Raw genomic sequence first — 57,671 nt, 5'->3', positions numbered from 1 at the left:
AAGCGTCTTCCAAGGGGCCATCCCGGGCAGCCCAATGACCGACGCCTGCTGCCATTCATGATCGTTATAATCGGCTTCTGTCCAGTCCTCATTCCACAGCCTGGCGTCCACCCATTCCGTAAACGCCTGCTGGCAAGACATCCTTGGAGCTTGGGCAAGCTGACCTGGACATCTGCTCGTTTTCCACCTTTCATCTGTCACAATGGACCTGCCCGTCTCGCCCCTTCCCGGGAGATCCAGCTGTGCCAGCAGCCCTCCACGCCCACGCTCATAGTAGAAGGTCGACACACCGTAATGCATGACAAGTACGGCAATCGTATTAAGCCCTTCCTTCAGGTAAGGACTTACGTCATACGTATCATATCGAAGCTCGTTGTTCCACGAACGCACGGGACCTCTGCCTGCGATTTGACCGTTCAAATACAATACATATCTGGAATCGGCCGTCAATCTGAGCATTGCGCCTTCACCTTTACAGTCTTTCAGCTCCTCCGCCTGCAAGCTGAAGCTTCTGCGGAAGCACCACCATTCATTGCGCGGGCTGCTTTCTGCATCATTCCAAATCCATTGTGCTTGCCAAATATAATGTTCTTCCACCGCTGTACCTCCAGCCAAAAAGTAATATTCAAATTTTACAGCAGATTAACATGTGTAGAATGGCAAAAAACAAAAATGTCACTTCCTTAAACATAGGAAGTGACATTATTCTGATTTGTGCAGGAAACAAAAGAAAAAGACGACATATCCATATATGCCGTCTCAATCATTCCGTGCCATTCGATACAGAAAGGGCTTACGCCCTGACAAACCGGAATGGAAGTCTGGGTTATGTTAGATTAGATTTGCAACTCCCCAAGCTTAATCAGCTCGACAACCGCTTGCGAACGACCTTTGACGTTCAACTTCTGCATAACATTGGAGATATGATTGCGAACGGTTTTCTCGCTGATGAATAATTGCTGAGCTATATCGCGCGTAGTTTTATCCTGTACCAGCAGCTCGAATACCTCTCGTTCACGATGCGTCAATAAAAACTTGCTCTTGTGGTCGCTTCCCTTCAAAGTTTGTCACCCCTCCTTGCTCGGGTTTTTATGGTATAACAAGGTCAAGGGATACAGTCAACTTATCATATGAAGGGGGCGGGTCATTGGTGCTGTCTATGCACAAAATAGGCGCAGCAGAACCCTGTTTATTGCTGCATCTCCGCATGCACGATCAGCCTATGGGTTGGATCAACAACGGGGTCGCAGGTAATCAAGGTGAGACGTTTGTCCCTGTCATTGTAGTTTAATACGGAGACATCAGTTGGTTCCACGATGGAGAGCTCGTATACGATGTAGGTGAAAGTTCCTTTCCGCGTCTCTACGATAACTTGATCTCCAACCTTTACTTCATTCAACCGATTGAACAACTTCCCTTTCGCCCGCATCCGATGTGCCGCAATTGCCGCATTGCCGATTTCGCCAATCGGCGCTGTCTCCTTGAGATGGGCTGCAGCAGATTTCATATTTTTCTGAGTGGCGCCTTCCAGGACGGGAAGCTTCAGTTTAATGCTGGGAATTCGGATGGTTGCAATCGGCTCGGCCTTTGTGGTCGTTGATGCGGACACAGCCGAGGTCGCTGATTGGGCGGGCACCGTTGGCGTAGCAGCTATTGCAGACTCTGAGGGGTCCGCGACACCTACTCCTGTTTCCTCCGCTTCTTCGTCCAGCTGCACGAATAAGTTCGTCAGACCGTCGTATTGCTCTTGCGCTACTTGCCCCACTGTCTCGTCTGTATCGCTAATTTCCCACTGCGCCATCAGCTTCTCTTGCTGTCGGTCGTTATACCATTCACTTGCCTTTGGATAAGCGATAATCAAGACACCTACAAGCACAAGCCCGTATGCGATCAGCTTTCTCACGATTGACCTCCATTCTCCATGACTTGCGGCCTGCTCGCAGAGGTGAACACCCATTTCTTGCTGCCGTAAAAATTCAACCCAAGAATGACGATCGTGACAACAGCTTTTGCCATCCACTCCGACCAATCCAGCAGCCTGATTGAAGCACTCATGAGCCCGACCGATAAGGCCAGCATTGCTCCGTTCCAGATGAGAAAACGTAGCTGCCTATGCAGAACGGAAGAGAAGCTACGAGCCTTCTCCCCACTTTTCGAGCGAAATGTAATGGCGTTGTTCAGCAAATAGCTATTCAGCATACCGGCCAAATAAGAGAGCGCTTGAGCGGCAGCATAATGCACAGATAGCCAAGTCAACAAACCGAATACGCCGAAATCGATCGCCGTATTCAAAACGCCAACTGCTCCAAATATCACAAGCTGGAGGAACCAGCCTTTCTCCCCTTTACCGGACATCCCGACCAGCCCGATTCTGTTTGTCCTGCTGCTCTTGCCCGTTAATCGCTTCTCGCTCCGCATAACCCAACGTCTCGCGTACAATATAAAGCGGTCTGTTCTTGGATTCGTCATAGATACGTCCAATATATTCGCCGATGACGCCCAGAAGAAGGAGAATTATCCCGTTGAACAACAAATTGAGTCCGACAATGGTCGTCCAGCCTTCGAGTGTCGTAGAGGTGAACAAACGTTGGTACAGAATAATCAATAGATAGATGAAGCTGCCAAGCGACAAGAAAAAGCCAAGATAGGTTGCGATCTTAAGCGGCTTGTACGAAAACGAAGTGATCCCGTCAAGCGCAAAGCTGATCATTTTCTTAAGCGGATATTTCGTTTCGCCTGCAAACCTTTCCTCGCGTACATATTCTACGCTGGTCTGTCTGAAGCCAATCCAGCTGATGAGACCGCGCACGAATCTGTTTTTTTCCTTCAGACCGCGCAATACATCGCATACTTTACGGTCGATCAGGCGGAAATCCCCCGTATCCAAAGGAATATCGACATTGGTCATGCTGCGCAGCAGACGATAGAAGGCAAGCGCCGTCAGCTTCTTAAATAACGTCTCGCCTTTACGCTTCAGTCTGCGGCCGTATACAACCTCGTATCCCTCCTTCCACTTGTCGATCATTTGCAGAATAACCTCAGGCGGATCCTGCAAATCCGCATCAATGACGATAATCGCATCGCCCTGCGCGTAATCCATCCCTGCGGAGATCGCGATCTGATGGCCAAAATTTCGCGAGAAGTCGATCAAACGCACATTAGGATCTGCGCTTGCGATGAGGGTTGTCTTGGCTACAGTTCCATCACGGCTGCCATCGTTGACGAAAATAAGCTCGTATGGCTCACCCGACGCATCCATCACTTCCTTCAGACGCCCGTATGTGACGTCAATGACCGCTTCCTCGTTGTACATCGGTACGATTACGCTATATTTCACTTTAACAGTCATGCGCCATAACTCCTCGTTTAAGTCTAGAATAACCAGCTAGGGAACCAGCGAAGCATTACGTCTACGTACCACTTAGGCACCAGCATGCCCGAGAGTGCCGGGTAGAACAACGCAAACAATGCAATAGCCGCCACTACATACCACTTGCGAAGTGTGGCGAACACAGGGCGTTTCTCTTCCAGCACCTTGAAACAATAGACCGTGCTCAGAATGATAAACGGAACCATTGCAAAATAATGATACAGGAACGTCTCGCGCGGCACTAGCATCCACGGGACATATTGCGCAAGAAACGCAATCCAGAGCATGTACACCGACTTGTCCTGACGTTTGATGCTGAGATATGCAGCCGTAATCATGCTGAACAAGCCCGTCCACCAGATGAGCGGATTGCCCATCGCTACAATGGTAGATCTCATCCCAGCCGCAAGCTCGCTTCCCGAATAATACCAGACCGGCCGTTTCATAAACGGCCATTCCCACCAGGAGGATGAGAACGGATGCGAGGATACGAGATGACTGTGATAGCTGTACATATGCGTCTGATAATCAACCAGCGCCTTAAAGGTGTATCCGCCTTGCATGACGCCTAAGATCGGAATATACGAGAGCGCGTAGATGCCCGCTGGTATGCCGATATAGAACAGGATACATGCTGCCAGCGTCAGGATCGTTTGACGCGGGAATTGGGCAGCCACACGCTCCAGCTGCGACTGATCGTAGCCGCTTGCCCCGTCACTTCGTTTCAATTGTCGACGCGCAGCCGCATACTCCTTGTAACGATCGATCAGCGACAACGCCAGCATGACGGCAAGGCCTGCACCGCCGTACAAGACAATCCACTTGGACGCGACCCCAAGACCAAAGGTCAGACCGGCAAGCCCAAGAGGGACGAAAGTCGCAAGCAATGACGAACGATAGAAATTCATCGTAACGTATCGTTGCATGAAGTAGAACATCAGCATAATGAAGAATACGCCATACACGTCAATTGTCGCAATACGAGTCTGGGTAAAGTGCATAAAGTCCGCCGCCAGCAGCAAGGCCGCTGTAATAGCAAACGTCGTTCCGCCGAATAGCCGTCTTGCTAGTAAATATATGATCGGAATCATCGCAGCCCCGAACAGCGTTCCCGCAATTCTCCAGCCAAATGGATTCAGACCAAATAATTTGATGCCGATCGCAATGATAAGCTTGCCAAGAGGTGGATGCGTATTCTCATACGCCACTAGTCCCTCCAAATTTTCATATGCGGTGCGTGCATGATAGATTTCATCGAAATAGCTGCCTTTCATGTAGTTGTGGTTGTAGACCATCAGCTTCTGCTCGTCGAACAGATTGGCGATGTCTCCCCTCTTAGGCTCCTTGTCGTTAAGAGCAACAATCGAGCTGATCGGGAGCGGCTCCTTGCTGCCCGCTTCGTAGATGCCAAGCTCATTCATCGAGAAGCCTGCGCCTGTCACGGTCAATTTGATATATCTAGCTTCTACATTCAATTGCTGGCTCTTCCAGGCAAATACGTACACATGATTATTGTCGACATCTACCTTGTTTGTCCAAACATCCGGCGTTAGACCAAATTCATAGGTATACGAACCCGTTCCGACACCGCCGAAGCTTGTCAACCTCTCCAATTGTTTGGTTTCGCCCAGGTCGATATAGAACCCTTCGCCAGAGGAAGATGGGTGCCACACGGTCTCAGGATCCTTGAACGAACCAAGATTCACTAATGCCACGACGATATATACAGCTGTAATACCGCCCATCCACCACCAATCTTTGCGCTGCAGGAATCGAGCCTCCGATCGTTTATCCACGTTGACACGGAAGGACTCCAGTCGCTTGGCATCACCTTGCTGCAACTCCTCCGGTTTAATCGTATCGTAAGGAAGCAAGTTTCGGTTCCGGTACAGATCGTGGCCAACATACAAAGCATAGAGCAGCAAGCCGATATTGGCGATGGCGCATAACATCACTACGCCGTCCGTCGGCACATTTGTCGTCTGTTCACTGAATTTGAGAACGTAGCTCATATTAATGAAATTCGTAATCGTAAAACCGAAGAACAGCCTTAACATTCTGCGATCCATCGATTGGATATAAGCAAACATGCTAAGGAGAATGATCGGGAACATATACCGTTCATGCATCTTCGTGACGCCGATAAACACGATTCCAATCAACACCGCAGCTACATAAAAGGAACGATCCTCTCCTGTTTTCTTGGATCGAACCAATGATAAGAAAACCGCGGCGACAACAGCAAAGCCGATAAACAGCATGCCCCAATACTGGTACGACATGAAGAGCCATGTTTCCTCTAATGGCTTCCAGTTCCCCCCAGCCAGCGAATAGAGGTTAAAAGCGTTAAGTGTCGCATAGGGGTACGAAGATAAAGTGCCATGATACAGCTCGTAAACACCTTTCAGTCCGCCGTTCCCCCAGAAGAATGGCAGTGCCAGCAGAATGAAAGTGCCAAAGCCATAATAAGCACTGATTGCAACGTTCCTCCACTGCTTACCTAGCAATAGAGCTACAAGCAGGACCGGCATAAAGATAAATGTCTGCGGCTTGATGAGCGCCGCAATGGCGTACCATACGGAAGCTCTGCCGAACTTCCTCTCCGCCATGCCAGAAATAGCGAGCGTAAGCACAAGCGCGAACACGGCGTCCACCTGGCCCCAGGCTGCCGAATCAAGAATGGCGGCGGGATTGAAGGCATAAAGGAGCGACAAACCAATAGCCGCAGCTTCTCCCAGCTTACGTTTCGCAGTTCTGTAAATAAGTGCCGAGGTGACCAAGTCAGCGGCGATAGCCGGCAGCTTATATAACAGAAGTGCCGCGTTGCCGTCACCTGCGATGCCAAGACCTTCTTTGATAAGTCCAAGTACGTATAGTACATAAATATAACCCGGCGGATAATCCACGAACATATCGGTATGATAGAAGCCTGCAATACCGTCCTTGACGACTTGCTCCGACCAAAAAATAAATAACTTAACATCATTTTCGTAACCGCCATGTTTCATACCGATGAAGACACGCAGCGCTAACGCCGCGGCGAAGCCGCCGTACAGCAGCATATCACGAGTGTTATTCCCCTTCGCGAACCGATCTTGTCTACGGAGCAGCATATTCCTTACAAGCGCGAATCCTACAGCAAATAACGCTGCGTATAGGAGCGTCGAAAGCACCGAAACCCTAGGCGGCGCCTGTTCATCGTCTCCTGCGCTCACAGGCGTCGAGGCAAGGGAGAATGCCGTCGTTCCTTCCGGCACCTCGGCAACTTCTTCCATAACGATATCGTCAAACCAACCAGATCCAGCATTAATGCTGCCGTAGCCGCCAACGCTGACACTAACCGTAATTTCCTTTTGATCTTTTTCCGACTTGCCATAGAATTCGAGATACGTCCAATCACCGCCGGTATCATGGACCTGCGGATATTGAACCGCTACGCCTTCGACCGACAAATAGGCTCCCGTAGCGTCAGGTCTAAGCCCTTCCGCTCTCACATATCCCGAGAAACGGTACAGCTTGTCCCCCTCTATTTTGACGTTCTGAATAAATCTAGCGTGATTGTCGCTTTCATTACGAATGACGGCCGCCCATTGACCGCCATTTGATAGACCCTGTTCCGAGGTATATGCGGTTGTTGCATCATCTTTGATCCAGGCTTCTGTCGTCCATCCGACGGGCATTCCGTTCTCTGTCTGTTCGAAGTCGCCATTCACGATCATGTTGCCTGCCGCATAAGCCGGAAGTGCGCTCCATAATAAGGCGGCAAGCACGAGCAGCGAGATCGAATAGAGGCGAAGTCCAGCATTCTTCATGTTCAATCACATTCTCCTTCTTCTATGGTTCCGTACAAGCCATACAGATTCACTTTAGCGAACTCGCAAGTCGCGGTCAATGTAATTAGCAAAAAATTCATGTCATGACTTACCTTGCATGACTTCTACCCTAGTACGGGCTCCCCCTCAATCGAATATCTTAATAAAGGTTTATCTCACAACGAACAGCTTCGCCTCGCGCGAAAGAAGGAGAGAGTACGGTGCACAAAATTACGCTTGCAGGCTCATCCCACGCCATGTATGTCAATTTGAAGGATCAGAAGGGCAATACGTTGAAATCCAAGAACGGGTTGTTCCAGCCTCGCGTTGTCAAGTTCTGGCGCCGCGCTGCTGCGGCGCTTAAACCCGATATCGTTGTTGATGCAGGCACGAACTATGGAGAAATCTTTTTGACCGCCGCCTATCCTGAGCATGCTGCAATTGCCGTCTTCGAGGCAAATGCCGAGCTGATCCCTTATCTTTCCCGTTCGCTTGCCGAACATCCCAATGGCAGGCAGATCAAGCTGACCAACGGCTTCGTGACGGACAAAGCCGAGGAAAACGTCACCTTTTACGTTGACAAAGTACGATCCGGCACATCTTCTGGACATCATCTAGGCGATCGCGCTTCGAAAGAAACGATCGTGCGAAGCACAACCATCGATCATGTGTTTCAGGACAAAATGCTCGCTGGCGGAACTCTCTTGTTCAAGATGGACGTAGAGGGATTCGAGTGGGAGGCTCTGCGAGGGATGTCCGGTTTACTAAAGAGCTGCACGGATGCTGTTGGCTGCATCGAGTTTAATCGCCGTTACATGATCAGCAAAGGTATTGATCTTCCCGCATTCGTCGAGTTTCTTGCCGAACATTTTATTCTTTATGCGCCGGATCCAAGCGGTCGCCTTGTGCCTCTGCCTGCGCCTGCGTACGACAGCATCAATGCTTATTTCAATGCCGACAAGCTTTGTAATGATCTCATTCTTCTCTCGAATCCGGAGCTTGTGCATAAGCTGCAGCCTTAACCCTCTGGGATGCCTCACTTATTACGGAGAAACAAAAGAGCCGTACAACCTGGTTTTCTGACAGGCTGCACGGCTCTTCTATGATTTTACGATAATGCTTCATGCGCATACGCGACGAACTGCTTTGCTCTTATTTCATTGGTATGCGCTTGATGGATCATAGCGTAGCCATTCTGGGCAATGGCATCTCTGGCCGCATCATCGTTGCGATACTTGCGTGCAAGCTCCGCGATATTTGATCTGGAGCAAGCCACGAAATTGTCGCCGTCAATGAATCCAAGCTCTTCGATATCGGGATTAGATTCCGCGAGCATCAACGTCCTGCAGCCCGGTATCTCAAAAAATTTGGCGACCGGAATGCGAAGGACGCTTCCGCAAGTGAATGACATCATAGAGCGATTAATCGCTTGCGCGTATGTGTCCTGTACCAACAGTCCCGGGCGTGAGGCCGTTCGGTGCCCAGGATGCCGATAATGGACAAACCCCTCCTCGCGCGACATCGCTTTAAGCACGCTATTGCGGAACGGGTATTGGGGATCCATCAGACCAAATAACGAATACGGCGTATCCTTAGGCAAACCATGATCCGTTATCATTGCCGGGTTTACACCGAATGGCAGCCAACGAAATCTCGATTCTGTGTCGGGGAATGTGTCCAGGAACGGATATTTGCTCGCCGACATGATGATATCCGGCTTTGCAATCCGGTCGAAATACGATCTTCTTCCTGCTGGATCGTAATGGATGTCCAGCACGTAACAGACTTTCAGTATATCAATTTTATCCAAATGCGTAATCCGAGGGGCAAACGCATGACGCCATTCGAAGTCGTAATGGAATATAACGTCCGGCTTGACTGGCAATCTTGCGACAATTTCACGAATATCGCCGTCCTTGCTCCAATAATGAACGTTCGCCACTCTCTCGATCGCCGCTATCATATCAAATTTATGTTGATGCTTGGGATAGGTCTCTGCGAATCGCTTTACCAGCACTAGCACATTGAGCAACCTATCCATGCTGCTTCTCCAGCCATTGCTCTTCAGGAACATCTCTTAGCTTCCGAGCAGGATTGCCGGCCACAATCGTTCGAGCTGGCACGTCCTTTGTAACGACGCTGCCAGCGGCAACGACGCCATCTTGGTGGATCACTTTCCCCGGCAATATCGTTGCATTTGCTCCTATTCTACCGCCCTGTTTAACCGTTACGCCTTTGAACTGCGAGAATCGCCCGTTGGTGCGAGCCAAATAATTATCGTTGGTCGTCACAACACACGGCGCGATAAACACATCGTCTTCTACCACGGAGTAAGCACAAATATAACTATTAGTCTCCAGCTTGCAGCGGGCGCCGATCGAACAGTCATTTTCGATTGCGACCCCTCTGCCAATAATTGTTGCTTCACCCACATGCACTCGCTCGCGCACCGTCGCCAGATCGGCTACGAATACATCGTGACTTAGGTGAGCTCCTCGATAAACGATTGCACCGGTTCCGATTGTGCATCCATTCTCGATGATGGCAGGCGTAAGCGTCGTACCTTCGGTTGTTGTCGCAGACGTCTTCGCTTTCATAGGCAGCTTGCCTACAACGGCATTATCATGGATACGGACATCGTCTCCGATCACGGTGTCTTCGTGTATGACCACACCATTGCCGATCATCACACGTACACCGACGACAACTCCTCTTCCTAATATGACATTCTCGCCAATGCTGGTTGTTCCGCTCATTCTAACACCATCCTTCATGTGAATCGAATTACTTTCTCGATGATGTAATCTTGTTGCACACGAGTCAAATGAGGTGACATAGGCAAAGCGATCGACGACGCGCATACCTTCTCCGTCACAGGCAAATCGCCGGGCTTGTAACCCAAGTACGTCAGTGCCTTCTGCAGGTGGAGCGGACAAGGATAATAATGGCCTGTCGGGATACCATGCGCTAGAAGCTTGTTCGCTAGCTCGTTACGTCCCGCATATTGCGCTACATAGAGATGAAAGACATGACCCCATTGCTGATTCGTTGCCGGCAGCCCAAGCGGCGTTCCTTTAAGCTCGTTATTATAATATTCGGCCGCTTGATTTCTGCGATTGTTCCATTCGGCAAGACGCGCCAGCTTTACTCGAATGATCGCCGCCTGTACCGGGTCCAGCCTGCTGTTAACGCCTATCGCTTCGTGCCAATATTTTTTTTTGCTGCCGTGTCTGGCAAGCAGCCTAGCCCGGTCCGCAATTCTTTCGTTATTGGTGACAATCATGCCGCCGTCGCCGTAACCTCCCAGGTTTTTGGTTGGAAAAAAAGAGATACACCCCGCATCCCCGATAGAACCAACCGGACGATCATGTAATGTCGCTCCGATCGCTTGGCAGGCATCCTCGATCAGGAGCAGACCGTGGCGCTTCGCGATATCCGTGAAGGCGCCCATATCCGCAGGCTGACCGAACAGGTGGACAGGCATGATCGCCTTGGTGCGCGGCGTGATTCGCTTTTCGGTATCCACCGGACATAGGTTATAGGACGCGGGATCAATATCCGCGAACACGGGAACAGCCCCCAGACGCGCGATCGCTTCCGCGGTTGCATAGAAAGTAAACGCCGTTGTGATCACCTCGTCTCCCGGTCCGATTCCCATTGATTCCAGCGTTAATAACAGAGCATCCGTACCGTTAGCTACCGCAATCGCATAGGACGAAGCCGTTAGAGCAGCGATTTCACCTTCCAACGCCTCTACCTCCGGACCAGCGATATATTCGCCGCTAGCCATGACCCGGAGAAAAGCCGCATCGATATCGGTCTTCAGCTCCAGGTATTGCGCTCGCAGATCAATAAACGGTATCGTTATCATGATTCCTCCTCCTTCCCGCCTGTAGATCCCATGACGAAATCATCCTGTAATGGTAGCTTAACAACGAGTCCGCTAGCCATCGATTGATAAATCGCGAGTACGGCCTCTAATGCGCCAATAGTGGATGACGCAGACACTAATGTCTCATAACCTCCGCGAATGGCGCCGATCAGATCCACATACAAAGGTGAATGTGTATGCTGCCATACCGTGCCATGCAAGGCCAAGCTCGATTCCGTTCCGTTATCCTCGAATTGCCATAAGGACATTCGCTCGAGCGACTTGCCTTCGACTGTGGCCGAACCCGTTGATCCGAACAGACTGACCGAAGTACCCGCTGACTTCGGATACACATTGGCAGAGGCTTCGATAACGCCGATCGCCCCGCTCTCGAAATGCAATAAGGCGGCGCCGACGTTCTCGACTCCTATTGGCTGCCCGTTGGTTCTACCTAGCGCATATACAGAACGGATAGGGCCCATTAGCCACATCAGCAGATCCACATAATGAATACACTGGTTCATAAATAAACCGCCGCCCTTGCTCCAATCCTCTCGCCACGGTCCGGATTCGTAATAGGCCATGTTCCGGTTCCACCTCATCGTTACCGTACCGTGGGCCAGCTCACCGAATCGTCCTGCCTCCACCGCTCGCTTCATCTCTGCCAGCTTCTGCATATACCGGACCTGGAAGGAGACGCTGAGGATAAGCCCTCTGCTGCGTGCTTCATCGATAGCCGCCTTGGCTTCGCTTAACGACAATGCTTGCGGCTTCTCAACCAGTACGTGCTTGCCTGCCTGGAGCGCTTGTAGCGTCAATGAGCCATGCGAGCCGCTGCTTGTAGCGACCACCACCAAATCGATGTCCTGTCGTTCCAGCAAACGACCGACATCGTCATACAACGTTGCATCGGGAAACCGATTTACGCCCGCTTTGCTGGCAAACGCATGCAGCCTTTCGGAGGAAATATCGCAAAGCGCGACGATCGACGCCTCGCCCCCAATCTCCTCGATGGCGGAGACATGTTTCTCCGCGATTGCTCCGCAACCGATTATCGCGATACGCAAAGTTTCCATACCGAACCTCCTCGCTCTTTTAATGCCCGCCTCCAAGCCGGATAACGGCAGCACGACCTTCTTTTTGTGCCGTAACATTACGGGTATCATAGACAAGCTGCGCATGCTCTAATAACAAATCTAGCGGCATGGAGGTATGGTTGGTTGCGATAATAACAGCATCCTGTGCTTGTAACAGCTCTACCGTAAGGCCCACGCTCACTAGCTTGTGATCTCCCACTATCAAATGCGGGATATATGGATCGTGGTAATTGACGACGGCACCCTCTAACCTCAGTAACTCAATCATATCGAGCGATGCGGATTCGCGGTAATCTGCGATATCCGGCTTGTATGCAGCACCATAAATGAGAATAGAGGCACCAGCCAGTTTCTTAGGTGCAATGGCTTCCTTGATTTGTTGAATGACGTACAGCGGCATGCGGTGATTGATCGTGTTGGCAATGCTGATAAAGTCCGATGTCATGCCGTATTGCTTCAGCTTCCATTGCAGGTAAGACGGATCCACCGGGATACAATGACCGCCAATGCCTGGACCAGGGTAAAATGGATGATAACCAAATGGTTTCGTCGATGCCGCCCGCACGACTTCCCATATATCGAGACCAAGCTTGTCACAGACGATCGCCATTTCGTTCATAAAGGAAATATTGATCAGACGGTAGGCGTTTTCTAATATTTTGGTCATCTCTGCAGCATCCGTTGACGTTACGGGGTGTACCTGAGGAAAGATCGATTCGTATAGCTCGGTAACGCGCTCGCGGCACGATACGCTTATCCCGCTTACGACTTTGGGAATACGATGAATCGGGAACTGTTCATTGCCGGGGTCGACACGCTCAGGCGAATACGCAACATGAAAATCCTCGCCAACCTTTAACCCGGACTTGCTCAGCAAAGGCACAAGCACTTCCTTCGTTGTACCAGGGTATGTTGAGCTTTCCAATACGACAAGCTGCCCCTTTCGAAGGACTGTGCCGATCTGAGCGGCCGCAAGCTTCAAGTAGCTGAGATCCGGCGTTCCATAGGCGGTGAGTGGCGTTGGAACACATACGACGATCGCCTCAGCTGCAGTTGCTGCGGAATACTGGGTAGTCGGGAGCAAGCGCTCCGACTCCATCGCTCCGCGTATTTGTGTATCGTTGAGCTCATGAATATAGCTAGAGCCCTTCTGCAGCTTTTCGATTTTGGCGGCATCCGGATCAATACCGATAACACGGAATCCGTGTTCGGCAAACAACATCGCCAGCGGCAGACCGACATAACCTAACCCCATGATGGCTACGGTACGCGGCTCCCCGGCGATCTGAATGTTTTCCTGCTTGTTTGTCGAAGTCAATTCTCTCTCCTCTTTTCCAGCATTTATATAAATTGGCTAGAATACTATATGAAGAGTCAAGCTGTCTTGAATGGACGAAACGACAACGACTTAGCAAAGAAGCGGATGCCCCCGATACATTTGTTTAACGACAGCAAAAAGCCGCTCCCCAAACAGCTAAGTTGCTGTTCTGGGAGCGGCTCATATAATTGAAGAAAGTGTATTGGCAGCTATTCCAGCAATCTGCCGCTGAAGCGATGACCATATGGCCTAATCAGCTCATCCGTGCTTTTGGACGTACGTGGCGGGAATAATCGCTCCACCATGCCGTTGAATTCCATGATATAGTGCTGCACGGGATATCCTTGTTTAGAATCGTTCAAATAAGCACCCATCCGTCCTACGAATTCGGGATCTGCAGATACATACACGAGCTCAATACTTGGCCGCAGCGCTTTAAGCGTCTCGATGACCTGCCCGTTGACCTCGTCAGTCAGCATATGTTGCCCTGTGGAGAGCGCGCCCATTCGTTTCCCCGCTTCTACACCTTTCGCACCTGACAGTCCCATATAGGTTCTGCTCAGCGTGCCCACTTTATTGTTCTCCGTTTCATCAAAAGAGACCGCCACGTATGCGTTATTATCTGCCATCATGACGACTGCCTGCTTAATACCTTCAATTTGCTCGACTAGCTTTTCACCGTATTCCGGTTTGATTTCTAGACGATAATTTTTATGCGAGCCGACCAGATTGTTGCTGTTGAGTCTGCGTCCGTTGACGCGATTCATTTCATTTTTCTGATCATCTGCGAATCGTTTGTCCATCAACATATTACCATTGGCGTCATAGCGCACTTGATTCGTTCGAATATTTTTATTGCCCAAATCACCTTGCTTCTCCATTGAACATCCACCGAGCATGGCTCCAAGCACAACACTTGCCGTCAACAGTGTCCATTTGTTGCGTATCAGCATCCAGCATCCCTCCACTAATCAAACGCTAAACTTGGTCTCGTTTTGTACGTTCATTCGATCATACCTGTCTTAGCGTTTGCGTATTAAACACCAGTTATTCGTGATACTGCTGATTATGTTTACTGATTATGTTTACGGTCTGTCCATCAGCCTCCAATTGACTTCTATCCTTATTTCCCTTATGATCTTAGTATTAGGTATTAGTACCAGATACTAATTATGGACGGAAAATGAAAGGACGTGTCCGCTATGATGAACCAGTACCATTCGAATGCGCAAATAACGGCGATTGGAACTTATGTACCCGAACGTATTCTGTCGAATGCAAACTTGGAACACCTTGTCGAAACCAATGATGAATGGATCGTGCAGCGGACGGGGATCAGAGAGCGCCGAATAGCGGCAGAGCATGAATTCACAAGTGATATGGCATATGCGGCTGTCGCCGACATGGTCTCCAGATACAACGTCGATCTCGTGGACGTCGATTATATTATTGTCGCAACTTCAACGCCGGACACTATATTTCCGAGCGTCGCCGCAGGCGTTCAGTCCAAATTCGGTATTGAGCGCTGTGGAGCCATCGATCTACAAGCCGCTTGTGCTGGCTTTACCGCGGGTCTCCAGCTCGCAAGCGGACTCCTGTTAACCGGACTGCATCACAAGATATTGGTAGTAGGTGCCGACGCTTTATCCAAAATGACGGATTATACTGACCGCACAACCTGTATCCTATTCGGAGACGGAGCAGGCGCTGTATTAGTGGAGCGTTCTGCCGAAGCGAACGGTGGTTTTATTGCCGCCTATTCCAATACGGATGGAGCCGGGGGCCATCATGTATACGCGAGCCATCTTTCATCACGTATCGGAGAACATGAACTGGTCGGATCGGGGAAGCTTGTGCAGAATGGACGAGAGGTCTACCGCTGGGCTGTAAGCCATGTCTCCAGCGGTATCTCTGAGCTTCTGGAAAGCGCTCAGTTGAATCCGCAAGCTGTGGACTGGTTTGTCCCCCATAATGCAAATCAACGTATCATTGAAGCTTTGTGCGAACGTACAGGATTTGACTCCAAGCAAGCTTTGTCTAGTATTGCGAAGTACGGCAACACGTCCGCCGCATCCATCCCGCTCGCAATGGATGATGCAATCAAAGATGGCCGCTTGCAGGCTGGACATACGCTGCTGCTTCATGGGTTCGGCGGAGGACTTACACAAGCCGGTATTATTATCAAGTGGGCCCTTTGATTCTTTAAGTCGCAGGAGCGCAAATAGAGCCGATCCCTTGGAGTAGCTTAATGCTAACAACAAGGGATCGGCTCGAAATCAGAACGAACATTTTTACTCCGGTCCACTTACTTCAGCTTGACGCTGGAAATAATCTGTGAGCCGATGCCAAAGTCGACCGCCACTTTGCCCGTCCTTTTTGCGATCTCGTGTGCGAGCACAACCGCATTAACTCCGCACGAGACAAGTGCAATATCGAACTCGTCTTGGCGAGCTTCGATGGCCTGCAGCGTGTCATTCATCATCTCATAGCGCTCGAAGGGAAGGGTAAAGGGGATATTTAAGTTATACGGCGGACGTATCAACCTTTGTTTTGTCCCACCAGCCCACCTTGAGATCAGCAGAACGCGACTTCCTTGTGCGCTCAGCATTTCCCAGAATGGTTTGTGGTAGATCAGCTCGCGATTGACAACCGCATTGCATACTGCTTTCGGCGACAAGGAGAAATGGTCGAATATCTTGTCTGTCAGCGGTCGTTTGTGATTGGGATGAGCTCGGATTGTCCTGTCGTTCTGCGCCAAGATGCCAACGATATCCGCTTCTCTAATCGATTCCACCATCCGATCCCGAATTTCGATATTCGGAATGCGGACCCCTTTCCTGCCTTCGTTCGCGATTTTAACCCATAGCTGGCTCAAAGTCTGTTCCATCGTATACACAGATTCCTGTGAGAGTACGAAGTTTTCGCCATCCCCGATCCGAACGATATAATAAGGGATGCGCTTCTCCAGGGCATTATGAAGCCGCTTCACGATTTCTTCTTTCTCCAGCAATTGATCATTCGTGATATGAGAAATCATTCCAGCTACACCTCCAACCTTTAGAAAAGGTCACATACATGTTTATCTTTCAACAATATATGTGTCCTGCCAAAGTTGGATTGGACCCTTATCCTGCTAAAGTTTGATCTTCGTTTGGAATAACCCCGCTTGCCTAGCCGCCATATAAATGATGACGATCAACGGCCCGATAAACACCCCAATTACGCCTACTAGCTTAAATCCAACATAGAGGCTGATAAGCGCGGGTAACGCGCCAATACCGACGGAATCTCCCAAAATTTTGGGTTCGACGATTCTGCGGAATACGGTAATAACCAAAAATAATACGATCAATCCGATACCCGTATATAAATCCCCCATCAATAGCAAATAGGTTGCCCATGGGACGAGTACAGAACCTGTGCCTAGAATCGGCAGGATATCGACGATAATAATGAGCAAAGCAATTGCCATGGGGTATTTAATGCCCAGAATAAGCAATCCGATCAATGAAAGTATGTACGTCATGCCGCTCAAAATAATCTGGGAACGCAGGAATCCAAAAATCGATTTACGCAAATTGTTTAATACTTGATCTACCTGCGAACGAGACGACTCATCAAAGAAGGACAATACAGACGACTTCATCGTATTCAGGCTGAAACTAAACATATACACGGCAACCAGGAACACAATCAAGAAAATGAACATGCCAGGCAGCGTAGATGCAAAGCCAAGTAACGTTGATGACAGTTTGCCTACCACTGAGGTGATCGTATTGGTTAGGCTAAGCAGATACTCTTCCAGTGTTTTGATCGCGTCTGGAGGCAGATTCTGATACAAACCTCTCGCGTCAACAAGCAGCTTATCGACAAAGGTATTCGCATCTTGAAAATAATTAGGCAGCTTCTCAAGGAATGCAATTAATTCGGCAATGATTTTAATTCCGAGAAGTACGATCAACCCTACCAAAACGACGGTAAACAAGGTACTCGATATAACCGCTGACACCAATCGATTGAATCGGAACCGTTTCATGAGGAAGGTCGTTAAAGGCTCCAAGAAAATGGCCACGATCAACGCCAACAAGAACGGTGCTCCGACTGTAAACATCAAATAAACGAGAAGCAACCCAACAGCAATGAGTACGATCGTCCGAACTGACATGCAGGTAATCCCTCCTTACTCTATTTCTATTCCATTCTCGCTTCGCGCATGTGGAAATCAATGTCGCGATAATACATATCTTTTACGAGCAGATTAGGACCGCAGCAGGCGGCGGCGGGACAATGACAATTGACGCTTTTGGCAAGCTCCTGCTCCAACCAGCTATCGAACACATCATCAAGCTTCGAATTAGCGATATTGCCAAAAGCCGGTACATCAGAGAAGTCTGTCACGAACACATCGCCTGTAAATAAATTAACGTTGAGGCGATTACGTCCGTCAGGATCGTTACGCACCGTCACATTCCGCTCACCAGCCAATCGGCGCAATAATTGGCGATCCTCGGCGTCATCACTGCATTGATAGAACGGCAGCGTACCAAACAACATCCAGACAGACGGATCGCGGTTGTCCAGAAGCCGCTCAACGGCTCTCCGCATCTCTACTTTCGAGATGGCTGGCAAGTCACGGGCGAATGAGCTTGGATACATAGGATGCACTTCATGACGCTGACAGCCCATTTCTATAATTAAGCGGTGAATCTCGTCGATTTTATGATGCGTTCGATAGTTGATCATGGATTCGGCAGATACGAGGACTCCAGCATCACTTAATCGCTTGGCATTATCAATCATACGATTGTATAGCTTAGTGGCGGCTTCCTTGGAGACGGAGTGGCCAGCTTTCGCGAAGCCAATCTCGTGAAAGTCATCTGCTGAAGTATAGTTGAATGATATATGCATGACATCAAGATACGGTGCTAGCAATTCGTATCTACTATACGGCAAGGTTACGTTGGAGTTGATCTGGGAACGAACGCCACGGTTTCTCGCGTATTGCAGCAGTGGCAGCATGTACTCTTTGACTGTGCGATCCGAGAAGGTTGGTTCGCCGCCTGTTATACTGATCGTTTGCAGATGTTCTACCTCATCCAGCCGGCGCAGCATATCATGGAGCGGTAATTTCGCAGGTTCCATCATGACGAGGGTATCTCCTACGGCACAGTGTTCACAGCGCATATTGCATAAATTTGTTACGGTCATCTCCACGCTGGTCAAAGTATGACGTCCGAATTGTTTCAATGAATTGAGCGGGTCCCAGGGATCGTTGGTAGGGGATAACGGAGGAAGCGTCTCGCTTCTTGATTTTGTAGCTATGTTTAAGTCATTGTTCTCTATTCGATTCATTGGTTTCATTCGCTTTCAGCACCTAACTTCATTCTAATCTGTATCGTTTCTTTTATTGTAATGTGAGTCGTTTACGGAAGCAAATAAATCGCGAATAAATCGCATTCCCTTGCAGGATTTGACGAAAAAGAGGCCTTGCGGCCTCATTCTCTACAAACTTTTCCAATCACTAGATACCCGAGACTAGCTGCACATCCGAAGCACCGTCATTAACCCCTACGATCATAGCCGTTAGTTGCTTAGACAAATCCACCTCATAAGGAACCTTCAAATCTTCTCCTGCCTCATTCGTCAGAATGCGAACGATCGGTCGATGAGGATACGAATGATTAAGATCTACAACTACACCTTGCTCGCCAGTCTTCAGCTTGACCGACATTCCGATGGGATAGATCGCTACCTTATCACGGAATACCTGCAGCATCCGTTGATCGTATAACGTGCCTGAGCCTGCGTATAACCTCTCTGTCGCGTCATGCGGAAGCATCGGCGTGCGGTACACCCTATTGGTTGTCATCGCATCATAGGAGTCGACAAGACCGATCCATTTGGCATAGTCATGAATTTCGTTGCCTTTGATCCCGCGCGGATAGCCGCTGCCGTCAATACGCTCGTGATGCTGGAATGCACAGTGTGCCACCAGCAGCGGTAAGTTCGGCTCATCCTTAAGCAGCTCGTAGCCAAGCTGCGCATGGCGTTTCATCAATGTGAACTCCTCGTTCGTTAATTGATCAGGCTTCTTAAGGACGTTTACGTTAATTTGGGTCTTACCTATATCATGAAGCAGAGCACCGAGTCCGAGTGTCATCAATTCGTCACGAGAATAACCATTCGAGAGTCCGAGCAAAGTCGAATATACGCACACGTTAAGTGAATGCTGGTATAAATAATGATCAACGGTACCCATGTTCATCAACATGATCATGGCTTCATCTTGATTCGACAAATCGTCTATTATCAAATTCATCATCGCTTTGAATGGCTGTGCAATATACGGATACGCTGCACCCTTACGTTTCTGCGGGCGATCCATCAGCTCACGGAAATTCGTGCGAATTTCCTTAATGGCGACCCTGAATGTTTCTTCCCGGATCAGTGACGGTGGTATGATGCCTTCCGTACGCGCATCTTCAATATACACATACTGAACACCACATTCGGCCAATCTCTGAATGAGTCGACTCGTTAGCTCCATATGATCACCTAATAAAACGATGCCATCTTCTGAAAATATCTTTTTGGCTAGCCTCATTCCAGGCTTGCACTGCACAATGGATAGCAAACGCATTTTCTTTGTCCTTCCCCGCTGTGGCCTATTAACAATACATATCGGAATAACATGCCCGTATTGTTAATTTACGTGAAAATGCGACAAATCGCAACCATATTATGCTAAATGTTCGACATATTTCTCCGAAATCCTACGAAACCTTGTAGTTTTTTGTTAACAAGGAACAAACCGATTGGCGTGGCAACCTATAAGCGATGGTTCATGTTGAAGCTCTCCTTCGAGCACGTCCCGAATAAATTCAGGCAAATAATACCTGAAGCTCTCAGCTTCAGCGAGGCTCTCGTAACCCACTTTAAAACTGAACATATCGATTGTGCCGACCTCATACAATCGCTCATCATCCAGCGGCTCCTCGCCCACCTGAATGCGTATGATCCGGTCCAATGGAGGTCTGCTTTCATCATATACAACCGTCATTCCATCCAGTGCAAGCATGCCCAATACTTCGCCTCGGAAACCATACCCCTTGATTGCTTTTGATGAATAGGACTCGCTCAGCGACTGCTCTAGTGCTGTCCTTAGCTTGCTCCCTCGAATCGACATGCGGCAAGGATTGATGGGAGACGGGCAGATCGCGTGAAGCTCGCCTGCGGTTACGTCGCCAAGCGCCAGACCACCTAACAATTGCCCTGCGTTGACAAGTCCGATCTCAGCATTGGTGTAGCGTCTGAGGCCTGCTGCGAGCAGGTTGGATAACGGGTTTTCTCTTGCCGGGTTAGATGGCAGCGGATGTCGAAGCACTGTCGCGACCCTAGCCAACTTAATGCGGCTTGACTTGCGGAACGCTTCGATGATCGCTTCCGCATCTTCGCTTTCGACATAAGCTCCGGTAGGCACGACTTCTCCCCGGAGAAGCGGCTTACCTTCCTTTTCGTCCCATGCTATTTCGATCTTGCCGACATATTCGCCGAACTTGCCAGCTGCGCATAACATGACTCCGTTTATAACAAGGGGTTCCTCAAGGAGATGATGGGTATGTCCGCCCAAAATAAGATGAATGCCAGGAATCTGCTCCGCTATAGCTTCGTCGAATCGAAGTCCTAGATGTGACATAACAACTACAATGTCTGCCTCATCCCTCAGCTTTTCTGCTTCGAGGCGTATCGCCTCCAATGGATCGGTCGCTTTCCAGCCCAGAAGTTCGTAGAACTCGCTAAAGGCCGCCGTCGCGCCGATCAGTCCTACTCGCAGTCCGTTCTTGCGAATAACGACACTCGGACTCATCCATTCTGGACGCTCACCAGACTCCAGCATAACCAGGTTGGAGCAGACAATGTCGAATTCCGATACGTTGCTATACAAATGTGACAGCGCTTCAGGCGTATATGTCAAACCTTCGTTGTTGCCAAGCGTAATCGCTTCATATCCGCATTCCCGAAGCAACGAAAGATTAACCTGACCTTCGCTTCCTTCCGTCTCTTGCCTCATACGGTCCATATGATCACCGCAATCTACAGCAAGCACGCACTCGGCCCCCCAAGTCTTACGTTCATTAGCAATAATAGCCGAGATTTTTGCTGCATTTTCTAGACGGCTATGAATATCGTTGCTATGCATCAGCACAACTTTGGTAACCCGACTATCGAATGGATGACTCATTCGAAGCACCGCCTTCCGCCTATTCAATTAACCCCCGATTTGCGACATGCGACGGTCAGTCGGGACATGTGTCAACGCTCCGTCCGCAAGTTTGGCTGCCATCTCGTGATTCTCGGGTTTGATGTCCATTGCTTTATAATAAAGATGCTTGATCGCCTCCGAATTACCGAGCGCTCCCTTAACATTAAGCTCATCAACCCAATACAAGCAGGGTTTCATATTGCCGTCTGCCGTTAATCGAAGCCGATTGCAGTTACTGCAGAAGTGATCGCTGATCGGATGGATGAGCCCGAAAGAACCTACAGCCCCTTCCATCTGCCAATCTTCAGACGGTCCGTTGCCCTTGACGGATTCCTTACGGGACAATACGTAACCTTCTCCTTCAGCAATCTCCAGTACTCGCGATAACGGCAAATAGTGCTTGCGCCAATTCTCATCGGCATGGCCGATTGGCATATATTCGATGAACCGGACATGCAGCGGTCGGTCATAAGCCAGCTTCAAAAACTTTTCAATTTCGTCCTCATTGACGCCCTTCAACAAGACACAATTCAGTTTGATGGGATTAAATCCGGCTTCAGCAGCCGCTTCAATCCCCTCCAGCACGCGGTTTAGATCACCACGTCTAGCGATGAAACGGAATCTGGCAGGATCAAGCGTATCAAGACTGATATTCACTCGGTTCAATCCAGCTGCCTTTAACGCTTGGGCTTGTTTAGCCAGAAAAATCCCATTCGTTGTTAAGGCGATATCTTTAATACCTGGGATTGCCGACAGCCTTGCGATTAATCCATCCAACCCAGGTCTGAGCAACGGTTCTCCACCAGTGATTCGCAATTTCGTGATCCCTAGCTCTGCGCCAGCTTTAACGACTTCAACGATGTCGTCATAGCTGAGTACATTGTCCGCTTCTGTGAACTCCACTCCTTCTTCAGGCATGCAGTACAGGCAGCGTAAATTGCAGCGATCCGTTACCGAAATTCTTAAATAGTCATGTTTTCTCCCAAACCGATCCTTCAGCTCCTGCATCCCGCGCACCACCTCTCTATGTACCCTATAGCATAACATTTTTTTCGCTTTTATGGTATTCTAGTAACATCCAAAAACCCTATTTGGGGTTGCTTACAAGGAGTTGCCAATAGATGAAACAACCCTGGACCATCATGCTGTTTGCGGGTCTGCCCGAGAGGTTAGGGACGAGCCGGCTTGAGCTTACAATCGACGCTGAGGAATTGACAGCAGGCGCGCTTAAATCCGCGATTGCGCAGGAGTATGCCGAACATTCTGCCCTGTTAGCCATTTGCTTCGTTGCGCGTAACCATACGTATGTATCCGATGGAGAGACGGTTCACGCAAGCGATGAGCTAGCCTTGCTGCCTCCTGTATCAGGTGGAGAAGAACTAGGCGGTACACAGGACGATACGGGGAGCCTGACTGCTCCTAGGTTCGTGATCACCAGTGAACAAATACGAACGGAAGACGTGCTCGCCAAAGTTATTGTCAAAGAACATGGCGCAGCGATTGCTTTCGTTGGCACAACACGTGAGTGGACGCAAGGCCAGCGTACCGTACGGTTAGAATATGAAGCCTACGAACCGATGGCTGTTTCGACTATGGAACAGATCGGAAACGAGATTGCCTCGAATTGGCCCGGTGCTTTATGCGCAATCACTCATCGAGTTGGCGTTGTCCATCTCGCGGAAAGTAGCGTTGTGATTGCCGTGTCCGCTCCACACAGAGAGCATTGTTATGAAGCAAGTCGCTACGCAATCGAAAGACTCAAGCAGATCGTACCGATCTGGAAGAAGGAAATATGGGAAGACGGCTCCGAATGGAAAGGCCATCAACTAGGACCTTGGGATCCGATTGCCGCACCGCAGTCATAATAAGATTCATTCGTACGAAAGTTATATATGTATGATCCACAGTCCCAATAGAACTATAGTATGAGCTTACTCGGATTTTAATTTAATGGGCATGACCTTAGTATGATTTGTTATCGGTTGATCCCGCATCCATAAAATTGGAAGTAATGAAGCGACGTTTGTCGAATTGTGTCGAAATATAGGTAATTGGATTCATTTCACATTTATTTATATTGCCAATAGGTGGATTGATTGTTACTATCTATATATCTGAGTAGGCTTGATTAATCATAATTCGAGGTGTCTCTATGAGAATCCATGTTGCTGATATACTAGATGGAGACCAACTTAGCCACGATATATTCAATAATTACGGGCTGCATGTGCTTTCCAAGGGTACTAAACTATATAAGAACGAAATATCCAGGCTGCTTCAACATCATATTGATTACGTTGATATCAAAGATAGGGAAATCGCCACTTCAACAATAGAATCGTATAACGAATCCAATCGAACGTTAGAATCCACAGTTAATCCGAAGTGGCTTCCTAAAGTTCAACCGATTTACGAGAACGCTGTCAAACGGTTTGAGAAGTTGTTCGAGAATGCTTTCGAGCAAGGGATCGTCCATGATTCCGAAGTAACAGAGATTATGCAGCCGCTGCTTAACAACCTGCAGTTGGAACGAGATGTTGTCTCCATGCTCCTCTTGCTTAATACCGAAGATGATTATACCTATCAACATTCTGTCCAGGTTGGCATGCTCTCCTATTACTTGGCTACATGGCTAGGAAGCTCCAGCGAAGAAGCTGCGCACATCGGCAAAGCCGGGTTCTTGCATGACATTGGCAAGAGCAAGATCAGCGGCGATATCCTGAACAAACCTGGTAAGCTGACAGCAGAAGAATTTGATGAAGTGAAACGGCATACCTTGTATGGTCACGATATTATTTCCGACTCGTTCGATAATAACGACCTGGCACTTGGCGCACTGCAGCATCACGAACGCGTAGACGGCAGCGGATATCCGCATGGCCTCAAGGGCGACGAAATCCATCCCATCTCTAAAATTATTGCCGTTGTAGATATTTATAGTGCAATGATTTCTGCGCGCATTTATCAGAAGGAACGTGATTTGTTATACGTGCTTAAGGAGCTTCACAGACTAAGCTTCAATGAGCTTGATCCGGTAACAACCCATACGTTCATTAAGCATATGATTCCCAATTTCATCGGCAAGAAGGTCCGGCTTAATAACAAAGAGTTCGGCGTTATCGTTATGACGCATCCAACTGAATTCTTCAGACCGCTTGTTCAGACCAACGAGCAATTTGTTGATCTTACAATCGAACGCCAATATGAGATCGAGCATATTTATCTATAACGGATTGAGAACTTCAATCTTACGCCGCTTAAATACTTTATGTATTAGAGCGGTTTTTTATTGGCAATAGGTTGTACTTATAGATGCACAAAGACCTCTGGGAAACTTAATTCCCAGAGGTCTTTGCTTGTAATGGATAGACGATCTTAACCGATCGAACCTTCCATCTCGAACTTGATCAGACGGTTCATCTCGACCGCGTATTCCATTGGAAGTTCTTTGGTGAACGGCTCGATGAAGCCCATAACGATCATTTGAGTAGCTTCGTCCTCAGAGAGGCCGCGGCTCATCAAGTAGAACAGTTGGTCTTCAGATACCTTGGACACCGTTGCTTCGTGTTCCAGGGTGATGTTGTCGTTCAGAATTTCATTGTATGGAATTGTATCGGAAGTCGACTCGTTATCCAGAATAAGCGTGTCGCATTTAATGTTCGCTTTGGCGCCATCGGAGTTGCGTCCGAACGAAGCCAAGCCGCGATATGTTACTTTGCCGCCATGCTTACTGATGGATTTCGATACGATTGTAGAGCTCGTATCTGGTGCCAGATGCGTCATCTTCGCTCCTGCGTCTTGATGCTGGCCTTTGCCCGCAACAGCGATCGATAATACCATACCTTTCGCACCGCGGCCACGAAGAACAACTGCAGGATATTTCATCGTCAGCTTGGAGCCGATGTTGCCATCGATCCATTCCATTTGGGCGTTCTCGTCTGCTACAGCACGTTTGGTAACGAGGTTGTAGATGTTCGGAGCCCAGTTCTGGATTGTCGTATAACGAACGCGAGAATCCTTTTTGCAAAGAATTTCTACGACTGCGCTATGCAAGGAGTTCGTGCTGTAGATCGGCGCAGTACAGCCCTCTACGTAATGCACGGAGCTTCCTTCGTCGGCGATAATGAGCGTACGTTCGAATTGTCCCATATTTTCGGAGTTGATCCGGAAATAAGCTTGCAGAGGGATATCACATTGTACACCTTTTGGTACGTAGATAAACGATCCACCGGACCATACTGCGCTATTAAGAGCTGCGAATTTGTTGTCCGTAGGAGGAATGATCGTTCCAAAATATTCTTTGAGCAGCTCTGGGTATTCGCGCAGCGCCGTATCTGTATCCGTGAAGATAACGCCTTGTTTCTCCAGATCCTCTTGCATGCTGTGGTAAACAACCTCCGACTCATATTGAGCCGACACGCCTGCAAGGAACTTCTGCTCAGCTTCAGGAATACCTAGCTTGTCAAAGGTTTCCTTGATCTCTTGTGGAACCTCTTCCCACGTCTTGCCTTGTTTCTCGGATGGCTTCACGTAATATTGAATGTCGTCGAAGTCCAAGTCATCCAGATCCCCGCCCCACTTCGGCATAGGCATCTTGTTGAATTGCTCCAGCGACTTAAGACGGAACTCAAGCATCCATTCCGGCTCGTTTTTCATTTCCGAAATCGTACGAACGATCTCAGGCGTCAGCCCTTTACCCGACTGAAAAATCGCTTTATGCTCATCGCGGAAACCGTACTTGTATTCTTCCATTTCCGGCATTGACTTTGCCATTTCCTCATCACTCCTTTTAAGGTCATCAAAAAGTACAATTTTGATCACGATGCGTAACCTTCGAAGCTTATTCGACATCGAATCTTGAACTCAGCCGGCTCCTCCAGTGCTCACGTAGCGCTGCTACGCTCCGCTCTTCGGACCTCGGCTTTCGTCCAACCTTCTCGGTGCTGAAAATCGTTCTTTTTGATCTTGATCTCACTTAAGGTCATCAAAAAGTACAATTTTGATCACGATGCGTAACCTTCGAAGCTTATTCGACATCGAATCTTGAACTCAGCCGGCTCCTCCAGTGCTCACGTAGCGCTGCTACGCTCCGCTCTTCGGACCTCGGCTTTCGTCCAACCTTCTCGGTGCTGAAAATCGTTCTTTTTGATCTTGATCTCACTTAAGGTCATCAAAAAGTACAATTTTGATCACGATGCGTAACCTTCGAAGCTTACTAAACCAATCATTTTTCACTTTGCGTTTCGATCCCTTTGCGAAGGGCGTTCCACGCCAGTGTTGCGCATTTGATACGTGCCGGGAATTTGTTCACGCCCGACAACGCTTCAATATCCTCAAGCTCCTCGAACTCAACATCCTCGCCCTTCATCAGGGAGGAGAATCGTTCCGCCATCTCAAGCGCTTCTTCGAACGTATGGCCTTTGACAGCCTCCGTCATCATCGAAGCGGAACTCATTGAGATGGAGCAGCCTTCGCCTGTGAACTTGGCGTCCGTGACTTTGCCATCCACAACAACCAATTGCAACGATATACGATCGCCGCAAGTCGGATTATTGAGGTTGATTGTCACGGCATCGTCGTTCATCGTGCCGCGGTTGCGAGGATTCTTATAATGATCCATTATGACTCTGCGGTACAAATCATCCAATTGCATAGCCGAAGAACTCCTTTGTTTGGATTAGACCGCGGACTAAGGCATCGATATCCTCTTCGGTATTGTATAGATAGAAGCTCGCTCTCGCGGTAGCCGAAACTTCGAGCCAGCGCATAAGCGGCTGACAGCAGTGATGCCCTGCGCGGATTGCGATCCCCTTGGAATCAAGTACGGTTGCAACATCATGCGGATGGACATCATCCAGATTAAACGTGATTAGACCCACACGGCCCGTCTTCGGACCGTATAACTCGATGCCTTCAATCGTAGACAGTCTGTCGTAAGCATATGCGGCCAAATGCCGTTCATGTCGATCAATCTCATCCATGCCGATACTCTCTAGAAAATCGATTGCGGCGCCAAGGCCTACCGCGCCTGCGATGATCGGAGTACCACCTTCGAATCGATAAGGAATTTCTTTCCATGTCGATTCGAATAGATCCACGAAATCAATCATTTCGCCGCCGAACTCTATAGGCTCCATATTGTTAAGCAGGTTTTTCTTGCCGTACAATGCGCCGATTCCGGTTGGACCACACATCTTATGACCCGAGAATGCGTAGAAATCTGCTCCGAGATCCTGCACATCCACACGTTTGTGCGGTGTGCTCTGCGCACCGTCGACCACCATTATAGCTCCGTTGCGATGAGCAATCTCCGCAACTTCCTTAATCGGATTAACGACGCCTAAGACGTTGGACACGTATGTCATCGAAACAACCTTCGTGTTAGGTGTGATAACTTCCTCCACATCCTGTATCGAAATTGTACCGTCAGGCTGAAGTGGAATATATTTGAGCGTAGCTCCTGTCGCCTTTGCAGCTTGCTGCCAAGGGATCAGGTTGCTATGATGCTCCATCGGAGTAATGACGATTTCGTCGCCTTCCTTGCAGATTGTCCGAGCATAACCGGTAGCAACCAGATTCAGCGCAGTTGTTGTACCGCGTGTGAAGATAATCTGCTCGGGTGTCTCTGCATTCAAGAACTTCGCTACTTTGGCGCGCGCACCCTCATACGCGTCAGTCGCACGGGAGCCGAGTGTGTGCACGCCTCGGTGAACGTTCGCATTATCCAGCTCATAGTACCGTTTCATCGCATCAATGACAGAGCGCGGCTTCTGCGAAGATGCCGCGCTATCCAGATAAACGAGCGGATGCCCGTTTATCTCTTGATACAATATCGGGAACTGCTCCCGCACTGCATGTATATTCATCCTTCAAGCTTCCTTTCGAGCAAACGCTGAAGCTGTGTACGCACGGCTTCAACCGAAATCTCGGATACGACTGGAGCAAGGAATCCATAAATAATCAATCGTTCAGCGTCTTGTCTGCTAATGCCGCGAGACATCAGATAGTAGACCTGCTCTGGATTTACTTGACCTACGCTCGCTGCATGGCCCGCAGTTACATCATCTTCATCAATGAGAAGAATCGGATTGGCGTCACCGCGCGCTTTCGGGCTAAGCATCAAAACCTTTTCAGTCTGAACGCCATTAGCTTTGGTTGCGCCATGCTCGATCTTCGTAATGCCATTGATAATCGCCGAAGCAGAATCCTTCATGACTGCGCGAGTAATCATGTTGCTGTCCGAGCTTTTGCCGAAGTGTACGGCTTGAGTCGTCAAGCTCATTTGTTGCACGTTCTTACCAACGCTAATGACCTTAACATCCGAAGTGGAGCCTTGGCCCTTCATGATCGACTTCGTATCGGACAATGTATGTCCATCATTCAGATCGCCGATCGTCCATTCAATACGACCATCGTTCTCGACGATTGCACGGCGAAGTGTCATATCAACGCCGCTTTCCCCTAGCGAATGAACCGATCCGAAACGAACGAATGCGCCTGGTTTCACGAACACTTCAACAATGGAAGGGTGAACGAAAGCCGAGTTGACGGCTGCTTTGTCAGACACAGCGCAGTCTACATAAGTTACACGGCTGTTCGAATCCGCAACGATAAGAATATGGGGAGCGAACGTAGAGTCCGCGTTGTCATTAAATAGAATCGCCTGAAGCGGAATTTCCACTTCCACATTCTTAGGCACGTATACGAATACGCCGCCATTCCATAATGCCGCATTCAGCGCCGTCAATTTGTCTTCGTCCTTCTTAACGGCTTGGAACAAATATTGCTGTACCAGATCCCCATGCTCCTTGCATGCAGTCTCTAGGTCGGTGAAGATAACACCTTTGGCCGACAGCTCCGCAGAGAGTTGTCTCCATGCCGTGCCCGAATTACGCTGTACCAGCAGATTCTCCGTGCCTTCCGTTACAAGCTCCTGAACCACGGCCGGCAATTCAGCCAGCGAGCCTGCAGGTGCGGACGATTCGTAGCTGCCTACAGCCGTTAAATTCCAGCGCTCGATACGCACCTTCTCCGGCTTCGGCCAAGCGATGCTGCCCGCAAGCTCAGCTGCTTCTCCCCGAAGCGCTACGAGCCATTCCGGCTCGCCCTTGCTCCGTGCCAGAGCTTCCGCGGAACCGCGGTCGGTCGGAGTCGATAGTTGTGTACTCATTCGTTTAACCTCCTTCTCCGATTAAGCCTGGCCTACAGTTTCGTCTACGATGCCCAGTTCTTCCTTCACCCAGTCATAACCTTCATTCTCAAGGCGCTGAGCAAGCTCCGGACCGCCGGATTTAACGATGCGTCCTTGCATCATAACGTGTACGAAGTCAGGTGTAATATAGTTCAGGAGACGCTGATAGTGAGTAATGATCAAGAAGCCACGTTCTTCGGAACGCATCGCGTTCACACCGTTCGCAACGATACGTAGTGCATCGATATCAAGACCGGAGTCGATCTCGTCGAGTACAACGATCTTTGGATCCAATAACATCATTTGAAGAATTTCATTACGTTTTTTCTCGCCGCCAGAGAAACCTTCGTTCAGGTAACGGTGAGCAAACTCTGGATTCATCTCTAGCTCTTTCATCTTGCCTTCCATCTGGCGGATGAATTTGATCAACGAGATCTCGCTGCCTTCTTCGCGGCGAGCATTAATCGCGCTGCGCAAGAAGTCGGAATTGGTTACGCCCGGAATCTCACTTGGATATTGCATAGCTAGGAACAGACCGGCGCGAGCGCGCTCGTCAACTTCCATCTCAAGCAAGTCTTCTCCGTCAAGGGATGCGCTGCCTTCTGTTACCTCATATTTAGGATGACCCATCAAAGCGGAAGCCAGCGTACTTTTACCTGTTCCGTTAGGTCCCATGATAGCGTGAATTTCGCCGCCCTTGATTTCCAGGTTGATGCCTTTTAGAATTTCTTTTCCTTCGATCTCGGCCTTCAGCCCATCGATGACAAAATGTGTTGCCATTGTATGCAATCCCTCCAAAGGTTGGTTTACTTCTAAAATAGTTGATTCTCACTGATTCTCAATAATCATTTTAATATAGTTTTTGTTTTAAATCAATCAGCGAGAGGATTCGCTCCCGCTCTGCCCTATACTTTTCCTCCGTTAATACAGGCGAAATAGCAGGTTCTTCCAAGCTGTCTTCCAGTCTGACCCAAGACTTGCAGCCGTTATACGCCTCTCGCATCGGAGCATATACGGGCTTATCCAGTTTGTATATCTTCATTAATAATAGATGAAGCGGTTTCTTCCGTTTCCACTTTAGACGTTCTTCTGCGAAAGTATCCGTCCAGATGTGACAATCTCTCAGCTTATCCAACGTTTCTTGATCATTGATCTCGATATCATCCGTCACTTCAGCGTAAGCGTCCAGCTTTATTTGCTCCATCCCGGGCGACCATTCCTTTAACGTCTCGTCCATCCCGGCGCGATATTGCTCCTTGAGCAATTCTTGTCTCTGGTGCTCATAAGCGGGCATTAAATAAAAGTTTGGGCTGAGCAGTTGAAAATCCCTTGTTTCCTCGATGATGCCACCCTTGCGAAGCACTAGAATCTGCTCTCCTTCTCGCAGAGCTTTAACGGAAACAGCCCATTCCTTCAAGGCAATCATTTGCCTGTTTGTCCGATCCATCCACATTTGCCTCCTCGCTAAATCCGATCCCAATATGAAAACAACCACTTCTATTATCGAAAAAAAGTCCCGGAGATGTCAATGTATCATGTCTTAAGGTATTCCATGCCGAATGTTATTCCATTATACTAGAGAGCATGGTGTCTGAATGAGAGTAACTATCGGAGGTGGACATAAATGTCTACGTATCATCCTTTAACGATTGAAGAAGCCATCACAATTGCCCAAGGCATGGATGGTTTTTTTCCAGTTGACGCAAACTTAAGCTGCCGGGAAATCGGCGATGGCAACTTAAATCTTGTGTTTCATATTACCGATAAGGTAAGCGGCAAAAGCCTAATCATGAAACAAGCGTTGCCTTATGCCAAAGTCGTTGGCGAATCTTGGCCGCTGACTTTGGATCGCGCCCGCATCGAAAGCGAGAAGCTTATCCTCGAAGGCGAGCTAGCTCCAGGACTTGTTCCAATTGTTTATCGCTATGATTCCGTGCTTGCGCTCACGATTATGGAGGATCTCAGCAGCCATGTCATTATGCGCCAAGGTCTGATGGACGGCACTCGATATCCTTTGTTCGCGGATCATATTTCTACATTTATGGCTAACACGTTGTTCAACACATCCGACTTCGGCATGAATCAACAGGAGAAAAAAGTTCGTTTAGGTCGATTCATTAATCCGGATCTGTGCAAAATAACGGAAGACTTAATCTTCGACGATCCGTACACGGTTTCGCCGAACAATAACATTGATCCCGCTATTCGTGACGCGGCGGAAGCGCTTTGTAACGATAGCGATCTTCATTTCGAAGTCGCAATACTCCGAGAGAAATTTCTGACGCACGCGCAAGCGCTGCTGCACGGCGATCTCCATACCGGCAGCATCTTCGCCACGCCGCAATCTACTAAAGTGATCGATCCTGAATTTGCATTCTATGGCCCCATGGGCTTTGATATCGGCGCTGTTATTGCCAATCTTCTGCTCAACTATGCCGGTCAAGAGCATTGGAAGCAAAACGGCAACGATCGTGCCGAGTTCCGTAACGAGTTGATATCTACTATTATTGACATCTGGAATGGATTCGAGTCCAAGTTCCGCACACTATGGGAGCAGAATGGAACCGACAGGCTGGCGAAAGCGGCACCTGGGTACCTTGATTATTACATGAATTGCATTCTTCAGGACACCATCGGTTTCGCTGGCGCGAAGATGGTCCGTCGAATCGTTGGACTTGCACATGTCGCTGACATTGACCGCATTCCGGATGAAGCCAGCCGTGAACGCGCGCAGCGATTGGCGCTTGCGATCGGAACAGAGCTCATTCGCCGCAACAGACAAGCTAACTCCATCGCCGTCTTAACCGACGTAGTGATTACGGCTAGCAATAGCTAGTCCAAGAAAGGAACTACAAGATGACTCAAACTTATGCTGGACTTCAATCCGTTATTTGGCGAGGCGACAAGCTCGACTTGCTCGATCAACGGCTATTGCCCGAAGAAATCGTTTATTTGCCACTCACGACTTCCGAGGATGTATGGGAAGCTATCCGTCACCTTAAGGTTAGAGGCGCTCCTGCTATCGGTATCGCTGCAGCTTATGGCGTAGTATTAGGCAGCGCGCACGCGGCTACGATCGAGGATTGGCTTCAAGCCGTTATGAAGGAATCCGAATATCTTGCGACTTCGCGGCCTACTGCCGTTAACTTATTCTGGGCGCTTGACCGGATGAAAGCAACTGCGGTTGACATTAAGGAGCAAGGACTAAGCTTATCGGCTGCCAAAGAGGCGCTAACGGAGCAAGCCATTGCGATTCAGAGCGAAGACGAAGAAACCAATCGGATGATTGGTGAACATGCTTTGACATTGTTCGAGGATGATATGGGCGTGCTTACGCACTGCAACGCAGGCGGACTGGCAACAGCCAAATACGGAACGGCGCTAGCGCCGTTCTATCTGGCGAAGGAGCGCGGCATGTCGATCCGCGTGTTCGCAGACGAAACGCGACCAGTCCTGCAAGGTGCTAGACTGACAGCATTTGAACTGCAACAAGCAGGCGTTGATGTAACGTTGATCTGTGACAATATGGCTGGTCATGTTATGTCCAAGGGCTGGGTGAACGCAGTTATCGTCGGCACTGATCGTGTGGCTGCTAACGGTGACGTAGCGAACAAAATCGGCACATACAGTGTAGCCGTATTAGCCAAGGCGCATGGCATCCCGTTCTATGTAGCTTGTCCGCTGTCTACGATCGACCTTCAGACGCCTACAGGCGCTGAAATTCCGATCGAAGAACGTAATGCTGAAGAAGTTACCGAAGGATTCGGCAAACGTACTGCGCCTCAAGGCGTCAAGGTGTACAACCCTGCATTTGATATAACGCCACATGAATATGTTACTGCGATCATTACAGAGAAGGGCATCGTTGAGGCGCCTTTCGAAGAGAATTTACGTAAACTTTTTGAAAAATAATGTAACCATCAAGTAAACAACCCCAAGCAACGGGTCTGGCGTATCTGCCAGATTACCTTGATTGGGGTTTTTCTTCACTTCACACCTATAACATTCGTTCAAGTGCATCGCTGCCCTTCATCCCGACCACGATCCCCAGCGATTCTGCAGTCAAGGTAACCGATTCGAGCGGAGCGTTCATTAATTCTTCCAATGTCCTAACGCCGACGGCGCGTCCTGCAATGATCCCCCGATCACTAAGCCGTTCATTCAGCAATGTAACGTCTAGCGCTCCGCACATAATATAACCTTTGTCAGTCGAGATGGACAATAACGTCGTTTTCGGAAGTTTCACTTCGACGCCAAGAACAGTAGCCCCATTGTCCAGGACGAATGGAACCATCCTCATCATATGAAATCCACCTCCCTTTGCAAGCAGCTGTTTACTGCCTCAAATTGCACTGCAAATCAGTATATGCGGGAATATCGGCTCAGTATAGACGTTTGCGGATTAGGACTGTATGACTATTCGTTTTAGTGATATATTAGAGGTATCCTGCCATAATGTTACGGAGGCAACCACATGACGAAACAACCAGCCACCAAAGAATCACCTTCCTCCCATGTATTCCAAATAGAAGTTATGATAGAAGACGATCACCATGGAAGCGCTTTAGCAAAACTGATTTCCAGCCTTAATGCGGGTGGATATGCCGATTACAGGATATTGTCCGGTGTGCGTCTCGGTGAACGGATTCTTGAACGGCAAGCCAGCAGCGCCACAGCTACACCAATACCAATCATCCCTGAATCCTCTCAATCTAAGCGGCCTTCACCTACGATCATAGCTGCCGATAAAGCTCCGGACAAGTCTAGTGCTGGAGACGGCTTCGAACAGATCCGTTCTCTCATGAAAAGCAATAAGCTGATTCGGTTGATCGTGAATCGCGGTTTAGGGATCAAACTAAGTATTCCCTGCCGAATTATTAACTTGGATGAAGCTGGACAATTAATTACCGTCTACCATGTAGACGAGAAGCAGGTCTATACGTTCAGAATGACCGAGCTTGAAGACTTCTTGGAATAAGAGGAACAATAAGAAAAGCGGCGAAACCTCCGGGAGAGGTTCGCCGCTTTTGGCATTATGAACGTTATTTATTTAACCTGCTTTGAGCATTTCTTCGATATTATCGCTTGTAACAGGCGGACTCCAGAAGAAGCCCTGCATCTCGTCGCAGCGATGTTTCTTCAGAAACTCCATTTGTTCAACCGTCTCTACTCCTTCAGCGATAACTTGTATATTGAGATTATGCGCCATTGCAATAATGGCTGCGACGATCTCCGCATCACTTGGATCCTGTTGGATATCTCTTACGAATGATCGGTCAATCTTGAGACGGTCAATCGGGAAGTTCTTAAGATAGTGGAATGAGCTGTAACCCGTTCCGAAATCGTCTACGCTAATCCCGACTCCGAGATCCGTAATCGCTAGCAAGCAGCGCGAGATATGACCTACATCGTTGGTCATGGATTCTGTAATTTCGAGATCCAAATACCGCGCTTCAAGACCTGTTTTCTCCAAAACTTCAGCAACTCGGCTTGCCAAGTCATGTTGAAGGAATTGTCTGATAGAAAGGTTGACCGACACAGGAATTTTGGGAAGCCCTGCATCCTGCCAAGCCTTGTTCTGCCGACATGCTTCCTCAAGCACCCAGTCACCGATCTGAACGATCATACCGCTATCTTCTGCCAACGGAATGAACGTTCCAGGAGCAAGTAGCCCCTTGACGGGATGAATCCATCTCACTAACGCTTCTACGCCGACCATGACGCCATTCTTCAAATCATATTGGGGTTGATAATAGAGAACAAATTCCTTACGTTGGATCGCGCGGTATAGCTCATGCTGCAGCGTCAATCGTTCAAAGGAAGAATTACTCCAAGTGTCGGAATACATCATACAATCATTTTTTCCGTTTTCCTTAGCTTTGTAGAGCGCCATATCAGCCTTCTTGAACAATGTATACCCATCGTCATCCAAGTTGCTGTTCGTGACTAAGCCGATGCTCGCCGTAATATGTATAGGGAATCCCTTAAGTTCATATGGCTCTTCGATCGCCTTGAGCAGCTTTCTGGCATAATCCATCAATTCTTCTTCGGATGTGATCGAATTCAGCAGAAGGGCGAATTCGTCGCCTTCCATCCTTGCAATGACATCCTGCTCTGGCGAGTTACGAGATAACCGTTCGGCTACTTGCATGAGAAGCATATCTCCGGACTCACGTCCAAATGAAGCATTAACAAGCTTGAAGCCGTCCAAATCCATATAACAGATGCCGATTGTCCGTTCATCTTCCTTGGCTCTTGTCAGACTCTCTGACAGCTTGATCTGGAATAGAGTTCGGTTAGGCAGACCTGTCATGTCGTCATAATAGGCCATGTACCGGATACGTTCAACATTTCGTTTGCGATCGCTTAGGTCATGGCTGATCATTAGCGTACCGATTACTTCGTGATCTTGAATCAATGGAGCACAAATGACTTGTAATTCGAGAGGAAAACCCGTGCGGTGCGTAATACTGATATTGTTCTGAATCGTCTGGCCTTGCAAGGATAACTCCAGGCTCTCTTGCAGAATTGATCTGCTCGCCGGGTCGATCATACGCATAATAGCTTCTCCGATCATCTCTGATCGTTGATAACCTAACATACGTCCTGCCGCTTCGTTAAGCTCCAATACGTTGCCACTCCGATCCAGAACGGACAATGGAACAGCCTCCGAGCGCAACAAGGTGTCTACGATAGCAGTGTGGTATTTGCGGAAACTAATTAGGGGGTGACGTTTTAACCATAAGACAGCAGCTGTTGCCAGGAGAGCTGCCGAAACGGACCAGGACACCCATTTAAACATCACATCCGTTATCAAGACAAAAGATACTACAATCCAAACTGCAGCCATTGCCGATAATCCGATTAATCCCAAACTCATTGGCTCGTATAAGGACAGCGTTCTTCGCTGATTTCGTGGTGAAGGCAAATCTTCTTTATCTTTCGCCACACACAAACTTCCTTCCTCTATGTCGAGTCAACCGATAGCTAGGTATATTATAAACGAATTGCAGTATTTGGTATAGAAATATTTGTTATAGAGATATAATAATTTGCCGCATTCAATCGAAATTTGTCGAACTTGTCAGGACAACCGTTTATTTCCGGGCATGTTTCAGGACACCTGTAATAACATAGGCCCAGCCGGCCAGCATCGCAACTCCGCCTAGCGGCGTAATCATACCGAGTTTCGACAAACTTGTAAGCGCCAAGACATATAGGCTCACACTAAAGATTAGCATCCCTGCGAAAATGAGCCGAACTCCGATCTTCGCCTGCTTGCCGCCACCTGCCACTTTATCCATAAGCGAAATCAACATAAGGCTAAGCGCTCCATACATATGATATCTGACACCGGTTTCGAATACATCCAGGTAGTGCTCTGAGATCCGATCCTCCAATCCGTGAGCGCCGAAAGCGCCAAGCGCTATGGCCAGTGCGGCGTTTATTGCTCCGATAACAAAATAAGCTGGAAACATATATTGTTCATCCCTTCCATTTTCCTGTATAATTCTTGGCATATTGTCATAAAGGAGATTCGAAAACATGACTGATCATAATCAATTTAATAACAGTAACAACAATCAGCATCAAGACCCTCACACCACACAACAAAATGATCCTTACCGCGAACAGGCTTTCACAGATCCCTTCGCTCCTGGTTCGGCTAACGACATGGATCGTCCCCCACTCAAACATTCAGGCATCGGCATTGCCGCATTTGTTATTTCGCTTGTTGCCCTGCTTATGATCGTTATCGGTATCGTGGTGATCAGCGTAAGCATTGGCAATCTCGGCAATGACGACAGTCTGATCCAAGAGATTGAACGAATCTCAACCTCCTACGGCGAAGGACAAGAAGCCGAAATGGGTGCCGAGTTGATGGAATCAGACGAATTCGGAAGCGCAATCGCCACCTTTATGATTGCAGGTATCCTGTTGCTAGGCTCGCTGGCCGTCGCCTTTGTCGGATTGATTCTTGGGATTATAGGGGTTGCCTCAAGGGAACGTCGCAAGACGTTCGGCATCATCGGTCTCGTGATCAACGGTCTTATCTTGCTCGGTACAGTCGGTCTGGTCGTTATCTCCATCTCGATTGGCGCGATGGGCGCCGTCTAACGCAGCCCACAGCTATAAGTCAGCATAACCTGCAGCGCCTCATCTGAGACGCTGCTTTTTTGTTGCCGTTACTTCAGAACAAACGAAGTGCGGCTAAATCCTTCTTTTGTTTTGCTTACGGTGAGTGAGGCGGGGAATGCTTCCTTCAGCTCTTGCACATGAGAGATAACGCCAATCATCCGACCAGCCTTCTGCAGATCGACCAAGGCTGCAATGGCTTTGTGAAGCGACTCCTCATCGAGCGAGCCAAATCCCTCGTCAATCATCATCATTTCGATGGAGACGCCGCCTTGATGGGACTGAATGACATCCGTCATCCCAAGCGCCAGACACAAGGACGCATTAAATTTCTCGCCGCCGGACAAAGATTTCACATCTCGGTTTTGGCCGGTGTATGCATCGTACACATCAAGTCCAAGTCCGCTTTGTTTACCTCTAGTCTCCAGCCTTCCACTGCGATGCAGTTGGAATTGCCCGCCTGATAGCTCGTGCAGCCTGATATTGGCCATAGCAACAATTTGCTCCAAATATTCGATCAAAATATAACGTTCGAACGATATTTTGATTGCGTTGTCGCCTTTCATCATGGCATAGATATCCAGCACCTGAGCAAGCTTAGCCTCGAGCTCGACTACTTGTGCAGCCGCGAGCTCCACGGATGCTGCCAACCGCGACGCCTCCGCCTTGTATTGCACAGCCATTTGCTCCTCAGCCAAAGCTGACTCGTAGCTGGCGCGCGTGGCGGCGATAAGCTCATGCAAGTCGTCCGCTGCGCTCCATGCGGTGCCGGCAAGCTCCGTCTCCAACCTCGTTGTCGCTTCAACCGCAGCTGCGAGCGACAAGCGATAACCTTCCGTCTCCCGCTTCAGCAGCTCTTTCTGTGCATCTGTCCGCACTGCATCTCGGTAAGCCCTATCGTCTCCGAATCCCGCTTTGCCTAACTCTGCTTGCATTCTAGTCGCCGTTGCAGCAGCCGCTCCTTCCGCCTCGGCGGCCTGCGTCGCAGCTTGCTCTGCATGAGCCCGCGCCGCCGCAAATTGACCAGCCGCATTCTGTAGTCGCTGCTGAGCGGCTGTCAGAGACTCGGATAGCGTAGATTGTTGCTTATGGAGAACTGACAACCTAAGCTTAAGAGCTTCTGGTTCGCGCCACTGCTCGGGTACGCGATCAAGCTCTTTGGCAAGTACACCTTCCTTCGCCGCACCTTCTACTGACAATATCCCCATCTCGGAGCGCAGTACCTCTTGCTCCCGCTCCAATTTCTCGATTTCTGCATCGATTTGGCCTAATTTCTTTCTTAGCGGTTCAAGCTTTGAGGCCTGTTCTTTCAGAGCATCGCTTTGTTCCTTTGTCGATTTCCATGACATTCTGAGCTCACTCTGAAGCTGTTGCAGAGAAGTAATCGATGTTGTGCTTGCCGCAGCATCTCCTGGTAACATTTCAGGAAGATGCTCGGCGAGCTCTTGCTGCTCCACTCGCTGGGAACCAGCTGCTGCCGCGGCCTCTGCTTTGGCTCTCATAAGCTCCTGCTGTACGGCCGCAAGCTGAGCTTTCGCAACATCAAGCGACTCCTTGGACGGCAAGTCATCAGCCGGTACAGCCTTCGCAGGATGTTCAGCACTGCCGCATACTGGACATGTTTCACCATCATGCAGATGCACGGCTAGCAAGCTCGCTTGACCTTCGATCCAGCGACGCTCAAGAGCGGCTGCCTGGGCAACGGCATCTTCCATCGCCTGCGCGCTTTCTCGCTCGAGCTCCTGCCATCGTTTCATGTTTGCATCCAGCTCCAGAAGGCGCTTCACGCCTTTCCCCTGCCGCTCTAAGAGCGATAGCTTCTCCGAGATCTCCGGCACCTGTGAAGCGGCTGCCTCCGCCCTCTGCCCCTCGGCGGCAACACCAAGTTTCTCTTGCTTTCTCGAGGTTAACGCTGACGCAGCTGCGGCTATCTTCGCGGCAGCGTCAGCTTCACGGCGTCTGATATCCGCAAGCGCAGCACGCTGATCGGCAAGTGTACTCACTACCGGCACAAGCTCGCCAAGCCGATGTAGCTCTAACTCGACTTCTCTCCGTTCCGGCTCTTTGTCCTTCTCAGCTTGATGAGCAGCGATAGCGGCGGCTTGCTCCTTGTCCATTGCTGCGAGCTGCTCTTGTCTCTGACGTAGCGACTCGCGGCGGATTTGCTGCGCTCTTGACGTATCTGCTGCTTGCTCTGCATAGGGTGCAAGGGCATCTGCTTTCGCGGACAAAATTAGCTCGCGTTCCAGCGCAGCAATCTCTTCCTGCCTCCGCATCAGCAATTCTCTGTCGCTGCGTCTAGCTCCGAGCTCCTCATGTTTCGCATTAAGCGCAAGTCGAGCACGGAGCTTCTCGTGCTGCGACTCCATATCAGATCCCAATAAGGCTTTGCGGCTCCCAGCTTCGAGCGCAGATTCATGATAGAAATGAGCTTCGGACTCTAAAGCTTCTCGCACCTGACCAGCATTATAGCTATCTTGCCGGAACGTAGCAGACAACTTACCATCTGCTCGCTGAGGCAAGGCCTCCGCCGCTTGACGCATAACAGTCGCCGCGACAGCCTGCGCTTCCTTAAGCTCCTCCGACATTTGCCGATACCTTAATTGGAACCGCCCTTCCAACTTTTCATAAAGCTCAGTCCGGAATATTCGGCGAAGGATATCTTCCTTATTATCCGTGTCGGAGGTAAGCAGCTTACGGAACTCGCCTTGCGGCAGCATGACGATTTGACTGAATTGCTCCTTCGTTAAGCCGATAATCGTCAACAGCTTCGCATTAACCTCCGTCGTCATGAACCGATCTACGCCAGGAATCGCCGCGTCCCCTTCGATGACATACAGCTCCGTCTTTTCGCCCGTCTCGCTTTTGTTATTGCCTTTACGATGTTTCATCTGACGGAACACACGATATCGCTTACCGCCTGATTCGAATTCGAGCTCTACCGACGTATGCGTTTCTTCATCCGCGAAGTGGCTGCGAAGCATACGTGAATCAGCACGGTCCTCCCCGCTTGCCGATCCATATAAAGCGAAACAGATGGCGTCAAAGATCGTTGTTTTGCCAGCACCTGTATTACCGGATATGACAAACAATCGGCGGTCGCCGAGCTCGGAGAAATCAATGATCTCCGCATCGCGATACGGTCCGAATGCAATCATTGTGAGCTTAATCGGCTTCATGACACGCCCTCCTCTTCTTTTCTCAGCGCCTCAAATTCCGCCGCGAACAAAGCCCTCTGCTCCTCCGACAGCTCTTGCCCCTTCACTTCCTGATAGAAGTCGGAGAACAGCTGGACAGGATCACTCGACTGTCTGCTCATCCCATGTTCAGCTCCAGCTATGCCGCCTAATCCGCTTCCTGCCTTGGCGAAGGTCACCTTCCGTTCCACATGCATCGCATTGGGATAAACCGCACGAACTTTCTCCATCGGGAACAATACGGGATTATCGTTCAGCAGCGTGACATACACATAATCTTCGTTCACCGGATGTTGTTCCAGCTCCTCGATCGGCGCCTCCACTCTTCGCATATCGCGAAGCGGCCTCAACTCTCGTTTCTCGATCGTGACCGAGCCGCTTTCATCCATCTCAACGATCAAATACCCTTTGTTGTGACGTTCTTCCGAAATGGAATATTTGAGAGGCGAACCCGAATACCTGATCCTCTCATGACGGACAAAATGTGCCTGATGCAGGTGCCCAAGTGCCGTATAATGAAACGACTCAAAGTGGCTGGCGCTGACATGCTCGGCTCCGCCGATCGCAAGAGGCCGCTCAGAATCACTCGTATTATCGGCCGCCTCGCCGCTAGGCGTTACAAAGGCATGTCCCACTAACACATGTCTTGCGCCTTCCGCGAGCGGCAATCGCGACACGATAGCCTTCATTGCATCATCATGTGTCCGGATGCTCTCGTCAGCAAGCTCATGCCTTATTATTGCAGGGTCGGCATAGGGTACAAGGTGAAAATGAACCTCTCCGAAACCATCGTCCAGCACGACCGGAGCCAGATCGTTCCGAAGCTGTCCGGCCAAATATAATCCGCGTCCCTCCATAAGGAGCGATCCGAAGCCAATTCTGTCAGGACTGTCATGGTTGCCTGCAATTGCGATCACGGGAACACCAAGCTCCACGACAATCGTCTTCAATACTTCGTCCAGAAGCTCTACCGCTTCGGTCGGCGGCACTCCTCGATCATAGAGATCTCCTGCTACGATCACTGCATCAGGACTCTCGACGCGGACTGCCTCTACCAGTTGATTCAATACGAATCGTTGATCCTCAGTCATATATACGCCATGCACCAGCTTGCCCAGATGCCAGTCTGCTGTATGAAATAGTTTCATGATACCCTCCTCGCACGCGGGTCATCTCCGCGCTCGCCCAATTGCTCTACCTTATATTCTATCATTCGCAGCGCCTTGTCGCTAGAACACGGCAGACCGTTACAATTTGCTAGAATTGGACTAATTTCGTTCACATAACCGCCCGTTGCTTGAATATATTGATTATTAACAAGGAATACATCAAGGGGGTGCTCCGAATTGACTCCATCGGATATCGGCAAGCACGCTTGTAAATTAGGCTGACAATTCTTGCCGTGATGGATACTTCTGGTTACAAGGACATTGCATAACAAACAAATACAAATTGAGGTGAAGATATGGCATCGGAAAAGCTTCATATTGTATCACGCGAAGATTGGTCGCTCCACCGTAAAGGTTATGCGGATCAGGCTCGACATCAAGAAAAGGTTCAGGAAGCGATTCGCAAAAATTTGCCTGATCTCGTCTCGGATGAAAGTATTGTATTATCCGATGGCCGAAAAACCGTAAAAGTGCCTATCAAAAGCCTCGACGAATCCCATTTCGTCTATAACTACAACAAAAAGCAGCATGTCGGACAAGGAGACGGCGATTCGCAGGTTGGAGACGTACTCGGCGTGGATCCGCAAGCCGCGAAAGGTCCGGGCAAAGGCAAGGATGCCGGAGACCAGCCTGGCGAAGAGCTGGTCGATACGGAAATCAGCATCGATCAATTGGAGGATATGTTGTTCGAGGAGCTTGAGCTTCCAAACCTAGAGCAAAAGCAAAAGGAACAAATGCAGACACAAGAGATTGTATTCACCGATATACGCAAGAAAGGCATCATGTCCAATATCGATAAAAAACGAACGCTCATGGAAAACCTTCGTCGCAACGCCAACGCAGGCAAATCCGGTATCGGCGGCATCTCACCGGATGATCTTCGATACAAAACCTGGACGGAAATCGTGAAACCGCAATCCAATGCCGTCATTCTTGCCCTTATGGACACATCCGGAAGTATGGGCTCGTTCGAAAAATATTGCGCGCGCAGCTTTTTCTTCTGGATGACCCGTTTTCTTCGCCGCAAATACGAGCATGTCGAAATCATTTATATTGCCCATCATACAGAAGCCAAAGAAGTGACCGAAGAAGAGTTTTTCACGCGAGGCGAAAGCGGCGGAACGATTTGCTCCTCTGCTTATCAGAAAGCGCTGGATATCATAGACAGCAGATACCCCACTAGTAACTGGAATATTTATCCTTTCCATTTTTCGGATGGTGACAATCTGACTTCGGACAATGAACGCTGCGTCCGGTTAATCTCGCAGCTCATGGAACGCTGCAACATGTTCGGTTACGGCGAGGTTAACCAGTACAATCGGAGCAGCACATTGATGTCCGCCTATAAACATATCAATGACAAGAAGTTTATGTATTCCATCATTAAGGAGAAGGGCGAAGTTTATAAAGCATTGACAACGTTTTTCTCCAAAAAACTGAATAAAGCTTAAATAAGTGAAGAAAGCTCTACCGCCAGTACATACTGTGCGGTGGGGCTTTCTGTTTGGTATTCCTAGAAGCCAATACCTCGTTCACGTCAAGATTCAGCTCTCGCAGCTCCGGTCTCCATTTAGGCTCCCGTTCGAGCGAATAATAGCCGTCGTAGCCGCTGTCCTGCAAGGCTTCAATAATTGATCGAAGCGGCAGCGCCCCATCGCCCGTGACGTTCACTTTCAATACCTTCACTCCTTCTACATGACCTGTCTATTTGGAAGAATCCATCTTCATTGTAAACGCTACATGCAGCTATATCCATGGCACAAACCTGCATTTTGGCTTATTTATTTGATATATTATTTATTCGGCTGGCGAAATTTCTCGAATTCGATGAATGTCGTCATATCCGCTCCTTCGCCTCTGCTCCCGTGTGATTTCGATATTCTCTTGGCGACATGCCATACTTCCGCTTGAATGACTTCTCGAAGTGGGGGATGGTGTTAAATCCTGCTGCGTAACAAATTTCTGTAACGGGCAGACGTGTGCTTCCGAGAAGCGCGGAAGCGAACAGGAGGCGCTTCTCTCCTACATACTCCTGAAACGTAACCTTCGTCTGCTTATGGAAGCATTCGCTGAAATAGTTGGCGGACAGCCCTGCGTATGCGGCAATCGAGCCTAGCGTGATCGGCTCACGGAAGTGATGCTGTACATATACTAGCGCCTTACGAATGGACGGATGCATGCCAGCAACCAGCTCGTAGGAATCGGAATTAGGGATCTTTGCGGGTCTTCTTCTTGCCAGATCAACTAGAACCCGCTCCACGCTATCTTGAACTAGCCATTCATGACCGAATCTACGTTCCTCCGTCTCCGTCCATATGCTGACGAATTCCGCCTCCATCCTGGAGAGCTCGTCGCCATGCAAGGTGTGAATATGGGGGGCACCATGCTCGAACAACCTTTCAGCTAACTCAGATCTCACCCAAGCATCCTTGAAAATCATATTAAACAGCAGGATATTCTCTCCAGCATCCGGCGCGATCTCATGGAAGTCCGCCGTCGACAGCAGAAAGACCATTCCCCTGCAAAGTGGGAATGGTTCTCCATTTAGCTTATGGATTCCCTTGCCTGATCGCACAAAACCCATTTCATAAAAATCATGCCAATGCGTATCGATACGTGTACTGAGATCATGCTTGAAGATACGGTACGACTCGTGCTCCTCGAGATATTGGCTCCCAAGCAGACGTTCCGGCGTCTCCCTGTCCCGCATGTTTCCACCCCGTTTTTACTAACGATTATACATTTACAAACGGGTTTCCGGCTAGATCTATCCCTCTTGCCAGCCAAACTTTGTGTCCAGGATTTTTATCCGGAATCACCTTTGCGTCCGTCGCGAAGTAACGCATCGTATAGCCGCAGCGACGATATTCGCTAGTATTCGGCGCTGCGCCATGGATGATGCGGGAATCGTGTAAGGAGCATTCCCCTGATTCGAGCTCGAAGTAGACCGCTTTATCATGATCGACCTTTTTAATTTCCGTATCAAATATATTTTGGCTTCCGTCCACTTCCTCATATTCGGAGAAACCGTTCGCGTGCGTACCCGGAACAACACGCATGCAGCCATTCTCCTTCGAGCTGCGATCGATAGCCAGCCATACCGTGACAATCTTGTCAAAGCGGCTAAGACGTCCCTTCCAATAGGCGGAGTCCTCGTGCCATGGCGTCTGTTTACCTACCAATGGCTCCTTGCAGATGAAATGACTTGACCACAGTCCGATATTTGGTCCGATAATCGGTTCGACCAAATCCAGCACTTCCTCGCTTAGCAAAAATTTCAGCAGCCGCTCATCGCGGAAATGGGGAGTATCGAGCTCACTATTCAGCTTTCTGCCGACCTGCTTCCATTGCTCCTCAAAAATATCGGATAATTCCTTCATTTTCTCCGATCCGAATACTTGTTTCTTATGCAGCAGGTACCCGTTCTCCTCATAAAACTCCGTTTCTTGCTTCGATAATACCGCGTTATTCATTCGGTAACCCCTCCGTTATTGCGATTTGTTCTACATACTCATCATAACAAAGGGACACTTTCGGCTTCTTCCTGTCGGTTCGGAATAAGTATGCTTATTTTCGGATGTTTCGAATCGTTCAGTTATGCCTCGCTCGTTTACTCCAGCACTTGCACGTTCATCCTGAATAATCCACTTGAACTGGGGGATCATACCAGTAAAGGAGCTGGTCCCTTCATGGCCGATGTATTGACAAGCCGACAATTATGGATGTGGGCCGTATTATTTAATATCGGCAGCGCTATTTTGGTTCTACCTTCAACGTTAGCCAATATAGCCGAAGAAGACGCATGGTTGTCTGTTATTTTGGCGATCGGCTTATATCTTCTCCTCATTCCGCTCTATTCGGGAATTGCGAAACAAATGAATGGAGACAGCATGACACAATATGCCGTCCGTTTATTTGGCAATTGGCTAGGCAAGTTTCAGCTGCTAACATTTATCTTCTTTTATCCATTTTTAACTTCCATCATGACCCTGCGCAATCTTAGCGATTTTGAGTCCTCCAATATTTTGATTGAAACTCCCACCATTGTCATTTCGGCGATCACAATGACTGTGGTTTGTTATGGTGTCTATCACCATTCGAAGACATCAGCCCTGGGAAGAGCCGCTGAGCTTTCTCTGCCTATTGTTTTATTTTTTATTTTCATCCTGCTCAGCTCTCAGTTGCCCAATACTCAGATCGGCAATGTGAAACCTTTTCTATCCCATGGATTTCTCCCTATTCTGGATGGTGCGCTGCAACTGCTGGCGTTTCCATTCTTGAATAATATATTAATTCTCTTTTTTATGCCATGGCTCCAGGATGCCAAGAAGCTCTCTAATGTGTTATGGAAAACAGGGATCATCAGCGGATCCATCTTTTTATGTTTGACGTTAACCGTTATCACGGTCATGAACGCGAAGATGACTTCCACGGTTATTTATGCCTCGCATTTTTCTGCTAAGCTTGTCAATATCGGAGATTTTTTTGAGAGAATCGAATCCGTCATCTCTGTCTCTTGGTATATTTGCGTTTTCTTCAGAATGGGATTATTAGTTTTTGTTACGATCCATACATTAGCTCAAATCATGAAAATCCAGCGACTGCATGCCTTGCTCATTCCGATGTTGATCATCGTCTTGGTTTTATCCTCCATTGTATGGAATAACAATGCAGAATGGATTCAGTCCTTTTCCGTCTCCCCTATATACGCCTGTTTTTTTGCTATCATGATGCCACTTATCTGGCTGTGCAGCGGTATGATCCGTAAACAAGTGAACGGAGGGTCGCAGCAATGAAGGATATCAACAAAAAGTCCGCCGACTCCATCAGCCAAACATTAGGTTCGTCTGCCGATTTGGTTGAACGGACATTTGCCGTCAAGCTGCACAACGGGGATCAGGCAGAGTTCATACTCTGTTATTTGAGCAGTTTAACAGATGAAACTTATATCAATTCCACCATTCTACCTTCTCTAATGGAACATGCTTTGGATTTGCCTTTGGACATCCATCGGATTCTCGAAACCGTAAGGCAACAAGTGCTTCATGTCGCTGAAGTATCCACTATCGATTACGACATCCATGCGATGGTTCATGCTATTCTCATGGGAAAACCTGTTTTGTATCATCAGCATGAACAATTATGCCTTGTCATTGGCGCTTCCTCACTTCAGGATCGAGGGGTATCAGAAACACAAACTCAAACCGTTGTGCGGGGACCCAAGGACTCCTTTAATGAAACCTTGGCGACCAATATTTCATTAGTTCGAAGACGCATACGAAATTCCAAGCTGCGTGTACGCAAGTATTTGCTTGGCACTGAAAGCAACACCAATGTAAGTATATTGTATATGGAGCAATCGGCAGACCCTGCCGTAGTGGCTCAGATTGAGCAGAAGCTGCAGCAATTGCAGCTGAAGGGCATCTTTGAAGGAGAGTACATTGAAGAGATGCTGCAAGACAAACAATTGACTTTATTCCCTCTTGTCTATAATACGGAGAGACCTGATGTCGTGTGTTCCTCATTAATAGAGGGCCGCGTGGCTATTATGGTTGACGGCACTCCCTTTGTCATGATTGCTCCTGCCGTATTCACCGACTTCCTTCAAGCAGCTGAGGATTTCTATCAATCATTCGTTTTCGCAAGTCTGATTAAGGCATTACGAATTCTCACTTTACTGATCGGCACGTTTGCACCTGCCCTATACATCGCTTTAACGACCTTCAATCAGGAAGTGCTGCCAACTCAATTATTGTTAAGCATTGCCGCTCAACGAGAAGGCGTTCCGTTTCCGGCTTTTATCGAAGCTTTATTAATGGGCATCACATTCGAAATATTGCAAGAAGCAGGTATCCGGATGCCGCGTTCGGTTGGACAAGCTGTATCCATTGTAGGAACGATCGTGGTTGGACAAGCAGCCGTAGATGCTGGCATCGTGTCAGCCGCTATGGTTATTATCGTTTCCATTACTGCTATCTCTTCCTTTGCGATACCCGCATACAATTTGGCTATTTCTATCCGAATCACTCGTTTTTTGTTCATGGGCGCAGCGGCCGCATTCGGCATTTTCGGAATCACGATGGGAGCGATTGTTCTAATCATCCATCTCTGCGGATTATCTTCTGTTGGCATACCCTATATGAAGCGTTACTCCCCAACGAGCACAACCAAGGACGATGCTGTATTCCGCAAGCCGTACTGGCTAATGAACAATACGAGGAGGGATTAAATGATGCGTTGTCGTTCATTCAAATCCATATCCATTATCGTGTTATGCGTATGCTGCTTGCTTGTCACAGGTGGCTGTTGGAGCAGAAGGGAACTTAATGATATCTCCATCATTATTGCCATTGGCATCGACAAGATCGACAACAAATATCAGGTTACTCTTCAAATTGTCGACCCCACGCAGATGAGGCAAAATCCGGTTCAAGGCCGCTCTCCTTCGATTGTGCAGACCATGCAAGCCAATACGATATTCGAAGCTGTTCGCAAAATAACGACCACATCTTCGCGTACCACGTATGCAGGTCATTTGAAGCTGCTTGTCGTCAGTGAAGCTATCGCTAAGGAGGGTCTTGCCTCACAGCTTGATCTATTTATCCGATCACCAAGAGTACGCCCAGACTTTACGATTGCTGTCGCCAGGGATGTATCTGCCCAAGATGTGCTAAGCATCATTACGCCTATGGAAGTATTGCCAGGCATTGAAATGTACAAGTCTTTGAAAACATCCGAGCGAGCTTGGGCTCCAACATCCTCTGTAAGACTATTTGATTTTCTCTCAGCGTTGCATAATGAAGGTATTCAACCAGTATTAACCGGTATAACGATAAATGGCGATGTTGAGGAAGGGAAAAGAGCGGGCAATATTAAACAAGCGAAGTCCTTTGCCAATTTCAGGTTTACTGGAATCGGGGTCATGAAGGATGATCGATTACTTGGATGGTTAAACGAACAGGATAGCAAATCCTTCAGTTATTTGACCGATCGAGTCCATACAACCGTAGGGAAAATTCGCTGTCCCGGAGAAGACAAGTGGTTTGTCGTTGAGGTCACGAAAGCATCATCAAATATCAAAACCTTCGTCCGTGAAGATAACCCGTATGCAGAGATCACACAACGAATCGATGGTAATCTGTCTGAATATCCATGTAAGTTGGATATAACGAAGGAGGACCAGTTCCTGCTGCTCCAAGAAGCTGGGAGGAAACAAACGGAGAGCTTACTTCAAAACGGTCTAAAGAAGGTCCAAAACCAATATGGAACAGACATTTATGGATTTGGAGAGAAATTTCATCAGAATCATCCGAAGCAATGGACGGCTTGGAGTAACGATTGGGATCGACGGTTCAAGAACATGGATATCACGATCAAGGTTGTTTATAACCTGAATTATATGGGAGAAATTACAAATCCGATCTTGCACAAAAAAGAGGATACATCCAAATGAATCAATTGCTGATTGTTGCCACTTGTTTAGCTGGCTTCGTCTATGAATGTTATCATTTCAGACGTTCTAGAAACATCCGCCAGTTCGTGCCGATCGTGTTGTTTTATTTGGCCGCGCTAAGTGTATCCATCATGTTTCTGTTAAAAATACCAATCCCCAATCCTCTAACCTTCATCCAATTTGTCTTTAAACCTCTGAGCGACCAACTGAATGCTTGGTTGGGAAGCTCATGAAAGGACTTCCAAGCCATGCGACAGGGTATTACATCGAAACAAGCCATAAGATGGATGAGTTTATATTATATCGGAAGCGCCATTCTTGTATTGCCGTCAACACTGACGACGGTGGCTGGACAAGATGCGTGGCTATCCGTAATCGTTGGCTGTTGCGTTCAGTTTCTGATCATACCTGTTTATTATTTCATTGCCGAACAGAAAAAGGGTCAAACATTGGTCTCTTTCCTAATGGGAAAATGGAACAAATGGATCGTTCGCTCTACAACAGTGTTCTTTATCTTCGGTTTCCCTTTTCTTATCTGTATCCTGACACTGCGCAATGTCGGAGACTTCATGTCATCGGTCGTATTCATTGAGACTCCGATCTTGGCCATAAATATCCTTGTAGTCGCAGTGGTCGTCTATGCAGTCATTCGCGGATTTCCATCCATTGCTCTTGCGGCAGAGCTTTTATTTCCAATTGTCCTTGTGTTGCTGCTCATTTTGTTTGTCTCACAATTGACGGACGTTAACATCGATCATTTGAAGCCGGTAATGGAGCATTCCCCTTTAACGATCGTAAGAGCATCCATTCCATTCGCGGCATTTCCTAATATGGAAGCCGTACTGGTACTGTTTGTGTCGCACCATTTTCTTCATAACAGCGGAAAAAAGCTGCTGTCAATTTGGCTCTCCAGCATCTTTATTAGTACGGCTGCTTTTTTTTTGACGACTCTGTTGTCAATTGCCTTAATGGGAGAAGGGATGACTTCGATTCTGATCTATCCATCCTATATGGCAGCCAAGTTAGTCAACATCGGTGATTTTTATGAACGGATCGAACCGTTTATCGCCATCGCCTGGATTATCTCGATTTTTTTTAGAATGGCCCTGTTATTCTACATCAGTGTTCATACCTTGTCGGAGGTGTTCCAGTTAAAAAATCCTCGCTCACTTGTCGTTCCCTTATCGGTTATTGCTCTGGTATTTGCCGATATTGTCATAGACAACACCCCATTTTTACTTCGTTTTTTTTCGGTCTGGCCCTTGTATGCATCCATGTTTGCCCTTCTATTTCCGTTGGCCTGGCTATGGATAGGTCGTGATCGCATACATGAATCCTAACTCAGTTATCGATCAAGCCGGCAGCTCAATCCGGAATGTTGTGCCTTGATTCAATGCCGTACTCAACGAAATGGTGCCGCCATGCGCTTCGATTATGCGGTAACAAATGGACAAACCTAGTCCCACTCCAGTATCTTTATTGGTTACGAATGGTGTGAACACATCCTTCACTTGGCTCTCGGTCATACCATTGCCTTCGTCATGTACCATGATCGAAGCACGTTGGCTGGTAGACGAAAGCGAAATCCGAATCCGACCACCCTTAGGCATCGCATCCATCGCATTCTGCAGCAAGTTAATCAATACTTGTTTCATTTGAGCAGGATCTGCTATTGCTATAACTGGCTTCTCATTGAATACTTCAATGACTGTGTTATTAAGGTTAGCTTGCGATTCCATAAACATTGCCGTATCTTGAACGAGTCGTGTCAGATTTAATTGAATCATCTGCGGCGGGCTAGGCTTGGCCATTTGGACGAAGTCGGAGACCAGCTTATTCAAGTCATGGAGCTCTGCTTGAGCAATACTAAGGTAACGTCTAACAACTTCCTGCAGGTCATCCTTTTCCAATAAAATTTGGTTAAATCCCATGATGGTCGTCAAGGGATTACGAATTTCATGAGCCATCCCTGCCGCGAGCTTGCCAATCGCGCTAAGCTTCTCGTACGTCATCATGGTTTTCTCCAGCTGCACTCGCTCCGTAATATCCCGAATCTGCAAGTATGCGCCGACCACCTGACCCTGTTCATCTCGAATCGGCACGGAATCTAACAAACAGATGGTGCTAATGTTATTCGCTACTTCGAACGTATGCTCTAATCCTTCAATATTTCCTTCTTCTCTTAGTGCCGGGAGAACAAATTGTGCAAATTCAGGGATCGATTCTACGGGTCTACCGATAATCTCGTAACGCTGCTTGCCTGCCACGCGACATGCTACTTCGTTAAACTCGACAATGAGGCCATCTTGGTCTGTAAGCACGATGCCGCTGTTAACAGAATTTATAATGAGATGGTTCAGCAAGTACTGATGTCGGTTACGTTTATGCAACGCCATCTCCCTTGCAATCGCTTCGGTCATATTCGATAACAAAGGAAGCGCATAATGGCTATAATTGTCCATCGTCGTCATCATTGCAATGGTTCCCGACAGATTATCCAGCTCTTGTGGAAGTGAGAACGGTGTACAATAACAAACTGCTTCTTTGAGCGGTGAGTGGTAGTGCTCATTACCTACAAGCTCTATAACTCTTTTATGCATCAGCGCTAGACTAATTGCATTCGTCCCCATCACTTCTTCATTTATGCGAACGGCTACCTTGATTCCGAATTGACTATGCTCGGATGAAATCGATTCATCACCAAAGATTTCCAGAATAACCCCCTCGTCATCGGTAAATACAATAACGACGGGAAGTCCATTCAAATCTCGGATCGTGTTCTCACCAAACGTCTTTAGCACATGTATAAAATGTTTATATTTTTTTTTGCGCTTTTCCAATTCCTTCGTGCTCACGGTTGGGAAAATCGCAGGCATATTTTCTTTGGACATTCCATAAGCTTCGCAACGACTCTTTGATTGTTGTATGAACAACTGCTTTTGGTTCATATACTCCATCTCCATTATTATTTATGGCATAGTATCTATTATAATAGGGGGTTCTTGGGAATGGAATTCGACCTTGGACATAGGGCCTATTTTACTCTTCTTATCTCAGTATGCTACTCTAAATGAGGTAGTTCACTCCATTTCTAAGTAACGGCAGGTGCTTTCTTTGACAACGTTCCTTCAACTCAACACGATCTTTCTCAGTATGGTTATGGAAGCTATTCCGTTTGTTCTTGTTGGGGTTCTCATATCTGGCCTCATTCAATCGTTTATTACGGAGCGGTGGATCGCCAAAATTATGCCTCGAAACAAATTTCTTTCATCGCTGTTAGGCTGCAGCGTTGGCATTCTCTTCCCTTCTTGCGAATGCGGAATCGTCCCCATCACACGCAGGCTGCTGGGTAAAGGCGTACCGCTTAATGCTGGCATCGCCTTTATGTTAACGGGCCCCATTGTGAATCCCATCGTTCTCTTTTCTACATATGTAGCGTTCGGCAACGATTGGAGAGTCGTGGCCATTCGTGCTGGGATGGCGTTTGCTGTAGCGTTATTCGTCTCCGTGACGATATCCCTGCTGTTCCCTTCGCTCCCGCTCAGACAAGCCATTCAAGAAATGGCCGCGGCGGCAACGCCACTCTCTGAGGTCCCTAAGAAGCCAATGCCACTGGGACGGAAGCTTGGTTCTGTTCTAACTCATGCGGTTGAAGAGTTTTTCTCCGTGGGCAAATATTTGGTACTCGGAGCGTTTATTGCTGCTTGTATGCAAACATTTATTCCTACCTCATCGCTATTGCATATAGGCAGTAATCCCATTATGGCTTCACTCGTCATGATGGCGTTAGCATTTACGATGTCATTATGCTCCGAGGCTGATGCCTTCATCGCCTCATCGTTCCGTAGCAGCTTTTCTATGGGGTCGATATCTGCCTTTTTGGTTTTCGGTCCAATGATCGATATCAAAAACACGCTAATGTTGCTTGGCACGTTCAAAAGCAAGTTCGTTATTGTCTTAATCGCTCTCGTTAGTGTCAGTACGCTTGCCGGATCCTTGATTGTAGGGAGGTTAATTGGATGATTCGATTTTTTATTTTAATTGGTTTCGCGCTGATGTTCGCGATCATACACCAGAACGGACAACTCAATATGTACATCAACACCAAGTATGCTTATCTGTCCATTAGCGCCATCGTGCTCCTTTCTCTTCTTGCTGTCGTAGAATTCGTACGTATTTATCGCTTAGACAAACATCACCATTCACATGATCATACAGGACCTGAGCATCATCACCATTCACACAGTCACAGTCATGACCACGATCATGATGATCATTATGGTCTTGATCATTCGCATGAACCCACCTCACGCTGGAAACGTATGGTCGGATATACGATACTGTTAGTTCCTATCTGCACAGGTATTTTCATGCCCGTTCAGACATTGGATTCCAGCTTCGTCAAAGCTAAGGGTTTTTCTTTCCCAACCCCTCAGGAGATTAATGATGATACACCTGGCGAACATCAATTCCTTAAACCTGATTCCAGTGTATTTTATGGAAAAGAAGGGTATGACAAGCTCAAAAACAAAGAGCTTACCGAATTCATCGATTTGAAAGAAATCAACCTCGACGACAGCAACTACATGAAAGGCATGGAAGTCATTTATAATTTCCCCGGTGAATTTATGGGGGACACGGTCTCCTTCACTGGGTTCACCTACAAAGGGGAGCAAGCAGACAACGATCACTACTTCTTATTCCGATTCGGATTTATCCATTGCGTCGCCGATTCCGGTGTATTCGGGATGCTGGCAGAGTTCCCACAGAATACATCATTTGAGGATGACGAGTGGGTTCGAGTGACGGGTAAATTAACTTCACAATATTATCAGCCCTTCAAACAAACGATACCCGTTCTGCGCATCACCTCGTGGGAAACCATTCCCCAGCCTGAAGATCCTTATGTATACCGTAATTATTAAGCAAGCAACCAAAGCATCAAAATAACCTTCGTCTTTAACTTATTAAACAAAAGGAGTATGATTCAACCTTTAGCGGTTGATCATACTCCTTTTGTTTAACTGCTTATCTGTTCCGTTACCTATTCGGCAAATAATCGTACATGCGAGAAATATCGAGTCCCTCTTTGCCATCCAGTCCCTTAAATACGTAACCTTGCCGCTTCGCTTCTTCTATAATGTTGCCAAGCGCCTCCGCATTATCTTTAGAGACAGAATGAAGAAGCAGAATCGCTCCGGGATGAAGCTGTTTAATAACTTGATCAAATGCATAGGCGCCACCGCGTTGGGCGTTAACGTCCCAGTCCTTGTAAGCGATTGACCAGAATACGCTCGTATATCCATGTCGTTTACTAACGGCTAACACGGTATCATTGAAGATGCCTCTAGGCGGTCGCAAATATTCCATTGCTTGTTGCCCTGTCAATTGTGTAACCTGTTCCTTCACTTTCGCAAGTTCTGTGGCAATCTGCTGCTCCGATAACTGCGTCATGTCAGGGTGGCTCCACGAGTGATTGCCAATAAGATGCCCATCGTTTACCATTCGTTTTAACAGATCAGGCTGATCCTTGACGTAGTGTCCCGTTACAAAAAACAACGCTGGTACATTTTTTTCTTTGAGGACATCCAGAATCCGCGATGTATAACCATTCTCATATCCATTGTCGAACGTTAAAAACAGTTCTTTTTTGGAAGTATCACCAAGAAATAACGCTCCATTTTTCGTTATAACCGGCTTGAATCCTTCTTCGTCGATCGATGGCAGGCTGCCATTCACACTTTTTTTGAATCCGAAATGGTAGGCTCCTGGGGCGGCATCTGTTATCACCGGCTGTAACGGCAATGTTGCCAGCAGCAATCCAATTGCAATTAAGGCTATCCGATACGTAATGTTGACCAACTCGGATTTACTCTCCTCTCTGATCTAATATCCAGTACTTACTGACATTAGCTTCCCCAATGAAGAACTTTATGATTCTGACAAATGGCAACACGCATCAGCCTATAATCAGCATTCATCAACTCAATAATCATTTCAAAATAACAAAACGTTTATGGTCTGTCGTACGCAACCCGTGCATGAAAGTTTACTTTCACAGAAAAAAATACTGTTGCTCTTTCGAGTAACAGTACCTGTTATAAGTAAATCATTATATTAGATCATTTTGGTCGGGATGACACGATTTGAACATGCGACCCCCTGGTCCCAAACCAGGTGCTCTACCAAGCTGAGCTACATCCCGAAAATTGATGGAGCGGAAGACGGGAATCGAACCCGCGACCCTCGCCTTGGCAAGGCGATGCTCTACCGCTGAGCCACTTCCGCAAAAAGATGGTGCCGTCGAGAGGACTTGAACCCCCAACCTACTGATTACAAGTCAGTTGCTCTACCAGTTGAGCTACAACGGCATAAATTGTTTTGTACATATTCATGTACAAGTAAATTGGTTGCGGGGGCAGGATTTGAACCTGCGGCCTTCGGGTTATGAGCCCGACGAGCTACCGAGCTGCTCCACCCCGCGTCGTTACAAAAAATTGGTGACCCGTAGGGGATTCGAACCCCTGTTACCTCCGTGAAAGGGAGGTGTCTTAACCCCTTGACCAACGGGCCAAACTTGAACCTTGAAAAACAAATGTGGCGGAGAAGGAGGGATTCGAACCCTCGCACCACTTACGCAGTCTAACCCCTTAGCAGAGGGTCCCCTTGAGCCACTTGGGTACTTCTCCAGAAAATGGCTCCCCGAACAGGACTCGAACCTGTGACAACTCGATTAACAGTCGAGTGCTCTACCAACTGAGCTATCAGGGAATATGGTTACTTTCAAGGTTGTTGTACCTTGAAAACTGGATACGAAAGGTTTGCTGAACCTTAAAGCTGTTTGCTTACCGTTTGTATGAACGGATAAGCGTGTAGGATAAGCCCTCGACCGATTAGTATTCGTCAGCTCCACACATTGCTGTGCTTCCACCCCGAACCTATCAACCTCGTCGTCTTCAAGGGGTCTTACATACTGGGAAATCTCATCTTGAGGGGGGCTTCACGCTTAGATGCTTTCAGCGCTTATCCCGTCCGTACTTGGCTACCCAGCGGTGCTCCTGGCGGAACAACTGGTACACCAGCGGTACGTCCATCCCGGTCCTCTCGTACTAAGGACAGCTCCTCTCAAATTTCCTGCGCCCGCGACAGATAGGGACCGAACTGTCTCACGACGTTCTGAACCCAGCTCGCGTACCGCTTTAATGGGCGAACAGCCCAACCCTTGGGACCTACTTCAGCCCCAGGATGCGATGAGCCGACATCGAGGTGCCAAACCTCCCCGTCGATGTGGACTCTTGGGGGAGATAAGCCTGTTATCCCCAGGGTAGCTTTTATCCGTTGAGCGATGGCCCTTCCATTCGGTACCACCGGATCACTAAGCCCGACTTTCGTCCCTGCTCGACTTGTAGGTCTCGCAGTCAAGCTCCCTTATGCCTTTGCACTCTTCGAATGATTTCCAACCATTCTGAGGGAACCTTTGGGCGCCTCCGTTACATTTTAGGAGGCGACCGCCCCAGTCAAACTGCCCGCCTGACACGGTCCCCGTACCGGTTTCACGGTACTAGGTTAGAACTCCGATACGATCAGGGTGGTATCCCAACGGCGCCTCCACCTAAGCTGGCGCTCAGGCTTCAAAGGCTCCCACCTATCCTGTACAGATCGTACCAAAGTCCAATATCAAGCTGCAGTAAAGCTCCATGGGGTCTTTCCGTCTTGTCGCGGGTAACCTGCATCTTCACAGGTATTAAAATTTCACCGGATCTCTCGTTGAGACAGCGCCCAAGTCGTTACGCC

The 57,671-nt window shown here is 48.4% G+C and carries 49 protein-coding genes, 7 tRNA genes and 1 rRNA gene (2 of these 57 cut by a window edge); 15 read left to right on the top strand and 42 right to left on the bottom strand.

Annotation, left to right across the window (positions count from 1 at the left end):
• From ACX1C1_RS15255 to ACX1C1_RS15230, 6 genes are all read right to left on the bottom strand, one after another.
• Window positions 1-597: the 5' portion of an alpha-L-rhamnosidase-related protein gene (locus tag ACX1C1_RS15255; RefSeq protein WP_458953026.1), read on the bottom strand. 2,319 nt of this gene lie to the left of the window's left edge; only the first 597 of its 2,916 coding nucleotides appear in the window; it begins with the start codon at window positions 595-597; the stop codon falls past the left edge of the window.
• A gap of 239 nt (window positions 598-836) precedes the next feature.
• On the bottom strand, window positions 837-1,061 hold the full coding sequence (locus ACX1C1_RS15250) for a helix-turn-helix domain-containing protein (protein ID WP_006040330.1): 225 nt from the start codon (window positions 1,059-1,061) through the stop codon (window positions 837-839).
• A 128-nt stretch (window positions 1,062-1,189) separates the two neighbouring features.
• Window positions 1,190-1,903: a class D sortase gene (locus ACX1C1_RS15245; protein ID WP_458953025.1), complete on the bottom strand. Its 714-nt coding sequence runs from the start codon at window positions 1,901-1,903 to the stop codon at window positions 1,190-1,192.
• Entirely contained in the window at window positions 1,900-2,355 is a 456-nt protein-coding gene (locus ACX1C1_RS15240) for a GtrA family protein (RefSeq protein WP_458953024.1), read from the bottom strand. The genes ACX1C1_RS15245 and ACX1C1_RS15240 overlap by 4 nt, the downstream gene beginning before the upstream one ends.
• Complete coding sequence (locus tag ACX1C1_RS15235; protein WP_458953023.1) at window positions 2,345-3,349, bottom strand: glycosyltransferase family 2 protein; 1,005 nt, start codon at window positions 3,347-3,349, stop codon at window positions 2,345-2,347. Before ACX1C1_RS15235 ends, ACX1C1_RS15240 begins: the two co-directional genes overlap by 11 nt.
• Before the next feature lie 23 nt (window positions 3,350-3,372).
• Complete coding sequence (locus tag ACX1C1_RS15230) at window positions 3,373-7,182, bottom strand: glycosyltransferase family 39 protein (RefSeq protein WP_458957695.1); 3,810 nt, start codon at window positions 7,180-7,182, stop codon at window positions 3,373-3,375.
• Window positions 7,183-7,403: 221 nt separating this feature from the next.
• Here ACX1C1_RS15230 and ACX1C1_RS15225 point away from each other — a divergent pair, with 221 nt between their 5' ends.
• Window positions 7,404-8,204 (top strand): FkbM family methyltransferase, encoded by an 801-nt coding sequence (locus ACX1C1_RS15225; RefSeq protein WP_458953022.1) that lies wholly within the window; start codon window positions 7,404-7,406, stop codon window positions 8,202-8,204.
• 86 nt (window positions 8,205-8,290) lie between these two features.
• Here ACX1C1_RS15225 and ACX1C1_RS15220 read toward each other — a convergent pair whose 3' ends face one another.
• The 6 genes from ACX1C1_RS15220 to ACX1C1_RS15195 all read right to left on the bottom strand — a co-directional run bounded on the left by ACX1C1_RS15220 (window position 8,291) and on the right by ACX1C1_RS15195 (window position 14,421).
• Window positions 8,291-9,223: a glycosyltransferase family protein gene (locus ACX1C1_RS15220; RefSeq protein ID WP_458953021.1), complete on the bottom strand. Its 933-nt coding sequence runs from the start codon at window positions 9,221-9,223 to the stop codon at window positions 8,291-8,293.
• The gene (locus ACX1C1_RS15215; protein ID WP_458953020.1) at window positions 9,216-9,938 is read right to left on the bottom strand and encodes an acyltransferase; all 723 of its coding nucleotides are present in this window, start codon (window positions 9,936-9,938) and stop codon (window positions 9,216-9,218) included. Before ACX1C1_RS15215 ends, ACX1C1_RS15220 begins: the two co-directional genes overlap by 8 nt.
• Window positions 9,939-9,952: 14 nt before the next feature.
• Window positions 9,953-11,053 (bottom strand): DegT/DnrJ/EryC1/StrS family aminotransferase, encoded by a 1,101-nt coding sequence (locus tag ACX1C1_RS15210; protein WP_458953019.1) that lies wholly within the window; start codon window positions 11,051-11,053, stop codon window positions 9,953-9,955.
• A complete protein-coding gene (locus tag ACX1C1_RS15205; RefSeq protein ID WP_458953018.1) occupies window positions 11,050-12,129 on the bottom strand; it encodes a Gfo/Idh/MocA family protein in 1,080 nt (359 codons plus the stop codon). Before ACX1C1_RS15205 ends, ACX1C1_RS15210 begins: the two co-directional genes overlap by 4 nt.
• Before the next feature lie 19 nt (window positions 12,130-12,148).
• Window positions 12,149-13,468 (bottom strand): nucleotide sugar dehydrogenase, encoded by a 1,320-nt coding sequence (locus ACX1C1_RS15200; protein WP_458953017.1) that lies wholly within the window; start codon window positions 13,466-13,468, stop codon window positions 12,149-12,151.
• Between the two features lie 209 nt (window positions 13,469-13,677).
• The gene (locus ACX1C1_RS15195) at window positions 13,678-14,421 is read right to left on the bottom strand and encodes a YhcN/YlaJ family sporulation lipoprotein (protein ID WP_458953016.1); all 744 of its coding nucleotides are present in this window, start codon (window positions 14,419-14,421) and stop codon (window positions 13,678-13,680) included.
• 249 nt (window positions 14,422-14,670) lie between these two features.
• Between ACX1C1_RS15195 and ACX1C1_RS15190 the strand changes: the two genes are divergently transcribed.
• The gene (locus tag ACX1C1_RS15190) at window positions 14,671-15,666 is read left to right on the top strand and encodes a beta-ketoacyl-ACP synthase 3 (RefSeq protein WP_458953015.1); all 996 of its coding nucleotides are present in this window, start codon (window positions 14,671-14,673) and stop codon (window positions 15,664-15,666) included.
• Window positions 15,667-15,773: 107 nt separating this feature from the next.
• Here the strand turns inward: ACX1C1_RS15190 and ACX1C1_RS15185 are convergent, their stop codons facing one another.
• From ACX1C1_RS15185 to moaA, 6 genes are all read right to left on the bottom strand, one after another.
• Complete coding sequence (locus ACX1C1_RS15185; protein ID WP_458953014.1) at window positions 15,774-16,505, bottom strand: GT-D fold domain-containing glycosyltransferase; 732 nt, start codon at window positions 16,503-16,505, stop codon at window positions 15,774-15,776.
• Window positions 16,506-16,601: 96 nt separating this feature from the next.
• Entirely contained in the window at window positions 16,602-17,633 is a 1,032-nt protein-coding gene (gene ytvI / locus ACX1C1_RS15180) for a sporulation integral membrane protein YtvI (RefSeq protein ID WP_458953013.1), read from the bottom strand.
• 26 nt (window positions 17,634-17,659) lie between these two features.
• Window positions 17,660-18,820 carry a radical SAM/CxCxxxxC motif protein YfkAB gene (gene yfkAB / locus ACX1C1_RS15175; protein ID WP_458957694.1) on the bottom strand — a complete coding sequence of 387 codons (1,161 nt, stop codon included), beginning with the start codon at window positions 18,818-18,820 and terminating at the stop codon, window positions 17,660-17,662.
• A gap of 169 nt (window positions 18,821-18,989) precedes the next feature.
• Entirely contained in the window at window positions 18,990-20,108 is a 1,119-nt protein-coding gene (locus tag ACX1C1_RS15170; RefSeq protein WP_458953012.1) for an HD-GYP domain-containing protein, read from the bottom strand.
• Between the two features lie 156 nt (window positions 20,109-20,264).
• The gene (locus ACX1C1_RS15165) at window positions 20,265-21,710 is read right to left on the bottom strand and encodes a bifunctional metallophosphatase/5'-nucleotidase (protein WP_458953011.1); all 1,446 of its coding nucleotides are present in this window, start codon (window positions 21,708-21,710) and stop codon (window positions 20,265-20,267) included.
• A gap of 27 nt (window positions 21,711-21,737) precedes the next feature.
• Window positions 21,738-22,739, bottom strand: a complete 1,002-nt coding sequence (gene moaA / locus ACX1C1_RS15160) for a GTP 3',8-cyclase MoaA (protein ID WP_458953010.1) — start codon at window positions 22,737-22,739, stop codon at window positions 21,738-21,740.
• A gap of 113 nt (window positions 22,740-22,852) precedes the next feature.
• Here moaA and ACX1C1_RS15155 point away from each other — a divergent pair, with 113 nt between their 5' ends.
• A complete protein-coding gene (locus tag ACX1C1_RS15155) occupies window positions 22,853-23,596 on the top strand; it encodes a molybdenum cofactor biosynthesis protein (protein WP_458953009.1) in 744 nt (247 codons plus the stop codon).
• A 287-nt stretch (window positions 23,597-23,883) separates the two neighbouring features.
• Window positions 23,884-24,960: an HD-GYP domain-containing protein gene (locus ACX1C1_RS15150; protein WP_458953008.1), complete on the top strand. Its 1,077-nt coding sequence runs from the start codon at window positions 23,884-23,886 to the stop codon at window positions 24,958-24,960.
• A gap of 146 nt (window positions 24,961-25,106) precedes the next feature.
• Here ACX1C1_RS15150 and sufB read toward each other — a convergent pair whose 3' ends face one another.
• The 6 genes from sufB to ACX1C1_RS15120 form a co-directional block, all read right to left on the bottom strand.
• Window positions 25,107-26,504 (bottom strand): Fe-S cluster assembly protein SufB, encoded by a 1,398-nt coding sequence (gene sufB / locus ACX1C1_RS15145; RefSeq protein ID WP_458953007.1) that lies wholly within the window; start codon window positions 26,502-26,504, stop codon window positions 25,107-25,109.
• Between the two features lie 451 nt (window positions 26,505-26,955).
• Window positions 26,956-27,384 carry a Fe-S cluster assembly sulfur transfer protein SufU gene (gene sufU / locus ACX1C1_RS15140; protein WP_458953006.1) on the bottom strand — a complete coding sequence of 143 codons (429 nt, stop codon included), beginning with the start codon at window positions 27,382-27,384 and terminating at the stop codon, window positions 26,956-26,958.
• The gene (locus tag ACX1C1_RS15135; RefSeq protein ID WP_458953005.1) at window positions 27,371-28,597 is read right to left on the bottom strand and encodes a cysteine desulfurase; all 1,227 of its coding nucleotides are present in this window, start codon (window positions 28,595-28,597) and stop codon (window positions 27,371-27,373) included. The genes sufU and ACX1C1_RS15135 overlap by 14 nt, the downstream gene beginning before the upstream one ends.
• A complete protein-coding gene (gene sufD / locus ACX1C1_RS15130; RefSeq protein ID WP_458953004.1) occupies window positions 28,594-29,901 on the bottom strand; it encodes a Fe-S cluster assembly protein SufD in 1,308 nt (435 codons plus the stop codon). The genes ACX1C1_RS15135 and sufD overlap by 4 nt, the downstream gene beginning before the upstream one ends.
• A gap of 21 nt (window positions 29,902-29,922) precedes the next feature.
• Entirely contained in the window at window positions 29,923-30,702 is a 780-nt protein-coding gene (gene sufC, locus ACX1C1_RS15125) for a Fe-S cluster assembly ATPase SufC (protein WP_458953003.1), read from the bottom strand.
• A gap of 70 nt (window positions 30,703-30,772) precedes the next feature.
• Window positions 30,773-31,369 carry a DUF1802 family protein gene (locus tag ACX1C1_RS15120; RefSeq protein ID WP_458953002.1) on the bottom strand — a complete coding sequence of 199 codons (597 nt, stop codon included), beginning with the start codon at window positions 31,367-31,369 and terminating at the stop codon, window positions 30,773-30,775.
• Window positions 31,370-31,546: 177 nt separating this feature from the next.
• Between ACX1C1_RS15120 and mtnK the strand changes: the two genes are divergently transcribed.
• Together mtnK and mtnA are read left to right on the top strand one after the other, a co-directional pair.
• Window positions 31,547-32,758, top strand: a complete 1,212-nt coding sequence (gene mtnK / locus ACX1C1_RS15115; RefSeq protein WP_458953001.1) for an S-methyl-5-thioribose kinase — start codon at window positions 31,547-31,549, stop codon at window positions 32,756-32,758.
• Between the two features lie 20 nt (window positions 32,759-32,778).
• On the top strand, window positions 32,779-33,834 hold the full coding sequence (gene mtnA, locus ACX1C1_RS15110; protein ID WP_458953000.1) for an S-methyl-5-thioribose-1-phosphate isomerase: 1,056 nt from the start codon (window positions 32,779-32,781) through the stop codon (window positions 33,832-33,834).
• An 85-nt stretch (window positions 33,835-33,919) separates the two neighbouring features.
• Here mtnA and ACX1C1_RS15105 read toward each other — a convergent pair whose 3' ends face one another.
• Window positions 33,920-34,225, bottom strand: coding sequence for a YunC family protein (locus tag ACX1C1_RS15105; protein ID WP_458952999.1), 306 nt, complete (start codon window positions 34,223-34,225; stop codon window positions 33,920-33,922).
• 171 nt (window positions 34,226-34,396) lie between these two features.
• Here ACX1C1_RS15105 and ACX1C1_RS15100 point away from each other — a divergent pair, with 171 nt between their 5' ends.
• Window positions 34,397-34,900 (top strand): hypothetical protein, encoded by a 504-nt coding sequence (locus ACX1C1_RS15100; protein WP_458952998.1) that lies wholly within the window; start codon window positions 34,397-34,399, stop codon window positions 34,898-34,900.
• Window positions 34,901-34,972: 72 nt separating this feature from the next.
• On the opposite strand, the gene ACX1C1_RS15095 is transcribed toward ACX1C1_RS15100, so the two are convergent.
• Both ACX1C1_RS15095 and ACX1C1_RS15090 read right to left on the bottom strand, forming a co-directional pair.
• Complete coding sequence (locus ACX1C1_RS15095; protein ID WP_458952997.1) at window positions 34,973-36,871, bottom strand: putative bifunctional diguanylate cyclase/phosphodiesterase; 1,899 nt, start codon at window positions 36,869-36,871, stop codon at window positions 34,973-34,975.
• A 148-nt stretch (window positions 36,872-37,019) separates the two neighbouring features.
• Window positions 37,020-37,400: a DUF423 domain-containing protein gene (locus ACX1C1_RS15090; protein WP_458952996.1), complete on the bottom strand. Its 381-nt coding sequence runs from the start codon at window positions 37,398-37,400 to the stop codon at window positions 37,020-37,022.
• A 67-nt stretch (window positions 37,401-37,467) separates the two neighbouring features.
• Here ACX1C1_RS15090 and ACX1C1_RS15085 point away from each other — a divergent pair, with 67 nt between their 5' ends.
• Window positions 37,468-38,040, top strand: a complete 573-nt coding sequence (locus tag ACX1C1_RS15085; RefSeq protein ID WP_458952995.1) for a hypothetical protein — start codon at window positions 37,468-37,470, stop codon at window positions 38,038-38,040.
• Between the two features lie 68 nt (window positions 38,041-38,108).
• Here the strand turns inward: ACX1C1_RS15085 and ACX1C1_RS15080 are convergent, their stop codons facing one another.
• Entirely contained in the window at window positions 38,109-41,237 is a 3,129-nt protein-coding gene (locus ACX1C1_RS15080) for an AAA family ATPase (protein WP_458952994.1), read from the bottom strand.
• Window positions 41,234-42,403 (bottom strand): exonuclease SbcCD subunit D, encoded by a 1,170-nt coding sequence (locus ACX1C1_RS15075; protein ID WP_458952993.1) that lies wholly within the window; start codon window positions 42,401-42,403, stop codon window positions 41,234-41,236. The genes ACX1C1_RS15080 and ACX1C1_RS15075 overlap by 4 nt, the downstream gene beginning before the upstream one ends.
• A 317-nt stretch (window positions 42,404-42,720) precedes the next feature.
• Here ACX1C1_RS15075 and yhbH point away from each other — a divergent pair, with 317 nt between their 5' ends.
• A complete protein-coding gene (gene yhbH, locus ACX1C1_RS15070; protein ID WP_458952992.1) occupies window positions 42,721-43,875 on the top strand; it encodes a sporulation protein YhbH in 1,155 nt (384 codons plus the stop codon).
• A 16-nt stretch (window positions 43,876-43,891) separates the two neighbouring features.
• Here the strand turns inward: yhbH and ACX1C1_RS15065 are convergent, their stop codons facing one another.
• From ACX1C1_RS15065 to ACX1C1_RS15055, 3 genes are all read right to left on the bottom strand, one after another.
• The gene (locus tag ACX1C1_RS15065) at window positions 43,892-44,101 is read right to left on the bottom strand and encodes a hypothetical protein (RefSeq protein ID WP_458952991.1); all 210 of its coding nucleotides are present in this window, start codon (window positions 44,099-44,101) and stop codon (window positions 43,892-43,894) included.
• A gap of 160 nt (window positions 44,102-44,261) precedes the next feature.
• Window positions 44,262-45,134, bottom strand: a complete 873-nt coding sequence (locus ACX1C1_RS15060) for a helix-turn-helix domain-containing protein (protein WP_458952990.1) — start codon at window positions 45,132-45,134, stop codon at window positions 44,262-44,264.
• Window positions 45,135-45,159: 25 nt separating this feature from the next.
• Window positions 45,160-45,897, bottom strand: a complete 738-nt coding sequence (locus ACX1C1_RS15055; protein WP_458952989.1) for a phytanoyl-CoA dioxygenase family protein — start codon at window positions 45,895-45,897, stop codon at window positions 45,160-45,162.
• Between the two features lie 216 nt (window positions 45,898-46,113).
• Here ACX1C1_RS15055 and ACX1C1_RS15050 point away from each other — a divergent pair, with 216 nt between their 5' ends.
• From ACX1C1_RS15050 to ACX1C1_RS15035, 4 genes are all read left to right on the top strand, one after another.
• A complete protein-coding gene (locus ACX1C1_RS15050) occupies window positions 46,114-47,220 on the top strand; it encodes a GerAB/ArcD/ProY family transporter (protein ID WP_458952988.1) in 1,107 nt (368 codons plus the stop codon).
• Window positions 47,217-48,653, top strand: a complete 1,437-nt coding sequence (locus tag ACX1C1_RS15045; RefSeq protein WP_458952987.1) for a spore germination protein — start codon at window positions 47,217-47,219, stop codon at window positions 48,651-48,653. The genes ACX1C1_RS15050 and ACX1C1_RS15045 overlap by 4 nt, the downstream gene beginning before the upstream one ends.
• Window positions 48,654-49,877 carry a Ger(x)C family spore germination protein gene (locus ACX1C1_RS15040; RefSeq protein WP_458952986.1) on the top strand — a complete coding sequence of 408 codons (1,224 nt, stop codon included), beginning with the start codon at window positions 48,654-48,656 and terminating at the stop codon, window positions 49,875-49,877.
• A gap of 248 nt (window positions 49,878-50,125) precedes the next feature.
• Window positions 50,126-51,217, top strand: a complete 1,092-nt coding sequence (locus ACX1C1_RS15035) for a GerAB/ArcD/ProY family transporter (protein ID WP_458952985.1) — start codon at window positions 50,126-50,128, stop codon at window positions 51,215-51,217.
• Window positions 51,218-51,229: 12 nt separating this feature from the next.
• On the opposite strand, the gene ACX1C1_RS15030 is transcribed toward ACX1C1_RS15035, so the two are convergent.
• Window positions 51,230-52,825: an ATP-binding protein gene (locus ACX1C1_RS15030; RefSeq protein WP_458952984.1), complete on the bottom strand. Its 1,596-nt coding sequence runs from the start codon at window positions 52,823-52,825 to the stop codon at window positions 51,230-51,232.
• A 205-nt stretch (window positions 52,826-53,030) separates the two neighbouring features.
• Here ACX1C1_RS15030 and ACX1C1_RS15025 point away from each other — a divergent pair, with 205 nt between their 5' ends.
• Entirely contained in the window at window positions 53,031-53,900 is an 870-nt protein-coding gene (locus ACX1C1_RS15025) for a permease (RefSeq protein ID WP_458957693.1), read from the top strand.
• A complete protein-coding gene (locus ACX1C1_RS15020) occupies window positions 53,897-54,802 on the top strand; it encodes a TIGR03943 family putative permease subunit (protein WP_458952983.1) in 906 nt (301 codons plus the stop codon). Before ACX1C1_RS15025 ends, ACX1C1_RS15020 begins: the two co-directional genes overlap by 4 nt.
• 115 nt (window positions 54,803-54,917) lie before the next feature.
• On the opposite strand, the gene pdaA is transcribed toward ACX1C1_RS15020, so the two are convergent.
• From pdaA to ACX1C1_RS14975, 9 genes are all read right to left on the bottom strand, one after another.
• Window positions 54,918-55,730 carry a delta-lactam-biosynthetic de-N-acetylase gene (pdaA, locus tag ACX1C1_RS15015; protein WP_458957692.1) on the bottom strand — a complete coding sequence of 271 codons (813 nt, stop codon included), beginning with the start codon at window positions 55,728-55,730 and terminating at the stop codon, window positions 54,918-54,920.
• A gap of 275 nt (window positions 55,731-56,005) precedes the next feature.
• Window positions 56,006-56,082 (bottom strand) — tRNA-Pro (locus ACX1C1_RS15010).
• Window positions 56,083-56,090: 8 nt separating this feature from the next.
• A tRNA-Gly gene (locus ACX1C1_RS15005) sits at window positions 56,091-56,165 on the bottom strand.
• Window positions 56,166-56,172: 7 nt separating this feature from the next.
• Window positions 56,173-56,248: transfer RNA gene (locus tag ACX1C1_RS15000), tRNA-Thr, on the bottom strand.
• A 36-nt stretch (window positions 56,249-56,284) separates the two neighbouring features.
• A tRNA-Met gene (locus ACX1C1_RS14995) sits at window positions 56,285-56,361 on the bottom strand.
• 14 nt (window positions 56,362-56,375) lie between these two features.
• Window positions 56,376-56,450, bottom strand: a tRNA-Glu gene (locus ACX1C1_RS14990).
• Window positions 56,451-56,475: 25 nt separating this feature from the next.
• A tRNA-Ser gene (locus ACX1C1_RS14985) sits at window positions 56,476-56,566 on the bottom strand.
• A gap of 6 nt (window positions 56,567-56,572) precedes the next feature.
• Window positions 56,573-56,648 (bottom strand) — tRNA-Asn (locus ACX1C1_RS14980).
• Between the two features lie 102 nt (window positions 56,649-56,750).
• Window positions 56,751-57,671 (bottom strand): 23S ribosomal RNA (locus ACX1C1_RS14975) (it continues 2,016 nt past the right edge of the window).

The organism is Paenibacillus sp. strain BS8-2, assembly GCF_054483835.1.
Note: the sequence above shows the minus strand (reverse complement) of the source record. Positions and strands in the feature narration are given on the sequence as shown.

Coding starts and splice junctions, on each gene's coding strand:
- ACX1C1_RS15240 (WP_458953024.1), bottom strand. CDS start 2,355: ATGTCCGGTAAAGGGGAGAAAGGCTGGTTCCTCCAGCTTGTGATATTT.
- ACX1C1_RS15235 (WP_458953023.1), bottom strand. CDS start 3,349: ATGACTGTTAAAGTGAAATATAGCGTAATCGTACCGATGTACAACGAG.
- ACX1C1_RS15230 (WP_458957695.1), bottom strand. CDS start 7,182: ATGAAGAATGCTGGACTTCGCCTCTATTCGATCTCGCTGCTCGTGCTT.
- ACX1C1_RS15220 (WP_458953021.1), bottom strand. CDS start 9,223: ATGGATAGGTTGCTCAATGTGCTAGTGCTGGTAAAGCGATTCGCAGAG.
- ACX1C1_RS15215 (WP_458953020.1), bottom strand. CDS start 9,938: ATGAGCGGAACAACCAGCATTGGCGAGAATGTCATATTAGGAAGAGGA.
- ACX1C1_RS15210 (WP_458953019.1), bottom strand. CDS start 11,053: ATGATAACGATACCGTTTATTGATCTGCGAGCGCAATACCTGGAGCTG.
- ACX1C1_RS15205 (WP_458953018.1), bottom strand. CDS start 12,129: ATGGAAACTTTGCGTATCGCGATAATCGGTTGCGGAGCAATCGCGGAG.
- ACX1C1_RS15195 (WP_458953016.1), bottom strand. CDS start 14,421: ATGCTGATACGCAACAAATGGACACTGTTGACGGCAAGTGTTGTGCTT.
- ACX1C1_RS15190 (WP_458953015.1), top strand. CDS start 14,671: ATGATGAACCAGTACCATTCGAATGCGCAAATAACGGCGATTGGAACT.
- ACX1C1_RS15185 (WP_458953014.1), bottom strand. CDS start 16,505: ATGATTTCTCATATCACGAATGATCAATTGCTGGAGAAAGAAGAAATC.
- ytvI (WP_458953013.1), bottom strand. CDS start 17,633: ATGTCAGTTCGGACGATCGTACTCATTGCTGTTGGGTTGCTTCTCGTT.
- yfkAB (WP_458957694.1), bottom strand. CDS start 18,820: ATGAATCGAATAGAGAACAATGACTTAAACATAGCTACAAAATCAAGA.
- ACX1C1_RS15170 (WP_458953012.1), bottom strand. CDS start 20,108: ATGCGTTTGCTATCCATTGTGCAGTGCAAGCCTGGAATGAGGCTAGCC.
- ACX1C1_RS15165 (WP_458953011.1), bottom strand. CDS start 21,710: ATGAGTCATCCATTCGATAGTCGGGTTACCAAAGTTGTGCTGATGCAT.
- moaA (WP_458953010.1), bottom strand. CDS start 22,739: ATGCAGGAGCTGAAGGATCGGTTTGGGAGAAAACATGACTATTTAAGA.
- ACX1C1_RS15155 (WP_458953009.1), top strand. CDS start 22,853: ATGAAACAACCCTGGACCATCATGCTGTTTGCGGGTCTGCCCGAGAGG.
- ACX1C1_RS15150 (WP_458953008.1), top strand. CDS start 23,884: ATGAGAATCCATGTTGCTGATATACTAGATGGAGACCAACTTAGCCAC.
- sufB (WP_458953007.1), bottom strand. CDS start 26,504: ATGGCAAAGTCAATGCCGGAAATGGAAGAATACAAGTACGGTTTCCGC.
- sufU (WP_458953006.1), bottom strand. CDS start 27,384: ATGCAATTGGATGATTTGTACCGCAGAGTCATAATGGATCATTATAAG.
- ACX1C1_RS15135 (WP_458953005.1), bottom strand. CDS start 28,597: ATGAATATACATGCAGTGCGGGAGCAGTTCCCGATATTGTATCAAGAG.
- sufD (WP_458953004.1), bottom strand. CDS start 29,901: ATGAGTACACAACTATCGACTCCGACCGACCGCGGTTCCGCGGAAGCT.
- sufC (WP_458953003.1), bottom strand. CDS start 30,702: ATGGCAACACATTTTGTCATCGATGGGCTGAAGGCCGAGATCGAAGGA.
- ACX1C1_RS15120 (WP_458953002.1), bottom strand. CDS start 31,369: ATGGATCGGACAAACAGGCAAATGATTGCCTTGAAGGAATGGGCTGTT.
- mtnK (WP_458953001.1), top strand. CDS start 31,547: ATGTCTACGTATCATCCTTTAACGATTGAAGAAGCCATCACAATTGCC.
- mtnA (WP_458953000.1), top strand. CDS start 32,779: ATGACTCAAACTTATGCTGGACTTCAATCCGTTATTTGGCGAGGCGAC.
- ACX1C1_RS15105 (WP_458952999.1), bottom strand. CDS start 34,225: ATGATGAGGATGGTTCCATTCGTCCTGGACAATGGGGCTACTGTTCTT.
- ACX1C1_RS15100 (WP_458952998.1), top strand. CDS start 34,397: ATGACGAAACAACCAGCCACCAAAGAATCACCTTCCTCCCATGTATTC.
- ACX1C1_RS15090 (WP_458952996.1), bottom strand. CDS start 37,400: ATGTTTCCAGCTTATTTTGTTATCGGAGCAATAAACGCCGCACTGGCC.
- ACX1C1_RS15085 (WP_458952995.1), top strand. CDS start 37,468: ATGACTGATCATAATCAATTTAATAACAGTAACAACAATCAGCATCAA.
- ACX1C1_RS15080 (WP_458952994.1), bottom strand. CDS start 41,237: ATGAAGCCGATTAAGCTCACAATGATTGCATTCGGACCGTATCGCGAT.
- ACX1C1_RS15075 (WP_458952993.1), bottom strand. CDS start 42,403: ATGAAACTATTTCATACAGCAGACTGGCATCTGGGCAAGCTGGTGCAT.
- yhbH (WP_458952992.1), top strand. CDS start 42,721: ATGGCATCGGAAAAGCTTCATATTGTATCACGCGAAGATTGGTCGCTC.
- ACX1C1_RS15060 (WP_458952990.1), bottom strand. CDS start 45,134: ATGCGGGACAGGGAGACGCCGGAACGTCTGCTTGGGAGCCAATATCTC.
- ACX1C1_RS15055 (WP_458952989.1), bottom strand. CDS start 45,897: ATGAATAACGCGGTATTATCGAAGCAAGAAACGGAGTTTTATGAGGAG.
- ACX1C1_RS15050 (WP_458952988.1), top strand. CDS start 46,114: ATGGCCGATGTATTGACAAGCCGACAATTATGGATGTGGGCCGTATTA.
- ACX1C1_RS15045 (WP_458952987.1), top strand. CDS start 47,217: ATGAAGGATATCAACAAAAAGTCCGCCGACTCCATCAGCCAAACATTA.
- ACX1C1_RS15040 (WP_458952986.1), top strand. CDS start 48,654: ATGATGCGTTGTCGTTCATTCAAATCCATATCCATTATCGTGTTATGC.
- ACX1C1_RS15035 (WP_458952985.1), top strand. CDS start 50,126: ATGCGACAGGGTATTACATCGAAACAAGCCATAAGATGGATGAGTTTA.
- ACX1C1_RS15030 (WP_458952984.1), bottom strand. CDS start 52,825: ATGAACCAAAAGCAGTTGTTCATACAACAATCAAAGAGTCGTTGCGAA.
- ACX1C1_RS15025 (WP_458957693.1), top strand. CDS start 53,031: ATGGTTATGGAAGCTATTCCGTTTGTTCTTGTTGGGGTTCTCATATCT.
- ACX1C1_RS15020 (WP_458952983.1), top strand. CDS start 53,897: ATGATTCGATTTTTTATTTTAATTGGTTTCGCGCTGATGTTCGCGATC.